Source organism: Shewanella sp. 10N.261.52.F9 (assembly GCF_041471165.1).
In the GTDB taxonomy this organism is placed as follows: domain Bacteria; phylum Pseudomonadota; class Gammaproteobacteria; order Enterobacterales; family Shewanellaceae; genus Shewanella; species Shewanella marinintestina.
On record NZ_JBFRNX010000004.1, the window covers coordinates 55,445 to 113,115 of the forward strand.

The 57,671-nt window shown below is 40.5% G+C and carries 45 protein-coding genes and 4 tRNA genes (1 of these 49 cut by a window edge); 10 read left to right on the forward strand and 39 right to left on the reverse strand.

The window, feature by feature from the left end; translation table 11 throughout:
• Positions 1-328 precede the first annotated feature (328 nt).
• Genes AB4298_RS03200 through AB4298_RS03210 form a run of 3 tightly spaced genes read left to right on the forward strand, consistent with a single transcriptional unit; the run spans position 329 to position 5,103 of the window.
• Positions 329-2,263: a PrkA family serine protein kinase gene (locus AB4298_RS03200; protein WP_248998499.1), complete on the forward strand. Its 1,935-nt coding sequence runs from the start codon at positions 329-331 to the stop codon at positions 2,261-2,263.
• 48 nt (positions 2,264-2,311) lie between these two features.
• Positions 2,312-3,580 carry a YeaH/YhbH family protein gene (locus AB4298_RS03205; protein WP_371985730.1) on the forward strand — a complete coding sequence of 423 codons (1,269 nt, stop codon included), beginning with the start codon at positions 2,312-2,314 and terminating at the stop codon, positions 3,578-3,580.
• 8 nt (positions 3,581-3,588) lie between these two features.
• Positions 3,589-5,103, forward strand: coding sequence for a SpoVR family protein (locus AB4298_RS03210; RefSeq protein ID WP_371985731.1), 1,515 nt, complete (start codon positions 3,589-3,591; stop codon positions 5,101-5,103).
• A gap of 71 nt (positions 5,104-5,174) precedes the next feature.
• Here AB4298_RS03210 and rplY read toward each other — a convergent pair whose 3' ends face one another.
• From rplY to AB4298_RS03265, 11 genes are all read right to left on the reverse strand, one after another.
• Complete coding sequence (rplY, locus tag AB4298_RS03215) at positions 5,175-5,462, reverse strand: 50S ribosomal protein L25 (protein ID WP_202722036.1); 288 nt, start codon at positions 5,460-5,462, stop codon at positions 5,175-5,177.
• 150 nt (positions 5,463-5,612) lie between these two features.
• Positions 5,613-6,161 carry a peptidoglycan L,D-endopeptidase MepK gene (gene mepK, locus AB4298_RS03220; RefSeq protein ID WP_527251181.1) on the reverse strand — a complete coding sequence of 183 codons (549 nt, stop codon included), beginning with the start codon at positions 6,159-6,161 and terminating at the stop codon, positions 5,613-5,615.
• Between the two features lie 96 nt (positions 6,162-6,257).
• A complete protein-coding gene (locus AB4298_RS03225; protein ID WP_371985732.1) occupies positions 6,258-7,652 on the reverse strand; it encodes a L,D-transpeptidase family protein in 1,395 nt (464 codons plus the stop codon).
• Between the two features lie 139 nt (positions 7,653-7,791).
• Complete coding sequence (locus tag AB4298_RS03230; protein WP_371985733.1) at positions 7,792-8,361, reverse strand: prepilin-type N-terminal cleavage/methylation domain-containing protein; 570 nt, start codon at positions 8,359-8,361, stop codon at positions 7,792-7,794.
• A gap of 525 nt (positions 8,362-8,886) precedes the next feature.
• Positions 8,887-8,972 (reverse strand) — tRNA-Leu (locus tag AB4298_RS03235).
• An 80-nt stretch (positions 8,973-9,052) separates the two neighbouring features.
• Positions 9,053-9,126, reverse strand: a tRNA-Cys gene (locus AB4298_RS03240).
• A gap of 11 nt (positions 9,127-9,137) precedes the next feature.
• Positions 9,138-9,213: transfer RNA gene (locus AB4298_RS03245), tRNA-Gly, on the reverse strand.
• A 151-nt stretch (positions 9,214-9,364) separates the two neighbouring features.
• A complete protein-coding gene (gene pgsA / locus AB4298_RS03250; protein WP_248998493.1) occupies positions 9,365-9,913 on the reverse strand; it encodes a CDP-diacylglycerol--glycerol-3-phosphate 3-phosphatidyltransferase in 549 nt (182 codons plus the stop codon).
• A 47-nt stretch (positions 9,914-9,960) separates the two neighbouring features.
• Positions 9,961-11,790 carry an excinuclease ABC subunit UvrC gene (gene uvrC, locus AB4298_RS03255; RefSeq protein WP_248998492.1) on the reverse strand — a complete coding sequence of 610 codons (1,830 nt, stop codon included), beginning with the start codon at positions 11,788-11,790 and terminating at the stop codon, positions 9,961-9,963.
• An 18-nt stretch (positions 11,791-11,808) separates the two neighbouring features.
• Positions 11,809-12,453 carry a UvrY/SirA/GacA family response regulator transcription factor gene (uvrY, locus tag AB4298_RS03260; RefSeq protein WP_248948097.1) on the reverse strand — a complete coding sequence of 215 codons (645 nt, stop codon included), beginning with the start codon at positions 12,451-12,453 and terminating at the stop codon, positions 11,809-11,811.
• 207 nt (positions 12,454-12,660) lie between these two features.
• Positions 12,661-12,751, reverse strand: a tRNA-Ser gene (locus AB4298_RS03265).
• Between the two features lie 233 nt (positions 12,752-12,984).
• On the opposite strand from AB4298_RS03265, the gene AB4298_RS03270 reads away from it, so the two are divergent.
• Positions 12,985-14,694 carry a S16 family serine protease gene (locus AB4298_RS03270; RefSeq protein ID WP_371985734.1) on the forward strand — a complete coding sequence of 570 codons (1,710 nt, stop codon included), beginning with the start codon at positions 12,985-12,987 and terminating at the stop codon, positions 14,692-14,694.
• Between the two features lie 67 nt (positions 14,695-14,761).
• Positions 14,762-15,277: a bifunctional 3-hydroxydecanoyl-ACP dehydratase/trans-2-decenoyl-ACP isomerase gene (gene fabA / locus AB4298_RS03275; RefSeq protein ID WP_220781851.1), complete on the forward strand. Its 516-nt coding sequence runs from the start codon at positions 14,762-14,764 to the stop codon at positions 15,275-15,277.
• A gap of 104 nt (positions 15,278-15,381) precedes the next feature.
• Here the strand turns inward: fabA and rmf are convergent, their stop codons facing one another.
• The 5 genes from rmf to rlmKL form a co-directional block, all read right to left on the reverse strand.
• Positions 15,382-15,558, reverse strand: coding sequence for a ribosome modulation factor (rmf, locus tag AB4298_RS03280; RefSeq protein WP_220781850.1), 177 nt, complete (start codon positions 15,556-15,558; stop codon positions 15,382-15,384).
• A gap of 191 nt (positions 15,559-15,749) precedes the next feature.
• A complete protein-coding gene (locus AB4298_RS03285; protein WP_248998490.1) occupies positions 15,750-17,627 on the reverse strand; it encodes a DUF3466 family protein in 1,878 nt (625 codons plus the stop codon).
• 29 nt (positions 17,628-17,656) lie between these two features.
• Positions 17,657-19,576 (reverse strand): ABC transporter ATP-binding protein, encoded by a 1,920-nt coding sequence (locus AB4298_RS03290; protein ID WP_248998489.1) that lies wholly within the window; start codon positions 19,574-19,576, stop codon positions 17,657-17,659.
• Position 19,577: 1 nt separating this feature from the next.
• Positions 19,578-19,814: a glutaredoxin family protein gene (locus AB4298_RS03295; RefSeq protein WP_248998488.1), complete on the reverse strand. Its 237-nt coding sequence runs from the start codon at positions 19,812-19,814 to the stop codon at positions 19,578-19,580.
• Positions 19,804-21,939: a bifunctional 23S rRNA (guanine(2069)-N(7))-methyltransferase RlmK/23S rRNA (guanine(2445)-N(2))-methyltransferase RlmL gene (gene rlmKL, locus AB4298_RS03300; RefSeq protein ID WP_371985735.1), complete on the reverse strand. Its 2,136-nt coding sequence runs from the start codon at positions 21,937-21,939 to the stop codon at positions 19,804-19,806. Before rlmKL ends, AB4298_RS03295 begins: the two co-directional genes overlap by 11 nt.
• Positions 21,940-22,342: 403 nt before the next feature.
• On the opposite strand from rlmKL, the gene AB4298_RS03305 reads away from it, so the two are divergent.
• Complete coding sequence (locus tag AB4298_RS03305; protein WP_371985736.1) at positions 22,343-22,948, forward strand: peptidylprolyl isomerase; 606 nt, start codon at positions 22,343-22,345, stop codon at positions 22,946-22,948.
• A gap of 450 nt (positions 22,949-23,398) precedes the next feature.
• Here the strand turns inward: AB4298_RS03305 and AB4298_RS03310 are convergent, their stop codons facing one another.
• From AB4298_RS03310 to AB4298_RS03370, 13 genes are all read right to left on the reverse strand, one after another.
• Positions 23,399-23,935 carry a cell division protein ZapC gene (locus AB4298_RS03310; protein ID WP_371985737.1) on the reverse strand — a complete coding sequence of 179 codons (537 nt, stop codon included), beginning with the start codon at positions 23,933-23,935 and terminating at the stop codon, positions 23,399-23,401.
• A 174-nt stretch (positions 23,936-24,109) separates the two neighbouring features.
• The gene (pyrD, locus tag AB4298_RS03315; protein ID WP_371985738.1) at positions 24,110-25,129 is read right to left on the reverse strand and encodes a quinone-dependent dihydroorotate dehydrogenase; all 1,020 of its coding nucleotides are present in this window, start codon (positions 25,127-25,129) and stop codon (positions 24,110-24,112) included.
• Between the two features lie 59 nt (positions 25,130-25,188).
• A complete protein-coding gene (locus AB4298_RS03320; RefSeq protein WP_371985739.1) occupies positions 25,189-30,033 on the reverse strand; it encodes an NAD-glutamate dehydrogenase in 4,845 nt (1,614 codons plus the stop codon).
• A gap of 261 nt (positions 30,034-30,294) precedes the next feature.
• Positions 30,295-32,598: an efflux RND transporter permease subunit gene (locus tag AB4298_RS03325; protein ID WP_371985740.1), complete on the reverse strand. Its 2,304-nt coding sequence runs from the start codon at positions 32,596-32,598 to the stop codon at positions 30,295-30,297.
• 12 nt (positions 32,599-32,610) lie between these two features.
• On the reverse strand, positions 32,611-33,627 hold the full coding sequence (locus AB4298_RS03330) for a WD40/YVTN/BNR-like repeat-containing protein (RefSeq protein ID WP_248998481.1): 1,017 nt from the start codon (positions 33,625-33,627) through the stop codon (positions 32,611-32,613).
• A gap of 48 nt (positions 33,628-33,675) precedes the next feature.
• Complete coding sequence (locus AB4298_RS03335) at positions 33,676-35,040, reverse strand: DUF1329 domain-containing protein (RefSeq protein ID WP_248998480.1); 1,365 nt, start codon at positions 35,038-35,040, stop codon at positions 33,676-33,678.
• A gap of 18 nt (positions 35,041-35,058) precedes the next feature.
• Entirely contained in the window at positions 35,059-37,107 is a 2,049-nt protein-coding gene (locus AB4298_RS03340) for a DUF1302 domain-containing protein (protein WP_248998479.1), read from the reverse strand.
• Between the two features lie 316 nt (positions 37,108-37,423).
• Positions 37,424-37,651, reverse strand: coding sequence for a DUF2835 domain-containing protein (locus AB4298_RS03345; protein WP_248998478.1), 228 nt, complete (start codon positions 37,649-37,651; stop codon positions 37,424-37,426).
• 89 nt (positions 37,652-37,740) lie between these two features.
• On the reverse strand, positions 37,741-40,302 hold the full coding sequence (pepN, locus tag AB4298_RS03350) for an aminopeptidase N (protein WP_371985741.1): 2,562 nt from the start codon (positions 40,300-40,302) through the stop codon (positions 37,741-37,743).
• Positions 40,303-40,375: 73 nt separating this feature from the next.
• Positions 40,376-42,421 (reverse strand): carboxy terminal-processing peptidase, encoded by a 2,046-nt coding sequence (gene prc, locus AB4298_RS03355; protein WP_371985742.1) that lies wholly within the window; start codon positions 42,419-42,421, stop codon positions 40,376-40,378.
• Positions 42,422-42,454: 33 nt separating this feature from the next.
• Positions 42,455-43,093: an RNA chaperone ProQ gene (proQ, locus tag AB4298_RS03360; protein WP_248998475.1), complete on the reverse strand. Its 639-nt coding sequence runs from the start codon at positions 43,091-43,093 to the stop codon at positions 42,455-42,457.
• A gap of 286 nt (positions 43,094-43,379) precedes the next feature.
• Positions 43,380-43,835, reverse strand: coding sequence for a free L-methionine (R)-S-oxide reductase MsrC (gene msrC / locus AB4298_RS03365; RefSeq protein WP_346347777.1), 456 nt, complete (start codon positions 43,833-43,835; stop codon positions 43,380-43,382).
• 86 nt (positions 43,836-43,921) lie between these two features.
• Positions 43,922-44,212 (reverse strand): YebG family protein, encoded by a 291-nt coding sequence (locus AB4298_RS03370; protein ID WP_248998548.1) that lies wholly within the window; start codon positions 44,210-44,212, stop codon positions 43,922-43,924.
• A 185-nt stretch (positions 44,213-44,397) separates the two neighbouring features.
• On the opposite strand from AB4298_RS03370, the gene AB4298_RS03375 reads away from it, so the two are divergent.
• The 3 genes from AB4298_RS03375 to AB4298_RS03385 are packed head-to-tail and all read left to right on the forward strand — an operon-like array spanning position 44,398 to position 48,263.
• On the forward strand, positions 44,398-45,030 hold the full coding sequence (locus tag AB4298_RS03375) for a paraquat-inducible protein A (RefSeq protein WP_248998547.1): 633 nt from the start codon (positions 44,398-44,400) through the stop codon (positions 45,028-45,030).
• Complete coding sequence (locus AB4298_RS03380) at positions 45,017-45,658, forward strand: paraquat-inducible protein A (RefSeq protein WP_248998473.1); 642 nt, start codon at positions 45,017-45,019, stop codon at positions 45,656-45,658. The genes AB4298_RS03375 and AB4298_RS03380 overlap by 14 nt, the downstream gene beginning before the upstream one ends.
• Positions 45,636-48,263, forward strand: a complete 2,628-nt coding sequence (locus AB4298_RS03385) for a PqiB family protein (protein ID WP_371985743.1) — start codon at positions 45,636-45,638, stop codon at positions 48,261-48,263. The genes AB4298_RS03380 and AB4298_RS03385 overlap by 23 nt, the downstream gene beginning before the upstream one ends.
• A 225-nt stretch (positions 48,264-48,488) precedes the next feature.
• On the opposite strand, the gene AB4298_RS03390 is transcribed toward AB4298_RS03385, so the two are convergent.
• The gene (locus AB4298_RS03390; RefSeq protein WP_371985744.1) at positions 48,489-49,715 is read right to left on the reverse strand and encodes a spore maturation protein; all 1,227 of its coding nucleotides are present in this window, start codon (positions 49,713-49,715) and stop codon (positions 48,489-48,491) included.
• Between the two features lie 59 nt (positions 49,716-49,774).
• On the opposite strand from AB4298_RS03390, the gene rsmF reads away from it, so the two are divergent.
• Positions 49,775-51,208, forward strand: a complete 1,434-nt coding sequence (rsmF, locus tag AB4298_RS03395; RefSeq protein WP_371985745.1) for a 16S rRNA (cytosine(1407)-C(5))-methyltransferase RsmF — start codon at positions 49,775-49,777, stop codon at positions 51,206-51,208.
• 273 nt (positions 51,209-51,481) lie between these two features.
• On the opposite strand, the gene AB4298_RS03400 is transcribed toward rsmF, so the two are convergent.
• The 9 genes in view from AB4298_RS03400 to apbC are tightly spaced (at most 45 nt apart) and all read right to left on the reverse strand, a layout consistent with a single transcriptional unit that may run on beyond the window.
• Positions 51,482-52,270, reverse strand: coding sequence for a TatD family hydrolase (locus AB4298_RS03400; RefSeq protein WP_371985746.1), 789 nt, complete (start codon positions 52,268-52,270; stop codon positions 51,482-51,484).
• Positions 52,271-52,315: 45 nt separating this feature from the next.
• Entirely contained in the window at positions 52,316-52,642 is a 327-nt protein-coding gene (locus AB4298_RS03405; protein ID WP_248998468.1) for a PilZ domain-containing protein, read from the reverse strand.
• 5 nt (positions 52,643-52,647) lie between these two features.
• Entirely contained in the window at positions 52,648-53,565 is a 918-nt protein-coding gene (holB, locus tag AB4298_RS03410) for a DNA polymerase III subunit delta' (RefSeq protein WP_371985747.1), read from the reverse strand.
• Between the two features lies 1 nt (position 53,566).
• Complete coding sequence (gene tmk, locus AB4298_RS03415; protein WP_248998466.1) at positions 53,567-54,205, reverse strand: dTMP kinase; 639 nt, start codon at positions 54,203-54,205, stop codon at positions 53,567-53,569.
• Positions 54,202-55,209: an endolytic transglycosylase MltG gene (mltG, locus tag AB4298_RS03420; RefSeq protein ID WP_248998465.1), complete on the reverse strand. Its 1,008-nt coding sequence runs from the start codon at positions 55,207-55,209 to the stop codon at positions 54,202-54,204. The genes tmk and mltG overlap by 4 nt, the downstream gene beginning before the upstream one ends.
• Positions 55,206-56,105: an aminodeoxychorismate lyase gene (gene pabC, locus AB4298_RS03425; protein WP_371985748.1), complete on the reverse strand. Its 900-nt coding sequence runs from the start codon at positions 56,103-56,105 to the stop codon at positions 55,206-55,208. The genes mltG and pabC overlap by 4 nt, the downstream gene beginning before the upstream one ends.
• Positions 56,105-56,485, reverse strand: coding sequence for a hypothetical protein (locus AB4298_RS03430; protein ID WP_371985749.1), 381 nt, complete (start codon positions 56,483-56,485; stop codon positions 56,105-56,107). Before AB4298_RS03430 ends, pabC begins: the two co-directional genes overlap by 1 nt.
• Before the next feature lie 9 nt (positions 56,486-56,494).
• Entirely contained in the window at positions 56,495-57,133 is a 639-nt protein-coding gene (udk, locus tag AB4298_RS03435) for a uridine kinase (protein WP_220781787.1), read from the reverse strand.
• An 11-nt stretch (positions 57,134-57,144) separates the two neighbouring features.
• Positions 57,145-57,671, reverse strand: the 3' end of a protein-coding gene (apbC, locus tag AB4298_RS03440) for an iron-sulfur cluster carrier protein ApbC (protein ID WP_371985750.1). 589 nt of this gene lie beyond the right edge of the window; the window shows 527 of its 1,116 coding nt (coding positions 590-1,116); its start codon lies beyond the right edge, outside the window; it ends in the stop codon at positions 57,145-57,147.

The window sequence follows — 57,671 nt, forward strand, 5'->3', positions numbered from 1 at the left end:
CTTTCTGCTTTCTGCTTTCTAGATAGTATTTTAAGCAGCTTCCAGCTGTCATTAATTTCCCTTACGCCAAAAAGCACTCGGTATCGATTCTTGAAACAGTTTATTTTTAGAAGAATAAAAATGACTCGGGAAACCAACATCTATAGCGCTTGCTCATTTTTGTTTGATTTTAAAAATATCAACTGCAACTATTGCAAATGCAACTATTTCTCTTTGTTTTTATTTACTTTTTTACTACAGAGGTCTCATTTTACGACTAAGATTAAAGATAGGAGGTAAAGAATATTTATCTCTAATCTTATCATTTGTGCGTTTCAGGGGGCCGGTTATGAGTATATTTGAGCATTACCAACAGCGCTATGAGAAAAAACTAGACGAAGAGTATTCGTTAGAAGACTTTTTGAAAATCTGTAAGCAAGACCGCAGTGCCTATGCATCTGCAGCAGAGCGACTATTAACGGCCATTGGCGAGCCAGAAGTCATTGATACCTCCAAGGATCCGGTTTTAAGCCGACTGTTTTCAAATCGGCTAATTTCACGATATCCAGCATTTAAAGATTTTTACGGCATGGAGGAAGCCATTGAACAAATCGTGGCTTACCTTAAACATTCAGCTCAAGGCTTAGAAGAGTCTAAACAGATCTTGTATTTACTTGGACCTGTCGGTGGTGGTAAATCATCTCTTGCGGAGAAGCTAAAAGCCTTGATGCAAGATGTTCCAGTATATGTATTAACCGCGGACGGTGTCCGAAGCCCTGTTAATGATCACCCTTTCTGTTTATTTAATTTAGATGAAGACGGCGACATTCTTAAGCAAGAATACAATATTCCTGACCGCTATCTGAAAACAATCATGTCACCTTGGGCTGTAAAACGCTTACACGAGTTTGGCGGTGATATTTCTAAGTTTAAAGTCGTTAAAGTTTATCCTTCTATTCTTGATCAATTAGCTATCGCTAAAACCGAACCTGGAGATGAAAATAATCAGGACATTTCATCACTTGTAGGTAAAGTAGATATTCGTCAGCTAGAGCATTATGCACAACACGATGCCGACGCCTATTCATATTCAGGTGCATTATGTCGTGCTAACCAAGGCATGATGGAGTTTGTGGAGATGTTTAAAGCACCTATTAAGGTGTTACACCCTCTACTAACAGCAACTCAGGAAGGTAATTACAACGGTACAGAAGGCTTATCTGCACTGCCTTTTAGTGGGATCATTCTAGCTCACTCCAACGAGTCAGAGTGGACCACATTCAGAAACAATAAAACTAATGAAGCTTTCTTAGACAGGGTTTACATTGTAAAAGTACCTTATTGCCTAAGAATTTCAGAAGAAGTTCGTATTTACGAAAAACTACTCAGCAACTCTGAACTCGCCAATACCCCGTGTGCTCCTGGTACGCTTGAAACCTTGGCACAATTTACTGTTTTATCAAGAGTTGTAGCGCCTGAAAACTCATCAATTTATTCAAAAATGCGAGTCTACGATGGTGAGAGTTTGAAAGATACCGATCCTAAAGCTAAGTCTTATCAGGAGTATCGTGACTATGCTGGTGTCGATGAAGGCATGTTGGGGCTATCTACCCGTTTTGCCTTTAAGATCTTGTCGCGGGTATTTAATTTCGACCATACCGAAATTGCCGCTAACCCGGTTCACCTATTCTATGTATTAGAGCGTCAAATCGAGCAAGAACAATTCCCAACAGAAATGGCTGAGCGCTACTTAGAGTTTTTAAAAGGTTACCTCATTCCAAAGTATGTTGAGTTTATTGGTAAAGAGATCCAAACCGCTTATTTAGAGTCTTACTCAGAATATGGTCAGAATATTTTTGATAGGTACGTCACCTATGCTGATTTCTGGATTCAGGATCAAGAATATAGAGATCCTGAAACAGGCCAGCTATTTGATAGAGCAGCATTGAATGCAGAGCTAGAAAAAATAGAAAAGCCAGCAGGAATAAGCAATCCAAAGGATTTTAGAAATGAAATTGTTAACTTTGTGCTTCGCGCACGTGCTAACAACGAAGGCATGAATCCGCTATGGACAAGCTATGAAAAACTTAGAACGGTAATTGAGAAAAAGATGTTTTCAAATACCGAAGATCTATTACCTGTGATTTCTTTCAATGGCAAGACCTCAACAGATGATCAACGTAAACACGATGACTTTGTGAATCGAATGATGGAAAAAGGCTACACCCAAAAACAAGTAAGACTGCTTTCAGAGTGGTACTTGAGAGTAAGAAAGTCTTCTTAAAAAGCCCAAGGGGGAGCTTGCTCCCCCCCATTTGGCTAGGAGGTGCGCATGACAAGTTTTATTGATAGAAGGCTTAATGCTAAAGGTAAAAGTACCGTTAATAGACAACGCTTTATTAATCGTTATAAAAAGCAAATTAAAAAAGCTGTTAGCGATGCAGTTACACGTCGTAGTGTTACGGACGTCGATAAAGGCGAAAAAATTAGTATCCCAACACGTGACATTAGTGAACCCACTTTTCACCAAGGAAGTGGTGGAGTAAGAGAAAGAGTTCATCCCGGCAATGATAAATTTGCTCGAGGCGATCAAATAGAGCGTCCACCGTCGGGTCAGGGGCAAGGTGCAGGTCAAGGAGAGGCCTCTGATTCCGGCGAAGGCCAAGATGACTTTGTATTTGAGATCTCAAAAGATGAATATTTAGAGCTGTTATTTGAAGATCTTGAGCTACCTAACCTACAAAATAACCGTTTAAACAAACTTGTTGAATATCAAGTATATCGAGCAGGTTTTACCAACGACGGAGTGCCTGCCAATATCAATATCGTGCGATCACTACGTTCGTCACTTGCCCGCAGAACGGCAATGACTTCAACCAAAAAAAACAAGTTATCTCAATTAGAGAATGAACTTGACCAACTGGAAAATAAACCCGGTTCTGATGCTGAACGAATCATGGCGTTAAAAGCTGAAATAATCGATCTTAAACAGCGGATTAAAAAAGTTCCTTTTATCGATACATTCGATTTACGCTATAACAATTATGCAAAACGTGAAGTACCATCTAGCCAAGCGGTTATGTTTTGTTTGATGGACGTATCCGGCTCTATGGATCAGGCCACAAAAGACATGGCAAAACGTTTTTACATTCTATTGTATCTATTTTTAACTCGTACCTATAAAAACTTAGATGTTGTGTACATTCGTCATCACACCCAGGCAAAAGAAGTAGATGAACATGAATTCTTCTATTCGCAAGAAACAGGTGGCACCATAGTTTCGAGTGCTTTGAAACTAATGCACGAGATCCAGCAAAAACGTTACCCAGAAAATGAGTGGAATATCTATGCAGCCCAAGCTTCTGATGGTGATAATTGGGCAGACGACTCCCCTTCTTGCCATGAACTACTGGAGAAGAAGCTATTGCCAGTCGTTCGCTACTTCAGCTACATAGAGATCACTAACCGCGCTCATCAAACACTATGGCGAGAGTATGAAGATCTGCAAAAGTCTCATGACAACATCGCAGTACAACATATAAAACAGGCTGAAGATATATATCCTGTATTTAGAGAACTATTTAAAAAGCAGGCTGTTTAGGAGGCGCTATGGATACTCCAAATAAAAGAACACCACTAGACGATGGCCCAGATTGGAACTTCGATCTACTACAAACCTACTTAACCGAAATTGAGCGAGTTGCAGGGATCTATCGTTTAGATGCCTACCCAAATCAAATTGAAGTTATTACTGCCGAACAAATGATGGATGCTTATGCAGGAATAGGCATGCCGATTGGCTACACACACTGGTCGTTTGGTAAAAGGTTTATTGAAACTGAGCAAGGCTATAAGCGTGGACAAATGGGTTTAGCTTACGAAATTGTTATTAACTCCGATCCGTGTATCGCCTATTTAATGGAAGAAAATACTATTACGATGCAAGCCTTAGTCATGGCCCATGCTAGCTTTGGTCATAATAGTTTCTTTAAAGGTAACTACCTTTTTAAAACTTGGACTGATGCCAGTTCTATAATCGATTACTTAGTGTTTGCTAGAAACTACATCAGTGAATGTGAAGAGCTATATGGAATTGAGAAAGTTGAAAGCATTATTGACTCCTGTCATGCATTAATGAGTTATGGTGTTGACCGTTATAAGCGCCCTAGCGAAATATCATTCAAAGAAGAAAAGATGCGCCAGAAAGATAGAGAGGCTTATTTGCAAAGCCAAGTAAATGAGCTTTGGCGCACGATTCCTGATTCACCGCAAGAGGAAGCTAAGCAGGAAAAAGTGAACTTTCCTGCTGAACCACAAGAAAATATTCTCTATTTCATTGAAAAAAACGCGCCACTTTTGGAACCTTGGCAACGTGAAATAGTTAGAATTGTCCGCAAGATGGGGCAGTACTTTTATCCACAAAAACAAACTCAAGTTATGAATGAGGGCTGGGCTACCTTTTGGCACTACACCATTTTAAACCACCTCTACGATGAAGGCTTAGTTACTGACCGGTTTATGTTGGAGTTTTTACAAAGCCACACTAACGTGGTTGCTCAGCCAAGCTATAACAGCCCTTATTACAGTGGCATAAATCCCTATGCTTTGGGGTTTAATATGTTTGTCGATATTCGTCGGATTTGCGAAAACCCTACCGAAGAGGATAAAGAGTGGTTTCCAGAAATCGCAGGTAGTGATTGGTTAACGACCCTGCACTTCGCTATGGAAAACTTCAAAGATGAAAGCTTTATTAGCCAATATCTATCGCCAAATATTATTAGGCAATTTAAGCTTTTCTCTATTCTTGATGATGATAGAAGAAACCATATTAGCGTTTCAGCAATCCACGATGACGCTGGATATAAAGAGATCAGAGAAAAACTGTCGCAGCAGTATAACCTATCCAACTTGGAACCTAACATTCAGGTTCAAAATGTAGAAGTCAGTGGCGATCGCTCGATAACATTACGCTATATACCTAACTCAAGGATCCCCCTAGCTGATACTTGCCATCAAGTCGTTAAACACCTGCATCGTTTGTGGGGCTTCGATGTCAAACTAGAACTCTATGATGACGGCAACACAAGCCTAATAGCAGCTTGCCCTGAAAAAAATGAAGAATAACAGCCAATATTGGTACCATTGAGCCATAAAAAAAGCGCCTTATTAGGCGCTTTTTATCAAATCAGCTTAGATTAAGCGAATTTGAAGTCAACGTGTTCGATCATTGGCTTGAACGCATGGCGTTGCATGTCTTGAACGCGAACTTTAACGTCTTTACCTTCTAGAGCGATAGTTAGCTCAGAAGTGTAGAAATCTTGGTTCTCTTGAATGTTGATGATATCTTTGTGTTCAAAAACAATAGAGATAGCTTCTTTACCTGGACCGTAGATAACACCAGGAACTTTCTTAGCGTGACGTAGGCGGCGGCTCGAACCTTTCCCGATTTCTGTACGAACTTGTGCAGCGATAGTATAAGACATAGTAAACTCACTTAATAAAAATAATAATATAATAAAGTCACGATTTTCGACCAACCATGACTTTGTTTAAAGCGGGCGGATTCTAACACAGAATATTTATACGTACAAAGTATATGACGCGCGATTTGGATATATTAATGGATAAAATTACTACCAATTTCTTACAGGTCCAGTATCTATGTGAATAAAGCCAGAATTTGGATAATAACCAACTCCACCAAGCTTCAATTCAATCGCCGCTTCACGAATTTGTGCAAGTTTAACTCCGGGTAACGCTAAATCTAATGCCATCCCTTTCATGTGATAGCTCTTCTTCGCCACACCATTACTTTTTTTAGCAAGCATAGCATTGGTCTTTGGTGAGCGGTAACCGGAAATAATATGCAACTCATCTTCAAAACTCAAAGACTCTGTTAGCTGAAAAGCAAAATCAAACAGTCTTTTATCCATTGGCGCAGATTCATTTAGTCGGTGATCTCTAAGCACCTGACTAAAATCCGTCAGAATTTCATTTTGATAATCACCATCAATCCAGTAGCTTCCATGCCCACGTTCACCTGTATGACGATTATAGAAACCTAAGCTTCTAACTCCTTTCGTTGAACGACTTGCTTGGGCTTTTGAAGGCAACATTGAAAACATTGCTACACCACCTAAGCCTAATAATAAATGTCTACGCGAGCTACATACTACTGACACACATCCACCACTGACTACTTTTCCAACAACTGGCAGGCAAATTAACCTGTAGAAAAACAGAAATCAAGCAATCATGCTAAATTAGCAGTATCTGCTTTATAAGTCGTTGATTTGAGCACTGACGGGGGGGGAAGCATTTGGTTTGGTGTTCATTTGGTAGATATCATTTCTAAACTGAGCTTGATTAGACTCATCTAACCAAGCTGTCCAATAAACTAAGTGCACATTGAGTTTTGAATTGAGTGCAAACCACTGGGTACGTTTTCGATCTCTATGTCTATCAACCCAGGTTTGCTTATCTTTTACTAAATTCGCTGCCATCCAATTGGCTAAACCTTCAACATTTTCAACACGAATACAACCAGAAGACAAGGCTCTATTACTAAGTTGAAATAGCTTAGGATCGACGGTGTCATGCAGGTACACACTGTGATCATTTGGAAAATAGAACTTATAGCGCCCTAAAGTATTATTTACTCCAGGCCTTTGTACAAACCGGAAGGGAAACGGCCCTTTAGCCAAATCACTCCATTGTTCGGCGGTTCTTAATACTTGATTATCGTCTCTATCGTAGACGTCAAAGTTACGCTCATTGATGTAGTTACCGTCTTTTCTAACTTGAGGTAACAAGTCGTTGTATAGAATCTTTTTAGGCACTCGCCAGCTAGGGTTTATCACTACATTCGATATTGCACTACTCAATAATGGAGTTGGGCGATAAGGTTTACCAACAATGACCCTAGAGGCAAGCTCTACACGACCATTATTAAATAGCTCCATTTCAAATGCAGGGATATTGATAACTAAAAAACGGTGCGAACGTTGAGCCATAAACTCTGCGCGCTCAATATAGTTATTAGCTAACATCGAAGCTCTTTGTTTGGGTGTTACGTTTAACCACTTTATCGTTTCAGGCCCGATGACTGCATCGGGCTGTAGACCATGTCGACGCTGAAAACGTTTTAAAGAAGTTGCGGTTGAAGGATCTAACTGATTAGTGCTCTTTGCTGAGCTATTCGAATCGCCCAACAGCCATAATCGTTTAACGATCGATGGAATTGCGGGGTCGCTCATCCCTGGCCTAATCAACTTAGAGATACTGATAGGTTGCCACCAGTCTTGCTCTGCTAACCACTGTAAGTGACGGATACGATTTTGAATATGCAAATATCCATCCAGCTGCGGCTCAAGTGCCATAGCTCTTATAAACGGATCGGCTGATTGGCTCACAGCTCCATTTCTAATGGGTAAATTACGTTGGCTCCAAAAATCAGCAATTTGCATTTCAATTTGCTTTAACTGAGTTTGAGAAAGCTGACTTTTTAACAATTTGGTCTTGTATCGCTCAAATTGCTCATCTTGATCAACCAAAGCAATTAAGGACACCTGTTGATACAGCATATTTTGAGCACGTGTAAGCCGCTCATCAGCATGGCTTGTAAAGCAAATAGATATCAAACCTAACCAGCATATCATACTACCAAATCGCATTTTGCCTCCCTTCAATATTGCTATTTTAAGTATGGCAAACAATTGTGTTTTGTATATGACGGCTTAAAAATTTAGGTAAGCAAATTTTTCGAAGAACTAAATAACAAGCTTCTTAAATTAATAAGCTTATACAATTAATTTAAAAACTAAGAGCACTTTGACCAATGCTAGTCTGGCCTGTTGCCGGGTAATACTTTAATTGCCAATTATCGGCTCCTTGGCTCCTATCATCAGCAATATAGTTATAATAACAATATGTATCTGAGTCACTTAGATCACCACCTGAATACCAATAAATAATATCATCCCCTTTATCAAACGTGTTATTACCGTGGCTTTCTAGGTTGTAATCATCGTTTTTAAGCAGTCCTTGCCAGATCTCTTTGCAAAACGCACCTTGAAGACGAGTACCATTCTGACTAGTAGACGTATCAATCCCTAAAGGATACCCTGTGACAGAAGAATCTAAATCCCCCTCTCCATAACAAGCTAAATCCATTTCATAGCCACTCTTTCCTGATGTTAGCCAGCAACTATGGTAAAGCTTAACCGCTGAACTAAAACTACCAAATGCACTTTTGATAGATGCGTCATGTGCATCGTCACTTAAGTTTATAAATTTAGGTACCGCAGTAACCGCCAAAATTCCCAGAACAATGATCACAACGACCAATTCAACCAGAGTGAACCCCTTAGCTTGTTTATTCATACTACACCCAACTTATATCCAATAAATAACATGGTAACGTTAAGTCAAACCTCAACTTTCCCTGCTCATTATTGTATTAAATTTATGCATAAATAGATAAAGTTGTAGTCTTTATCATCATTGAAATTTTATCAATTGCATTTATGCGAAGTTTCCTAATGACCCACAGGTAAACAAATGTAGAACAGATACAAAGCATAAAACAATCTGAAAGTTGCTGTTTAAGCATAGACTTTCTAATACGAGTCTGCGCCTGACATGCACTGCCGCGCGTTACTTTTTAAGAGTACAAGGAATTTATTGCTCAGATTAAACGCATTAGTCCATTCGCGCCTTATAGAAACAAAAAAATGGTGCGGAGGCCTTAACAAGGCTACCCGTGGCTAAACTTGAATTGGCACGCGTTACTTTGTGAAGAGTTCGAGGGAATTTTTGCTATGCGTAAATAGTGAGATTATTATGGCACTAAATTTTAGACGTAAAAAAACCAGCTCTAGGCTGGTTTTATCACTCTTCAATAGAAGATGGTACCCGTGGCCAGACTTGAACTGGCACGCTTATTCAGCGAGGGATTTTAAATCCCTTGTGTCTACCGATTCCACCACACGGGCAAACTCTTTGATTTTGATGATACGTATTGTCGGTACCAATACTGTTTCAATTTTCAGGAAACTCACCAAATTCTTATTTATGGAGGCGCGACCCGGAGTCGAACCGAGATCGACGGATTTGCAATCCGCAGCATAGCCATTCTGCCATCGCGCCATACTTTAAATTGGAGCGACATATCGGGTTCGAACCGATGACCTATACCTTGGCAAGGTATCGCTCTACCAACTGAGCTAATGTCGCATTTCAATTTAAACCGTAATCAAGCTAGTGCTTAGTATGCTCTCCTTGACTACGAGATGGCATTCTACCGATTAATTACCAAGAGTCAACGCTATAATTATCGATAAAAGACCGTTTGACCACTTATTGATCTCTTCGGTGTTTTAACACTCTATTCAGCCGTCAGATCTTTCCACGCGGCCAAAATATAGCTCATCATCGACCATAAAGTAAGAACTGCCGCAACATAAAACAGTGCGTAGGCGACATTTGTCAGAAATTCATTTGGTTGCCAAATTAACCCAGTAATAGCCACCATTTGCGCTGCCGTTTTATATTTACCAATCCATGAAACAGCAACAGCTCCTCTTTTACCAATTTCAGCCATCCATTCGCGTAATGCTGAAATCACAATCTCGCGGCCAATCATAATTAATGCTGGCAACGTCAGCCAAATGTTGCTGTACTCAGAAATCAATAACACTAAGGCAGTCGTTACCATGATCTTATCTGCAACGGGATCTAGAAACGCACCGAAACGAGTCGACTGCTTTAATTTTCGTGCAGCATAACCATCTAGCGCATCAGTTACCGCTGCTAACCAAAAAACAAATGCCGAAGCAAAAGGAGACCAGGGTTCAGGTATATAAAAAAGCACAACAAAAACAGGTAACAGTAATAACCTGAAAAGTGTTAACGCAATAGGAATGTTAAACGGCATTGTAGGACCTATTAGTCAAAAGCAGCGCCAATCTTGCCTTAATTTTGTTACCCTCGCAATGCATCATGTATCGTTTGTGCCATTTCTAGGCTAATACCGGGTACTTTTACCAATTCAGAGACACTTGCACCTTTGACTTCTTGTAAACCACCAAGATATTGCAGTAATGCTTTGCGCCTTTTCGGACCCACACCAGCAATAGATTCCAACGTTGATGTGTTACGAGTTTTTTGGCGTTTATTTCTATGTCCTGTTATTGCGAATCGATGGGACTCGTCGCGAATATGCTGAATAAGATGTAAAGCACCTGAATCTGCAGGTAAAGTGAATGACTCTTCGTTCTCACCATAAATCAATGTTTCTAGTCCAGGCTTTCGCCCTTCCCCTTTTGCAACGCCAATCAATGTCGGAGCGTTATCTAGTGCTACGAACTTTTCATCAACCACCTTTTGCGCAATTCTCAACTGGCCAATACCACCGTCAATAAACAAAATATCGGGAACTTTTCCTTTATCAGTCACTTTGTCAAAGCGTCGACTGATGGCTTGTTTCATTGCAGCGTAATCATCTCCTCCGGTGATCCCTGTAATATTATAACGACGATAGTCAGCTTTACTTGGCCCCTCTCTATTAAATACGACACAAGATGCAACTGTACTCTCCCCCATAGTATGGCTAATATCAAAACATTCCATACGCTGGATCTTGTTACTTGCTTCAATAGCTTCTTCTAATAACAAGAAACGCTGCTCAACAGTATTCTTATGTGATAAACGTGTATTAACTGCATTAGTCGCGTTGGTTAGAGCTAAGCGTAGAAAACTGGCGCGCTCACCTCTAACTTGAGTTTTTATCTCAACTTTCTTGTTCTGTGCCGTTTGTATCGCAGCAGCTAGCTCTTGCTGTTCTGCAAATACTTCACTGATTAGAATTTCTTTGGGTGTTAGACGTTGACTATCCGAGTTCAAATAAAACTGCAACATAAATGCTCGTAAAACTTCGGTGACTTCGGTATTGACCGGTACTTTAGGGTAATAACTGCGGCTACCAAATATTTTACCTTCCCGAATAAACAGTAGATGGAAGCAAGCCACTCCAGAAGCATAATAAGCACCGATCACATCCATATCTCCAGAGGCATTGGATACTTCCTGCTGCTCAGACACTCGACGTAAAGCGGTTATTTGATCACGATATAAAGCAGCTTGTTCATAAGCCATGTCGGTTGCAGCTTGCTCCATTTTTTCAACAAGGACCGACATCACTTGACTATTTTTACCTTTTAAAAATAATGATGCTAACCTAACTTGCTCCTGATAATCCTCGTTACTCACTAGATCCACGCAAGGCGCACAGCAACGACCAATTTGATATTGTAAGCAGGGGCGAGAACGAGATTTATAATAAAGATCATCACATTGCCGAATAGGAAAGAGCTTTTGCATAAGGTGCAAGCTTTCCCTAACCGCACCACCATTAGGATATGGACCGAAATATTGGCCTTTATCTCGTTTTGGGCCACGATGATATGCTAACCGAGGATGTTTGTGACTGCTTAGTAGGATATATGGATAAGACTTATCATCTCTAAGCAATACATTGTATTTAGGCATGTACTGCTTGATGTAATCATTTTCTAGAATTAATGCGTCAGTTTCACTATGTGTCACCGTGACATCAATATTAGCAATATGAGACACAAGTGCCTGAGTTTTTACATTACCAAGATTTTTACGAAAGTAAGAAGAAAGCCGCTTTTTCAAATCTTTTGCTTTTCCTACATAAATAACCACACTCTTGGCGTCATACATACGGTATACGCCAGGAGAAGATGTGACTGTTTTTAGGAAATTTTCGGCATTAAATTGCTCAGGCATAAAAGATGTCGATTTTGATTAAAATTGTCCCGTATCAAGCATTTTATATCTAATCGCCAAACGAGTCAGCTCAACATCTCCACCGATCCCCAATTTAGCAAATAATCGATAGCGATAGCTGTTTACCGTTTTTGGACTCAAATTGAGTTGTTCAGAGATCTCACTGACCTTTTCACCATTAGTAATCATCAACATGATCTGCAACTCACGCTCAGACAGTGTTTTGAACGGATTCTCTTCTGATTGATTAAACTGGCTTAGTGCCATTTGCTGCGCGATTTCTGGAGATAGATAACGTTGGCCGTGTGCAACTTGGCGAATAGCTTGTAATACTTCAGGGGAAGTTGCGCCTTTAGTTAAATAACCAGAGGCCCCTGCCTGCATAACTTTAGTAGGGAATGGATCTTCTGTATGAATTGTTAACACGATGATTTTGGCATGAGCTTGAAAGCGCAGGATCTTACGCGTAGCTTCCAACCCTCCAATCCCTGGCATATTCATGTCCATTAAAATGACATCGGCTTCATTTTTACGGCACCACTGTACTGCCGTTTCACCGTCACCGGCTTCACCCACGACCTTAATGCCACGCTCGTCTTCAAGGATCCGTCGAATACCGGTTCTGACTAGCTCATGGTCATCAACTAAATATACAGAGATCAAAGTTGCCTTACCTTTTAATGCTTAATTCAACCTCATAAAGTGAAGTTAGAATCAATAATGTTATAAAGGTTAATTTATCGCAAAAAAAGGGATTAAGAAAGATAAATTTGTCTGAAATCAACGAGATTGACTAGAGTTAATACTTTTCAAAATCATTGACTTAGCTAAAAAAGCAAAAAGGCAGCCATAGGCTGCCTTTTCTAAATGTGGCGGAGAGATAGGGATTTGAACCCTAGATGGGCTATAAACCCATGCCGGTTTTCAAGACCGGTGCATTCGACCACTCTGCCATCTCTCCGAGCGATGTAAATACTATGGTTTTTCTCTTATGAAGTAAACCTATTTACCTTAAAAATACCGGTAAATACATAACGACGCTCAATAAGCACACAATTTGGCGGAGGTTTAAACGAAAAACAGCTGATACTAATTATTATGCACCCGCTTTTACATCAGTTATATAACGTTATCTATCAAAGGCAATTAAAAAATGTGCTAGTATCGTGCTACTAAAAATTGCCATACACTTATATGAACTCAAACGTTATTCCTGCTTCAGCGCTTATTCCTCGTTTTACTCTTCCAGCTAAACAGGTTATTACATCTAGTGCAAAAGCAGACTTGCTCGCTCAAGTCCGGACTATTGATGCATTTAATTTACTATGCGCCACAGAAAACCAGCACATGTATTTGGCCGAGTATTTTGGCTGCAATCGTAAACGTATCATTGAGTCATTAGTTAAAAATCACGGCCAATTTATAGCGCAAAGTTTGATATTAGATCAACAAGGGCAAACCCATTGGCAAGCAACGACAAATGTCGGCGACACAGTACTTACCAACAAAACACTTAGCCATGGATATTTATCTGGAGCAATTCGCAAATCAGACTTAATTGGTCAATACGATCCTAGTAGCAAAAACTATACAGCTGGATTACTTGCGAGCTGTCATTTGCTGTTTATTTGCGCTGACTCATTGTGGAAGCGCGAAACCTTATGGGATCTGCTCCTCGACATCCTCGATAAGCAAGCATATCAGGCTCACTCAAAACTACCGCTAATCCCGCTAAAATGTAAAATCATCCTGATTGGTTCAAGCCATCAATATGGCAGTTGCTGGTTGGGAGAACCGAGCTTTTCACGTCACTTCCCATTGCTGGGTGAGCTGATTAACGAAATGGATTTATCTGAGCACTCAGTATTGGATTATTGCCACTGGTTAGCAGGGATACTTAACCATATCAAAGTAGAGCTCGACGACGGAGCCTTAACTCTGTTATTACAATTTAGCGCGAAACTTGCAGATCACCAGCAACGCTTAAGTTTAATGAGTACCAATATAGAACATTTGTTAGCTCAAGCTAAAGCATATGGCCAAAGCGAAAAAATATCTGAGCAAACCCTCGCTCACAGTATCAACATGGTAAATCAACGTCATAATGCATCAGAGAGACTATCTGAACAGAATTTTGATGATTTATTTATCAATCTGCCCACTCAGGACGAAATGGTTGGCCAGATAAATGGGTTAACCGTTATTGAAAATGCGGAGTTTAGCTATGGCGAACCAGCACGTATAACCGCTTCCGTCCACTATGGAGACGGTGAAGTTGCCGATATTGAACGCAAATCTGAGTTAGGTGGCAATATTCATGCAAAAGGCATGATGATTTTATCTGCGTGCCTTTACCGTATTTTTGGTAAAGATGCCCCTCTGCATTTAAATGCAAATATTGTATTTGAACAATCTTACCAAGAGATTGACGGAGATAGTGCTTCTTTGGCTGAATATTGCTGTTTAATATCAGCGATTTCAGAAAAACCAATTAACCAAAGCCTTGCCGCTACAGGGGCCATAGACCAATTTGGAAATGTACAGGCTATTGGTGGCGTAAACGAAAAAATCGAAGGTTTCTTTAAACTCTGTAAACGTCGTGGATTAACGGGTCATCAGGGCGTCATAATTCCCTGCTCTAATATGCAGCAGCTAAACCTGCATCAAGATGTTATCGATGCTGTAGATGCTGGATTATTTACGTTGTACCAAGTTAAACATATCGATGAAGCAGTAGAGATTTTAATGCAAACACCCGCTGGTAGCCCAGATGAGGATAATCAATTTCCAGATGAATCTCTTTATGGTTTAGTGCAATCACGCTTGGAAAGCCTTGCTGGTTATCAAGACGAAGAACGTAGCCTTTTTGCGAGATTAGTCGATAAATTAAGATTTTCTAGCTGATCGGAGTTGTTTAGCGTACACGTGTTCGCTAACCTTGGCAGCTCAAATTGCTGGAGTATAAAAAATAATGAGTTACGCAAACAGTTTTACTAAAGAAGACCTTGTTGCCTGTGGACTTGGCAAATTATTCGAACCTAATTCTCCGAGATTGCCGAAAGACAATATGTTGATGATCGACCGCGTATTAAAAATTAATGCTGACGGTGGTGAGTTTGGTAAAGGTGAAATTGTTGCAGAGCTAGATATTAACCCAGACCTATGGTTTTTTGACTGTCACTTTGCTGGCGATCCTGTAATGCCAGGTTGTTTAGGCTTAGATGCTATGTGGCAACTTGTTGGATTCTTTCTTGGCTGGGAAGGCGCATTAGGCAAAGGTCGTGCGCTTGGTGTTGGTGAAGTAAAGTTTACCGGTCAAGTCTTACCTGAAGCTAAAAAAGTCACGTACAAACTTACAATTAAGCGTAAAGTATATCGTAAATTGGTTATGGGCATTGCCGATGCGACAATGGAAGTTGACGGCCGTGAAATCTACAGCGCTAAAGATCTTAAAGTCGGGATTTTTACCGATACCACCAGCTTTTAGCCGCTAAAAATATAATAAAATGCCCTCTGTATTAGAGGGCAAAAATGCTGCTTTTAACAATTCCGTGATAAAAATACAAAATTAATCAAAGTAGGTGAAAAGTGTTATTTATTAAATAATCCACTCACTCGCCCATCAATGCCTTCACGCCACCCGCCAAGCCACTGTGATTTAGAATCAAGTGTCGAATATGGACAAATCTCCTTCGAACGGCCGCCAATTCCAGCTTGAAAACCTTTAGAAAAAGCTCTATCTAATCGATCTCTTTTCTGTCTTTTCATGCAAGCATCCTCTCTTCAATAACCAAAAGAAGCTATCGCTTCACCTCCATTGATAAAGCTTTTTTGAACAGAGATCAATCACAAAAAACTGACTTTAGCATGCTTATTTTTTAAGCTATTGAGAATTATTACAAATTTAATTCAAAAAAAATCGAGACTATTTGCCTCGATTTTTTAAGTTATTGTGCTAGTTATTTAATACGACGTCTAAACCACAATAATGGCAATGCTAAAAGCCATGCAAAGCTCGCTGCGCCCTTGCGTTCATAGTTTTCATCAGTATCGTCATCATCAACAACGGTACAAGCTTCAGCACCTGATGTACTATTAGGCTGCAGAATAACCATTCTCGGTAAGTATGAAGTAACCGGATCGCCATTACCATTTAGCTGAAAGAATGGTTTACCATCATCACCTATCACCAAGTTACCATCGTCATCAAATTTATAAGATGGCTTACGGATGAACGCTGTACCCACAATCGTACCATCTTCATTAATGCTATTTGCTTCAACAACTAAGATGTCACTTTTATAGGTTAGAGTTTTGCCGTCACCGTCAGTCACTTCAACTAGGTTTCTTTCCCAATTACCTTTGTCATTTTGCTTATAGCCTTTAGACTCACACGTTAGTAAGTCATTTAGATTACTAAACTCATCTTTAGGCAAATCATAAAGGAAACCCGCTTTTGGACGTGGCTTTTCTTTATCATGTGTCGTCTCAATATAACCGACAACTTGGCCCAGATTGTTAATATCACGGCCACGACTACTTAAGTCAGACAAATTATCGTAAAAGTCATTAGGAGTAACGAGTGGTGTTTCTGGACTTTTAGTATCAAAATAGAAAAACTTATCACGGCGATAGCCATTGATATACTTATTGTAACTGCCGACTAGAATACCGTTATCATTAATATCATAAGCAATTGATGAATATACATCTCGAGCTTCATCAACATCTACCCAGTTGTATTTATACTCACCAGTAGCAGCATCTTTAGTCCAATATGCAGCATCGTAATAAAGTCTATCTTTATCATTATCTCGATAAACATAAGAACGACCGGCAACTTGACCTTCGTTGTTAATGCCTAAGCCTTGTGCGCTAAAAACTGAATCATTGGTAACTTCAAGACCAAGCGGTAGCATTGTTGCCGTAACCGCTCCTGCATCATATTGCCAAACGTAACCACGGATCTGATATTGAACGTCACTATAGCCATATTGGTTGGGAAACTGTAAATCTTGAATACAGATATTTTGAGGTTTAGTTTCGCTATTATTACTTACACAAGAGTCGATTTTACCGGCACTATTTTCACTAATATCGGTACTGGCATAACCTGTGATTAAACCATTATTATTGACTGATGCGGCGCTAGAAAAACCACCAACGGTAATTGTTTGCTCTTCTGACTCACCTTCTTTATAAACATATTGTGAGTAAGGCGGAAGCAACGCAACCTCGGCATCACTACCTGACTTAACAAAGCCACGCTGTTCATATTCGCGGTAGTACCAGAAATCTTGATCTTCTCGGTCACCCACATAAGGAAGCGTTTGTTCCTTACCTGTCATGGCACCGACTTTAAGCCCACTATCATTAATGTCATAGAAAAAAGTATCGACGGAGTTAACAGCCGATTCATCTTCTGGGAAGGTTGGTGCAGTGGTTCCATTTACACTTTCAAATGTTGGGACCCACGCGTTACCAATAGAGTTAAAGGTGTAATTGTTGGCAATAATTGGAAGATTGACCGAATAAGTAATCGTTTCGGAATCAGCTACGCCATCTTCAATATCAATAACGCCATCGTCTTCTTCAGAAACGGTCAGTTTCTTTTTACCCTTTGCAGCACCAACGGCTTCATTACTGCTGTTAACAGCCATACCATAGCCATTTCGAGTGTTATCTATGGTGCCATTTAAATCATAATCGCCGTTTTGTACATCAGGATAATTATCAATATTGATAATCTCATAAACAGGCGCTGCATGAACGCCTTGAAGTACACTTAAAACACCAACAGCTACTAACGATAGGGCTTTATCCAACTTAAACTTCATTAACTCGCTTCCTATTTATTATTTTTAGCTTACTTCAATGATTCGAGCTCTTCCCATCGCTCAAAGCAACTCTCAAGCTGACTCTCCTTATCGGACAACGCTTTTAAGTTTTCATTCACTATTTTTTGTTCCTGAGCGTAAAAATCAGCAGAACTGACAATAGTCTGTAATTGTTCAAGCTCTTGCTCTAGCTGCTCCATTAGCGCTGGTAGAGACTCTAGTTCTCTTTGCAATTTATAAGAAAGCTTCTTTTCAACTTTCTTTTCAATTGGCTTAGCTACGGGTTTAGCTTCTACAACTGGAGCTTCGACCATCTTATCGCCTTGAGGTTCCTCAGAATAAAAACGAGCACCTTGAGCTACAGCGTCTTGGTAACCACCAACGTATTCGCTCCAGCCACCATTACCAGTAAACCACCAGCTACTTGTTACTGTGTTATCAATAAAGGCACGATCGTGACTAACAAGCAATAAAGTACCTTTATATTCTGCGAGTAACGACTCTAACAACTCTAATGTCTCAATATCAAGGTCGTTTGTTGGTTCGTCGAGAATAATAAGGTTGGCAGGCCTTAGCAATAAGCGCGCAAGCAATAAACGGTTCTTTTCACCACCAGATAATGCTTTTACAGGTGTACGAGCACGCATTGGCGAGAACAAGAAGTCTTGCAAGTAACTTAAAATATGACGGTCTTGACCGTTAATAGTAACGGTTTTCTTCCCTTCACCTACGTTATCTTCGACCGTTTTTTCTGGATCTAGCGCTTCGCGATACTGGTCAAAGTAAGCAATTTCAAGCTTAGTACCAACTTTTACATGACCTGATTGAGCTTCAAGCTGACCAATAAGTAATTTAACTAATGTTGATTTACCACAACCGTTAGGACCAATCAGTGCAATACGGTCACCACGAATAACAGTTGAACTGAAATTCTTAACCAAATTCTTTTCAGGTAGGTTGTATTCAAGATTTTCGATATCGAAGACCAATTTACCTGATCGCTCTGTATCAGCAACTGCCATTTTGGCGCCGCCCTGACGATTAAGACGGGCCATACGTTCAACACGTAGATCTTTTAGAGCACGAACACGCCCTTCATTACGAGTACGACGAGCCTTAACTCCTTGGCGGATCCAAGCTTCTTCTTCTGCCAATTTTTTATCAAAATGGGCATTCTGCTCGGCTTCAACACGCAACCACTCCGCTTTTCCATCTAGATATGTTTGATAATTACCAGGCCAAGAAGTCACTACGCCACGATCTAAATCAACAATTCTTGTTGCCATGCGTTGAATAAAGCCACGGTCGTGACTGACAAACACAATAGCGCCGCGGTAACTCAATAAGAACTGCTCTAACCATTCAATTGTATCGATGTCTAAATGGTTTGTTGGCTCATCAAGAAGCAATAAGTCAGGATCACTCACCAAAGAACGTGCTAACGCTACTTTACGCTGCCAACCACCCGATAACTCAGATAGTGGAGCATCTGCATCTAAACCAAGTAACTCACAGTTTTGACTAATTCTATTGTCTAGCTGCCAACCGTTTAAATGGTCGATGTCTTCTTGCAGACGTTCCATTTGTTTTAGCATACGCTCCATATCATCTGCAGAGGCTGTCGCTAAATCATGAGAAAGCTGATGATAACGTTCTAATTTTTCACCAACATCTTTTAGGCCTGCTGCAATATACGCATACACAGTGCCTTTTTCTGCTTTTGGTGGGTCTTGTTGTAAACGGCTAACTTTGACGTCAGTTGCGATGTTAAACTCGCCTTCATCAAGCAGAACATCACCACTTAGCACTTTCATTAAACTAGACTTACCAGCGCCATTACGGCCCACAATACAAACACGCTCACCTGGTTCAATTGTAAAATCGGCGTTTTGCAATAATGGGGTGTAACCGTAGGCTAAAGAGCCGTTATTAATACGTACGAGACTCAACTTACGCTCCTAAAAATCTGACTAATGCTTCGAGATCAAACGGCCAACCTAGCTCTTTTTCAGTATTAGCTATTTTGACCACAGGAATACGAATACCGTATTGCTCTGCTAGGGTAAGATCATCACAAATATCTACCATGCTATAAGCAACATTCGCTTGCTCAAGCAGCTCAGCCGCAAGCTCACACAAATGGCAAGCATCTGTGTGAAACAATACGACAGAGGTATTACTTGGCATGAGTAATCAACCAAGTGTTATGAATATGTGGATTGCGCTTGTAATCTAAAGGCAATGTTTGATTATCAATATTTTTAACAACCATTCCTTGCGCTTCAAGCTGCTCAACTTCCATCTTAAACTTACGTTTATTGTTAGAGAAAATGATCTCTCCACCTGGATTTAGTAGCTTAAATACATCACTCAACATATCTACGTGATCACGTAACACATCGAATGAATCTTCCATACGCTTAGAGTTTGAGAAGGTTGGCGGATCAATAAAAATCAGATCAAACCTATCATGAGTGCGCTTCATCCACTGTAAGCAGTTAGCTTGAACGAATTGATACTTATCGCTATTTAAACCATTTAACGCAAAGTTCTCTTTTGCCCAATCGATATAAGTATTTGACATATCAACGGTTGTTACCGATGTCGCTCCGCCTAATGCCGCATGTACTGATGCAGAACCTGTGTATGAGAACAAGTTACAGACACTACGACCTTTTGACTTTTCACCCACTAACTTACGCGTTAAACGGTGATCTAAGAACAAACCAGTATCTAAATACTCTTTAAGGTTTAACTTAAACTTTGCACCATATTCAGTTGTGATGAGCTCAAGTTTGCTCGCAGCCAATTTCTCATACTGATTTGTCCCCTTTTTACGCTCGCGGGTTTTTAAAATAATATGATTTGGATCGATACCAATTGCACTAGGTAAAGAGATCAACACGTCGGTAAGACGACGTTTAGTCACGGCTTCAGGTATTTGAGAAGGCGCTGAATATTCCTGAATAACTACGTAATCAAGATACTTATCAACAGCAACGTTATACTCAGGTAAGTCAGCATCATATAAACGGTAGCTATCTACACCTTCTTTCTTCGCCCACTTCTCTAATTGTTTGAAATTCTTTTTAATACGGTTAGCAAACGGAACTGCGATATCGCTAACATCACCTTCTATCTTAATATTCGAAGGATCAACACGACGAGTATTTTCAGCATGAACAGTATATAGATTAAACGCACACTCTAACGCGCCGTTATTCATCTTCATCTGCTTGTCAGCCTTAAGTTTCAGTGCCGATAACAGCTCTACATCACTATTTAAAATAGCAATGCTCCAGCCGCCAAATTCAGCCTTAAACTTATCACCTAACTGATAATAAAGTTGCAGTAATGAGGTTACATTACCTAAACGCTCGCCGTATGGCGGGTTAGAGATCAAAAAACCTGACTCAACTGGCGCTTCAATATTCAGTGCATTACAAACATTGAAATCAATCAATTCTAATACGCCAGCATTCTCTGCATTGCGCTTAGCTAAAGCAACTAAACGAGAGTCAATGTCTGAACCGAAGAATTTAATTTCACAACGAGTCTTACCGATAGACGCACGGGCACGGGCTTCATTTAAAAGCTCTTCCCACACTTTTTTGTTGTGCGGTAACCAGTGGTCAAAACCATAACGTTCGCGGTGAATACCTGGCGCCATATCACAAGCCATCATAGCGGCTTCAATCAAAATTGTGCCACTACCACAGAAAGGATCAAGTAAATCAACTTTCTCTGCTTGCCAGCCACTACGTACTAGCATATTCGCTGCTAAGTTTTCTTTAAGTGGAGCTTCACCGGTCGTAGAACGATAGCCACGCTTGTGCAGCGCTGGGCCAGAGAAATTAAAACCAATAGTTATTTCGCCGCGTCTAAAATGTGCATCGATTCTAAAATCAGCGTCAACTCTTTCTACATTTGGACGACTAAAGTCATCATCACGAAAGCGGTCAACGATTGCATCTTTAATTTTTAATGCACCAAATTGAGTGTTTTTAATAAAACCACCCAAGCCATGGAAGTCGATGCTAAACGTGCTGCGATTAGAAAACTGCATCTGCCAGTCAATACCATAAGTCGCATTATACAACTGCTCAGGAGACTCACATGGACCTTTATAAATGACAAAAATGATTCTGCTCGCCAAGCGCGACCAAAGCGTAATACGATATCCCAGCTCTAAAGAAGCAGAAAAATAAACACCAGCAACGCTCTCTTTAATTTCAGAAGCGCCAAGCTCTGCTAGTTCAAGTGATAACGCGTATTCATAGCCCCGAGGAGCTGCAGCAAAAAAATTTAACATTGATTAGTCGACACACAGTAAAAATTAGTTGGACATTATACCTGTAAGCGCTACTAAATGATAAAAGTTATTAGCTAAAGCAAGATTTAATCGCTGCAATCAGCGAGTAGTATTGTCTGAAAACTTAAATCTATCGTTTCTATCGCCTCAATATTTTCGCTATCGACCATTTTATATACTCTTTGTTGTTTTCAGTTCGCCCCTTATATACGACAAATTGCATACGTCACACTTAAATGTACTCGGGCGGGTTAAACAACAAAAGCTAATTGCTACAGTTTGTTACTATTGATATTGCTTTATTGATCAACGACAAAAAATCGATAAAAATCACCACCACATGAAGGTAACAATAAAAACATCTATGCAACACTGGTTGCTGATATTTATAGTGAGTAGATTAATGAACAAACTTGTACCCGTTTTTCTTTGCCTAGGCTTAACGGCATGTGGCGGTAGTAACGATGATTCAAATAGCACCGTGACTCCTCCACCACTAGTACCACCAAGTCTTAAAGCAGATGTGTGTTATCAAATGTCTACAAGTATGGGGAATATTACACTTGCAATCGATCTCACCAATGTTCCCTTAACAGGTAATAATTTTATAGATTATGTCGAGAGTGACTTTTACAACGGAACGCTATTTCACCGAAGTGTTAATAACTTTGTTGTGCAAGGCGGCGGTTACACTTCAGGGTTAGTTGCCAAGCTAGGAAATGCACCCATAGTTAATGAAGCGAATATAGGGCTAAGTAACAAGCGCGGCACCATAGCAATGGCACGAACCAGTGCTCCGGACTCTGCAACGTCGCAGTTTTTTATCAATATACTCGATAATCCACAACTTGATGCATCAAGTTCTAACCATGGTTATGCCGTTTTCGGTGAAGTGACTTCAGGCATGGAAGTTGTAGACCAAATAAGCGTCGTTAGCACCAATAGCAGTGATGTCCCTTTGACTGAGATTTTAATTAGTTCTATGACGGAAACTAACTGCTCTAATTAACCTTAAATGGACGCTATAAAAAGCATAGTACATGGCGTCCATCTTATCGTTAACTGATCAATAAAAATTTGCCACCCTAAAAACGATTAGCCTTTACCTAAAAAATAGTATGAGATATTCGTTATAAGACATCAAAATTAAGCAGGAAGAACTTCAACACCAAGTACGGATATGATCATCAATGCAATATTTAAGCATATAAAATTTTTAGCGGAGGTAGTTAACTTAGCATCATAGCTAATTTTAAATTAACAATATAAAGTCAGTATAGGGGGGAGTAGCCAATTCATCCTTTCGGGAATGAAGATATTAATCAAGATTTAACAATGCACTTTAAATAAAAATTAGACTAAACAGAGTCGCTCCTCTAGCCTATATAACTTTCATTCTGAAGGCATAAAAATGAAGAGCTAGTTACTGGGCTAACGAATTAAATACCCTCGAAAAAATTTAAGCGGCATTAACTTGACGTAAAGACGGAGATAATGGTGCTAGCCTATCATGCATAACTTTAATCGTTTCAAATTGCAGTAACGATTTAGACTCAGTTAAACGACACTCTGCTGACATAATCATCATTAACGAGGCTTGCAACCCCGACTCTATCACCATAGCCAAGACAGTATGCTCATTAGTGGTTAGCTGAAATAACTTACCAACTTCGCTATAAACACACTGATGTGACACATTAAAGAACCAAGATTTTGGCATCTGAGGTTTTAATAAAAAATGAGCAGCGGTAGCGTTAAGCGCTATTTGCACCAAGAGCGCATCATTTAAAGATAAGGACTTTGATAAACGGTCAACCAAATCAATATAAAATTTAGCGTGTTCAACGCTAAACTCTGTTGTTTTTTTGGCATCAGGTATTAGAGACTTAAATTTATAAGGTGATAAGAACTCCATATCATCCCCTAACGAAACACTGAGTACTTGGTGTGTTTCATTATAGCCCCATTGCCAATCCCTTTTTGGCATTAATAACATAACGTTTACCTTTATTTAGATACAATTGGATAATAGATGATTATTTCATCAATATCAAAATAAATTTTATTCGAAATGAAATGTATTTGTTAAATAAAAAACGATCATCCCGATCTAAAATAGATCTGAATGATCGTTTTACGATCTAATAAACAATATTAGATCTAAATACCTTTATTTAATTCGATATGCTTCAACGATATCTTTAATTAACTGAGGTCCTTGATAAATAAAACCAGTATAAATTTGAAGCATTTCTGCACCAGCGTTTAATTTATCTAAAGCATCTTCAGCAGAGTTAATACCACCTACACCAATAATCGGCAACTTACCTTTTAGACAGTCTGCTAGTTGTTTAATCACTACAGTAGACAATGAATTCAATGGTTTACCACTCAATCCGCCCGCTTCATTAGCATTTAGCAATCCACTTACTCCGTCGCGAGTCAGTGTTGTATTAGTTGCAATCGCCGCATCAAAGTTGCTTTTAATCAGCGCTTCTGCAATCTTTTCAATCTCTTCACCTGATAAATCAGGTGCAATTTTCAAAGCAATTGGTACATATTTACCATGTTTTTCAGCAAGCTCTGTTTGTTTTTGCTTAAGAGAACCAAGAAGATCGTCTAGTAGATCTCCGTATTGAAGCGATCTAAGACCTGGGGTGTTAGGCGATGAAATGTTAACAGCAATATAAGCCGCATATTGATAAACCTTATCCATACAAATAAGGTAATCTTCTTTGCCCTGCTCTACTGGCGTATCTTTATTCTTACCAATATTCACACCAACCATAGCATTTGTTTTAACAGCTTTTAGGTTTTCAACAAGGTTATCGACGCCTTTATTGTTAAAGCCCATGCGATTAATAATTGCTTTTGCGGGTTTGAGTCTAAAACATCGAGGTTGTTCATTACCAGGCTGTGGACGCGGTGTTACTGTACCGACTTCAATATGGCCAAAACCCATAGCATGAAATGCGTCGATACACTCACCGTCTTTATCCATCCCAGCAGCAAGGCCTACAGGGTTTGGAAATGTCAGTCCCATCATAGTAACGGGAGCTGGCTTAATATTTTGCGCATAAAAGCAATTTAGAGGCGAATTACCAGTAGATTTTAAACTGCTCATAGCAAAATTATGCGCTAGTTCTGGATCCATCTGAAACATGAACTTTTGTGCGATTTTATAAAACATGCTTTCTCCTAGACCGAAAAAAGCCCCGGCATTTGCCAGGGCTTCTGATTTATATCAGATTACTTTTGTCCTTCACAATGAAGGATCAGAAGATTAAGTTCACGTAAGGCTACAGAGAACTTTGCAAACTCATGGCTTTGCGAAGTCTTGAAGTCAGCCAGCATATGGAACCAACGTTCCAGTAGGCTTTGATTTGCCCCAATCCATTCTGAAATAATCTTGTTTGCATCGCAGCTTTCAGTACAAGTTCTTAACACCACAGAACTTAATGAACGCTGTTGCCAATCAAGCTCTTCTCTAAAGGCTGCTCTCGCCAATGCTTGCCAGTGATTACTCACCGGTTGTGCACTTATCTGCTCAAGGAACCAGTGTAAATCTACACTTGCACCAAGCTTAAAGTAAGTTTCAGCAACCAAAGGAACTGGCTTGTTTTCAGATTCACAGATTTGAGCAATATCAAGTGCAGAGAACAAGGTGCTGACATTTGCGACAACCATCGCGACATCCTCTGGCACACCCTCTTTAATCAATGCATTCGACTCGGCGCGAATACCTTCAACTTCTTCATTTACCATATACTGATGAACGCTAGCTTTTAACTCATCAAATACTGGCTTGAAGAACGCAATCGTTTGCTCGATATTCAAATTACGATTACGGTGTCGCATGAACCAACGGCTCGCACGACGAATGTTACGTCTTAACTGATGTAACATTTCGCATTGAACAACTGCAGGTATAACACCGTTCAAATCTGTAATGGACTTAGTTAAATCAGCTAAACCAAATACTTCGCGAGCCATAGTGTAACAGATAGCCGCTTCAGCTACTGAGGCACCTGTCTCATCTTGCATACGTTGCACGAAATTAAGTCCCATATCATTAACTAGTTCATTAGCTAACGATGTGGCAATAATTTCACCTCTTAACGGATGCGATGCCATATTTGCTGTGTACTTTTCTTGCAATTGCTTAGGGAAGTATTCAACTAATAGCTGACTTAAGAAACTGTCTTCAGTAATTTCTGAAGTTAACAGCTGCTCTTTAAGCACCATTTTAGCGTAAGCAACAAGTACTGATAGTTCTGGACGCGTTAGTGACTTACCGTTGACTAATCTATCAGCCAATTCATCTTCATTGGGTAAGAATTCAAGCGCTCTATCTAACTTGCCTTCTTTTTCAAGATAGTGAATAAAACGGATCTGTTCTTTAAGCTGCTCAGCGCCACGCACTTGGGTTACCGAAATAGTGCGAGTCTGATCTTTACAATCTTGTAGAACAATACGACTGACTTCATCAGTCATATCTTCTAGTAAACGATTGCGCTGCTTCAATGTCATCTCGCCATCTGCGACTAGAGCATTTAGCAAGATCTTGATGTTAACTTCGTTATCAGAGCAGTCTACACCACCGACGTTATCGACAAAGTCCGTGTTCATACGGCCGCCATTCGCGCAGTATTCAATACGACCTAACTGAGTACAACCTAAGTTACCGCCTTCACCAATAATCTTGGCTTGTACTTCATTGCCGTTTACACGAATAGCATCATTAGCACGGTCGCCAACTTCAACATGAGTTTCACTCGTCGCTTTAACGTAAGTACCAATACCACCATTCCAGATAAGATCGACCTGCATTTTAAGCAGTTCTTTCAGCAACTCTAATGGTGCCATTGACGCTTTTTGCGTACCAAGCATTTTCTTCATCTCTGCAGACAATGGAATTGACTTAGCAGAACGTAAGAATATACCGCCACCTTTAGAGATAAGCTCCTGGTTATAATCTTCCCAGCTTGAACGAGGCAATGCGAACAAACGCTCACGCTCAACGTAGCTGGTTGCAGCATCAGGATTTGGGTCAATGAAGATATGCATATGGTTAAATGCAGCCACTAGGCGTGTATGTTTAGACAACAACATACCATTACCAAATACATCACCAGCCATATCACCAACGGCTAAACAGGTAAAATCTGTGGTTTGGCAGTTAACGCCCATTTCACGGAAATGACGCTTAACAGATTCCCATGCACCGCGAGCTGTAATGCCCATCTTCTTATGGTCATAACCATTACTACCACCAGAAGCAAACGCATCACCTAGCCAGAAATTGTACTCAATCGCAATTTCGTTTGCGATATCAGAAAATGTTGCAGTACCTTTATCTGCTGCAACAACTAAATATGGATCATCTTCATCATGACGAACCACATTTTCTGGTGCAATAACGTCGCCGTTGATAATGTTATCGCTGATATCAAGCAGACCACGAATAAATAAACGGTAACATTCTTGCCCTTCAGCAAAAAACGCTTCACGGTTGCCATCGGTCGGCAGTTGCTTACAAACAAACCCACCTTTTGCACCTACTGGAACGATTACGGTGTTTTTAACTTGTTGCGCTTTAACTAGACCCAATACTTCTGTACGGAAATCTTCACGTCTATCAGACCAGCGCAGACCACCACGTGCCACTTTACCACCACGAAGGTGTACACCTTCAACACGCGGTGAATACACAAAGATTTCATACTTTGGTAATGGCTTAGGCATCTCTGGGATCAAAGCTGGTTCAAATTTGAACGAGATATATGACTTAGGTAGAGCAGAGTCAGCAACTTGATAGAAATTGGTGCGATTAGTCGCGTTAATTAAGTCTAAGTAACGACGGATAATACGGTCATCATCTAAGCTAGATACGTCTTCTAGACGAAGATCTATCTGTTCAAGAAACTTGTTTAGCGTCCGAGTCTTTAACTTAGGGTTAAATTTGCGGATATACATTTTAACCAGTAGATCTGCAATCTGCGGGTAACTTGAGAAAGTTTCTTCAATGTATGCTTGGCTAAATGTAGAGTCGATTTGGCGCATGTACTTAGCGTATGCACGTAGTACTGATACTTCTCGTCCGGTTAATCCGGTAGAAAGCACTAAACGGTTAAAGCCATCATCTTCTAGCTCTTTTTTCCACACTTGAGACAATGCAGTTTGGAAGCGCTCTTGGCTGTCAGCTAGATCATCAGATGCAACGTTTTGAGTTGTCATTAAGAAGTCTAAAATCCAATATGTTGCACCATCAGCAGTTTTAACTTCATAAGGTCTTTCATTGATGACTCTAAGACCGAAGTTTTCCAGCATTGGCAACACATCAGAAAGATGAATAGGTTCATCTTTATGGAATAGTTTTAAGCGTACCTTGTTATCATTCAGCGCCGTTTCTTGCGGCTGATAAAATAGCATACCCAATTTATGGTCATCATCCAGCTCTTCAAGATGCTGAATATCTACGACCGATGAGCTTGGTAATACATCTTCTTTATAACTACGCGGGAAAGCGTCAACGTAACGCTTAATTAAACTGTTACCTAGCTCTTCGCCCTGAGCGCTAATGACGGCACTGGCAAGTTTGTCTTCCCAAGAGCGCGCTGCTTCTGTCAAATTATTCTCAATCGCTGCCACATCGACGTCCATATTATTATTGTCAACTTTGATAATGTAATGCGTTCTAGCCAAAGTCGATTCAGAGAAATAAGTGGTAAATTCAACGTCTTCACTACTTTCAAAATGTTGCGCAAGAATACGTTGAGTATCTTCACGTAACTTGGTGTTATATCTATCTTTTGATACATAAACTAAGCAAGAGAAGAAACGACCAAACCCATCTTTACGAACAAACAATTTCAGTTTGTCGCGGTCTTGCATTTCAAGCACACCGCGGGCAATTGATGCTAATTGCTCAACGCTCGCTTGGATAAGCTCATCACGTGGAAGTGTCTCAAGAATATGCATCAACGCTTTATAATCATGAGAGCGTGGTGTAAGACCTGAGTTATCTAGCACTCGTTGCACTTTTTGAGCTAGCAATGGAATTTCGCGTGGGCTACGGTTATATAAGTTTGATGCATAAAGGCCAATAAATCGGTCTTCACCAACAACGTTACCCTGTTCATCAAAACGCTTAACACCAATATAATCAACATATGCTGGACGATGAACTCGACTTTTTTCGCTACTTTTAGTGAGTACTAACAAGCTGCTATCAAGTGCTTCTTTACGGGCACTAGCCGAGAAGTTAGACAGTAAGAGTCCAGTTTCTGTTTTGGCTTTAGCTGACTTAGTCATTAAACCTAAACTCGTTGACTTATCCGCTATTAATTCAAGATCACCTTCAACTTTATGAAGGTCATAACGACGGTAACCAAGCAAAGTAAGGTGATGATCATTTAGATACGAAAGAAAGTTTTTTGCCTCGCTTAACTCTTCTTTTGTACCTGGGTATGGACGATTCTCTAACTCAGCAATCGTATCACTTAGCTTTTGAGACATCGCTTCCCAATCGTTAACAGCCGCGCCTACATCGTCTATAACTGATTCAATTTCTTTTGTCAGTGCTTTAATATCTGCGTCACTGCTTTGGCGATCAATCTCTATTAAAAATACAGCGACTTTATCGACGTTATGTTGATCATCAGAGCTATAACTCACTTTTGTCACTTTACCGTCATGACGCTCAATCGCCATTGGCGTGTGCAGCATCATATGTGCAGTAATACCGAGTCGGTTTAGCGCCATGCCAACAGAATCAACCAAAAATGGCATATCTGGTTGGATAATTTCTATAATTGAATGACTTGATTGCCAGCCATGCTTAGACTGACTTGGATTAAATACTCTGATATGACCTTCCCCGACGGAGGTCTTGTTCAGCGCATTCCATTGACTTAAAACAGCGCCGTATAGATCACTGTCATTGCGTGCATTGAGGTCGTCTTTCGACATGTGCGCATAGAGACAAGTAGCGAACTGTTCTACTTGCTTTGCTTGTGTATTAGGTACTTTAGCGTGAATTAGGGTGACTACATTTTCGAGCAGTACTGAAGGCATTGCATCTTTCAAGGCCATGTTGCTATTTCCTTAGGGGCTATGGCAGCGCTTTTTAATTTTTATGGATGCTTCTTAAACCGACCTGAGCCTATTTTTGTGACCTAGGTCATAGCGCGAAGTTTATTACTAAACTCGCCATATTTCGAGAACTATTTTAGTGGTACATCCTCATCGAATTTAACCTGACAGCGATTTCATTCACATCTCTGACATAACAATCGTATATTACGTGTTTTTATGCATAAAAAAAGAGGAGCTAATGCTCCTCTTTAGTAGACTCTACTTGGGCTGCCGCCAAAAAATAGCCGCAATTGCTGGGAGTATAATTATTGCCCCCAACATATTTACCAAAAACATGAAGGTTAACAATATTCCCATATCCATTTGGAACTTGAGCGCAGAGAAGAACCAAGTACTCACACCAATCGCTAATGTCAGTCCGGTAAATATCACTGCACTACCTCGCTCAACCAAAGCTTCATAATAGGCCTGCTGCACTGGCATACCATCACGCAGACGAACCGCCATGGTAGATAAGATATAAATACCGTAGTCAACACCAATACCGACACCCAGCGCAATAACAGGTAATGTACTGACAGCCAAACCAATATCAAGTTGAGTCATTAATGCCTGAGCCAAGGTAGACACCACGTAAAGCGGCAAAATCACGGCAATTGTAGCTCTTAAAGAACGGAAACTAATAAGGCACAAAATAAACACTGCACCATAGACATACAGCATCATAGGTAACTGTGCTTCAGCAACGGCTTCATTGGTTGCAGCCATAACACCTACGGGGCCAGAAGCTAACTTAAACTGCAGTTTGTCACTATTCATTTGCTGTTGTAGCTGGTTTACTTTCTCGATGACAACTTCAATAGTTTCTGCTTTATGATCTTTCAAGAACAAGTACACAGGCATTACCGAGCAGTCGCTATTTAACAGTCCTGAAGTTGTTGGCACTCGCCCTACAGCTTGTACTAAGCTGGCTGTTGTACGTGGTAAGACGCTCCACTTAGGATTCCCTTCGTTAAAACCAGAATTAACACGTTTAGCAACCGATGCAAGACTTGCTGTTGCTTCAACACCCGGCGTATTACTAACCTGCCATTCAAACTCATCGATCTCAGTAAGTACTGAATGATAAGTACATGCCTCAGGAAAAGCCTCTACGATAATGGTCATCACATCAGTGGTGATTGAAAACTTGTCTGTAATGAAAAAGGTATCTTGGTTATAGCGTGAATCTAGATGCAGTGCTGGTGCACCACCTTGCAAGTCACCTATTTTCATTTTATTGGCTTGCTGCAGACCAACACCATAAAGCACCGCAGTAATAGCCAAGACCCAAATTGCATATTTAGGCGTAGCAAATTTAGATAGTGTTAACCAAATATTATTGCCGGGTTTATCTTTAATTTCTTTATTTGGTGTTACCGTAGTAAATGAGATTAAAAGTGGCAACAGCATCAAGTTAGTTAAAATAATGACTGCTACACCTAATGAAGCCGATATTGCCAGCTCGCGGATAATACCGATATCAATCGCGAGTAAAGTCATAAAGCCAATGGTATCGGACAACAACGCAACACCACCTGGGATCAATAAACTTCTAAACGCTAACGCTGCGGCAGCTTTCGTTGACTGACCATCAGTCACACGTCGCCTCACAGCATTAATCATCTGCACACTATGGCTTACACCAATTGCAAATACCAAAAATGGAATAAGAATCGACATGGGATCTAAACCAAAACCAACCACAGTTAATAAGCCTAACTGCCATACCACAGCTATAAGGCTACAAACCAAAGGTAGAATTGTTAAGGCGACTGATTTAGAAAAGAAGTACACCATGACCGCGGTGACTAAAATGGCAATTAAGAAAAACAGTAATACGCCTTTTGCACCATCGGCTACATCTCCCGCCATTTTAGCAAAGCCAATAATATGAATTTTAATTTCATCAGTTTCGTATTGCTCACGTAACTCTTTTTCCAGCTGTGCAGCAAAAGCTAAGGTATCCAGTGCCTCACCAGTTTGAGGGTCAAAGTCCATTAGCTGAGCACTTACCATTGCAGCAGAATAATCTTCGGCAATCAATCGACCAACAATACCTGCTTTCTCAATATTACCTCGAACAACTTTTAGACCATATTCTGTAGTTGAAAAATCAGCTGGGATCACCGGTCCACCGGCAAATCCATCTTCAACGACTTCAGTAAATCGAGTTGATGGTGAAAAAAGCGATTTGACTTGTGCCCTATCCACTCCTGGAATAAAGAACAGTTGGTCATGAACATTTTTTAACGCATCAAAAAAGGTCGGGTTAAAGATATTGCCGCTAGTATCTTCAACTGCCACCATAATACTATTTGCACCGCCAAACTGCTTTTGGTGCTTAAGATAAGTTTGCATATAACTATGATTAAGCGGAATATTTTTTACAAATGCTGCATCCATTTTTAGATTGCTAGCTTGCATTCCCAAAAACACAGTAACAACTGCAAATAAAAATATAACAAAGGCTCTATGACGAAATAGATAAGATTCGAATCCATTAACTAATTTATCTAACATAGTAAGGTCCTATTATTTTTGTTCTAATTTGATGAGACCTTTATTACCCGCGACCCATAAGTTTCCTTGTGAGTCTTCGGCAATAGCGACGAGGTTTTCACCTTGTCGTTGCTCTACTAATTGGCTTTCGCCAGAGGTTGAAATATCAATAATCACTCCTGCATTACCGACAACGCGCAGCGTATCTTCGCCCAATTGGATCCCTGCATTAATGGTAGAATCCACTGGTAACTCAACCTTACGCCAATCTACAAGGTTTAAGTCTGCACGAAATACGTTGCCCCTTAACCCCATAACAAATGCAGTATTGCTAACTACAGCGACATTAAACAATGAACCTTCATAGAGAAAATCTTGTTTAATCCAATTACGCCCCTCATCTATTGATGTCGCAACTAACCCTAACTCCCCCACCATGATTAAGGTTGTGTCATTAACAGGTAATATGCGATTAAAATGGGGTAATAAAGTACTACGCTCAGATAAATACAAAGTTTCATCTTCAGCTTTGAGCTCTTCTAGGTAAGCAATATCTTCTTCAAAAAGCAGTTCTTGATGGTATTCACTCTTCCAAGTGCGACCGCCATCTTGAGTTCGGTAGAACAATCCATAGGCGCCAATAGCAATGCCATTTTGTTCATTAAAAAATAAAATGTCTAAAAAAGGCTTCTCAATTTCAGGCGATTGCATTTGTAATTGCCAAGACAGCCCTGCATCTTGAGTATGTAAAATAGTCGCATCATGACCGACTGCCCAACCTTTATTTGGCGTTATGAAAAAAGCCTTAGTCAGCAGTACCTGAGTAGGAGTGCTCACCTGCCTCCAAGAGTCTTGATAAATAAAGGCATGGCCTCTGTCACCAACGGCGACCAAGGTTTGTTGATTTTTTGCTATATCTAAAACGAGAGAGTTTGCAGCAAGAGGCTGAATTTGTTGTTGTAAATTATTCTCTTGTGCCAGCAGTGAAGTAGACTGAAAAAGGCTAAATAAACTCAATACAGAGAGAAACCGAAGCATGCTAAACGACATACAAACTTCCTTAAAATAAAGAGGGGCTTGCGCCCCTCATTGGTAGGGTTAACGAATACCTGCACGGCGCAATGCCGCTGGTGTGAAGTTTGCTTCACTTAGTTTGGCATCAAAGTCGTACATACGACCTTCGTTATCTAACCCCATCGCGATATAGCGACGTGATTGCAGATCATGGAATACTTCTAACGTACTCCACTGAGTTGGCACTTCGTAGTAGTTCAAACCATGAGCAATAGCCACACGATAAAGCTCATCACGGTTATCATATAAATCAGCTACAGATACCTGCCATGAATCTTCATCAATATAGAAAGTACGTGCCTTATAAATATGACGCATGCCCTCTTTTAGCGTCGCTTTGACTACCCAAACACGATGTTTCTCATAACGTACGTATTCTGGATTGATATGACCTGGGGTGATAATTTGGTCATACTCAAGCTTATCTGAATGAAGTTTATAATCGTTGTAAGGAATATAAAGCTCTTGTTTACCGACAAGCTCCCAGTTGTAACGCACAGGCGAACCGTTGAACATATCGAAATCATCGGTTGTTCTTAAACCGTCAGAAACTGTACCAGGCGTATCGAACGCAACATTTGGTGCTTTACGAACACGGCGTTGGCCAGTGTTATAGGTCCATGCTTGACGAGGTAATTTCTCTTGGTCCATTGTTTCTTTAACAAGTAACGCTGTACCCGCTAGGCGTGCAGGCTGTGTAACAACTTGCTTAAAGAAAAACAGTGTATTGTCTTTAGATAACTTATCCAATGTCATCTCTGGACGAGAATATTGAAAACGAATTTCTTCTGCTGTTTCAACTAGTGTGTAGCTACCGCCAGCAGTAGGTGCCGCCTGACTACGAGACGTTTTAATATCAACACCACGGAATCGTAAAACATGGTTCCAAATCACTTCTAAACCATTCTCAGGCATAGGGAAAGGAATACCAATTGACGCACCTTTGATGCCGTTACCGCCATCAATAAGCTCTGCACGAGTCGCGTTTTCTCGAGTCGCATCGTAAACAAACTGCGGCACGGACGCTGAACGACGCGTCTGGTAAACATTCATCTTGAAGGTTTCTGGGTACAACTCAAATAGCTTTACCTGACCATCTGATAAATACGCTTTATACTTATCTTTATTTGCATTTGTAATAGTAAATTCAATTTTGTCTCCCGGAAACGGATCTGGGTGATGCATACCTTTACTATATCCAGCTACAGGCTCTGTAATCCCCCCATCCCAAGCAGGAATAGATCCATCAGCATTAGCAGCTTTTTCACCACCGAGTGGAGTTAACTCTGTTCCGAGTTTCGCCGCATCGGCTTCTGATACTTTAGCCATAGCACTCGGTGCGCTTAGCGCAATCATCACTGCTACAGGCAATATCGCAAGTTTATTCATTATTATTGTCCTTGTGATTTAGATTGAATACTTAATGTTGAACGACACATAATCTCGATCAGCCATGGCATTAGTCGTGCCTACACCACCAAAGAAAGTATTGTAAGAAATATCAGCGCCCCAACGGCTTTGATAATCAAAGTTAATACCAACAGCTACAGACTTCTTACCTTCAGTGAACAAGAACATTGGATCTGGCGTAATACCATCAACATCATGTGAGAAGATAACTCGAGGCGCAATGTTTACTCCTCCCCACACGTTGTTATAGTCAGCCTTAGCAACTAAGCGATAACCCCATGCGAAATCTGTTGGGAACGGGTTGGTTTCAGGACCATTATGCAATGCTTCAATAATACCTGGCATATCAGGATTACCACCTGAGCGACCTGTACCAGGGCCATTTAAACGAAGCTCATCATGGCTAGGCATATCATGGATCCAAACACCACCAATCTCAGCCAACATAGTTAGATTATCTGTGCCTAATGTAGGGCCAAATAAATGAGTGAATGTGGTTTGTGCTTGAGTAGTATCCAAACGAATAAAGCCTTCCGCGTATTCACCTGGTCCATAATTTTCTACTTGTGAGACACCATCTAAATCTGGGCGCAAACCGGCATTAGCAAGCTGCTGTGGCATTGCAGCAAATAGCAATTCAACATCATCGATCTGCAGAGGCTCATCTAAACGGTGAGCAATCTCACCTGCAACTGACGTATCACCTACCAGCGTATTAAAGCTTACACCCATTAATTGAATATCTTCTGGATAAACAATCTGAGCTTTAGAGAAAGTTTCTAATGCTAACAAGTCTTCGCGAGTCATCGCCTCGCCAGACTGAGCTTTACCACCAAGGCGCTGAAGATCTCGGCCAATAGCTTCTTGAGAAAAGTTTGCTGTTGTACCACTAATAAGGGGACGACGGCTGTGATAATTCATGTAGTAAAGGCCAAACTCTGTTTCACCTAATTCGGGAGAATAGTAACCAAGTTTGACACCCCATTGACCATCATCGCTCGCTTCAGCAGGATCTTCAACCAGTGTAGCCTTTGTTGGGTACGCTAATGCAAGTGATGCCAAGGTTGCAGCATCTACCTGGCCAGACCCAACCATACCGACAAGGGCATTGTACTCTGACATTAAGAAATCAAGATTCATGTCAGGATTTGCGTTAAATCCTAACTGAGCATTTTGGCTGTAGCCACCATATCCGGCAAAATCATTAGTCGAAAAAAATGAGCCTGGAGTCGGTACCCAAACAGGTTCCCAATCGTATTGGTAGAAACCTTCAACAGATAAGTTGTCGGTGACACCAAATGACGCCCACACCATACCTTGTGGCCTAAACGCTTCTTTTAACTCTGCGCCAGGCGCATTTAGAATGTTTAAATCGACAGGGTTAATAACACCAATACCGTGGGCAATCAGTGTGCTTTCTCCCCAAGAGACAACCTGATTACCAACACGTATTGATAGTGGATTAGCACCATCGTTAAAATCGAAATCAGCGTAAACAAACGCATCGAGTAAGCGAATATCTTTACACTGAACTTCAGATGCTTTGCTATCTTCACATGGATCAAATTCTTGACCCGTTAAAGGATCATTAAAACCAAAATCACCATCATTCATTTTTCTATCATAGAAATACATACCACGGGCAAACACACCGAAGTTTTGGTATTTCAATGATAACTCGTGCAGGCCTTTGAAAATTTCTGAAGTTGTATCGCCTTGCGAGTACAACAAATTACTCAAATCACCATTGCTTGAATAAGAACCGGGCTGCGCCCAGATCTCAGCAGAGCTGTATTTCGTATTACCAAAAGCAGAATATCCGGACCAATCAAATCGTGGGTGATTTACCTTACCAATTTGATTATCCCAATCACGACCTTCAGTTCTCCAACTTGCACCAGCAGTCCAAGTCGAGTCGAATGTACCTTCTACCTCCCCCCAATTAAATGAGACAGCATTTGCATGATTAGTCATGCCAAAGCTGAGCGCCGCAACGATCCCCAAAGCGAGCGTCGACTTATTAAAGCCGTTTTTAACCTTTTTCATTTAGCTTCTCTCCGTAACCTGCTGGATTCTATTGTTATAGGAATTGATAGCCAACATACCGTTAGCCTCCAGGTAACACCATTGTTACAGCATTTATACAGAGTGAGCAAGGATGAAACATAGAAAATCTTTAAAAGATTTCGTTACTTAAAGCAGATTTTTAGACTAGTTTCTAGCAATAGATTTAAATCAGTAATAGGTGAATTTAGAAAGGGCTAGTGTTGAACTCATATACACATATTTAACAATAACTTACAAGTTCAACAGATAGATACTGCAGATTGTTTAAAGCAATCGACCGTTTGAAGTAATTACTCTAAATTTTAATTAGAGTAATTAAATTTCCTTGTGCATCAATGGTCATACGAAAATACGCCTTAATACCGACACTTGTTAAAAAAGGTCTAAAATGCCGCGCATTAATCCAAAGCGTGCGCCCTGTGAGATCAATGACTTCAACCTTATTAATTTCTCCTCGATAATAAGGTAGAAACTCTTGGTAAGTGATATTTAACCCAAATTGGAATTGATGTTGACTAGACAATTTCTTACTCTATTGCTCGCTACAAATAGTTTAGTCTCGACGCTGCATGTAAAAGACAGGACGTCGAGACTCTAGGACTAATCTAACGTCTAAACTAACGCCTTAGTTACTTTTTCATATAGATCTTTTGATAAATCATCGACCGTAAGAATTCGGTTTAACTCATTGATCATTAATTGCTGACGCGCCAAATCAAATTTCTTAAATTGTATTAAAGGCGTTATGATCCGCGCGGCAACTTGTGGATTCAAAGTATTAAGTTTGATAATTGCATCCGTTAAGAATTGATAGCCTAATCCATCATGACGATGAAATTCAAAAGTATTTGCTGCTGCAAAGATACCAATTAACGAGCGAACTCTATTAGGATTATTAAAACTAAACGCTTCATGATCAAATAAAGATTTCAACTTATCAATACAATTGTCGTTAGTGAATGTCGCGTGCAATCCTAACCACTTGTCCATAACTAATGGCGTTTTCAACCACTTCTGTTCAAACTTAGCCATAAGTTGCTCACGAATAGCAGAAGATTCACCATTCAAAGCGCTTAAGGCGGCTAAGCTATCAGTCATGTTTTCAGCATTGTTATATTGCTGCTCAGCAAGTGATGCATAATTACTATCAACTTTTAGCAATAAGGCCAAACAAACGTTCTTCAAAGCTCGTGTTGCAGCATCATCAATACCTGCTAACTCGCGTACGATAGCTAACAGCTCGTCTTCGCAGTTTGCGGCGATCTCCAGTACAACAAACTCTCGTGCTATTTTAAGATTATCTAGATCGACGATATCATTTTGTTCGATTAATGAGCCTGCGCTGGCTAAGGTCAATATCTCCGCCATTAAGGCTTTATCTAGATCTTGTGCTAACAATACCCCTTTAAAAGCATCAACTATTCTTGGATCGATAAACATCGCTTGCTGCGCCTGCAAGCGCTCTATATTTTGCCAAATGGATTGACTAAATAACGCTACTGAAGCTTCCCATTTAGCGACTTCGCTTTGAGCAAAACGCATTATGTGAACTAACTGTTCAACAGAGTATTCAAAATTAAGTTTTACAGGAGCTGAAAAATTTTGCAGTAAAGATGGAATAGGTTTCTGTTCTAGCCCTTCAAAATTAAACTGTTGTTTCTCCTGCGTAAAATCTAGGACTTTATTAACAATTGATTGGCCTGCAACGTCAATAAGCTCAATATCAAATGGGATATGCAGCGGTAATTTAGCAGAACCATCCGGCGTGTCCGGAGTAGATTGTAGCAAGGTCAATGTATAACACTGAGTCTCTGAGTTGTACTCTTCCTGTACATCAATTTGTGGCGTGCCAGCTTGGCTATACCAACGTTTGAATTGCGCTAAATCAATGCCACTTGCATCTTGCATCGCCGCCACAAAGTCATCACATGTTACAGCCTCACCATCGTGACGCTCGAAATACAATGCCATTCCTTTTTGAAAGCCACTCTCTCCAAGCAAAGTATGCATCATACGAATAACTTCAGCACCTTTGTTATAAACGGTAACGGTGTAAAAGTTATTCATCTCAATAACTGACTCTGGTCTAATTGGGTGTGCCATAGGTCCAGAGTCTTCTGCAAACTGTTGGTTCTTCATGACTTTAATTGCATGAATACGATTAACTGCACGAGAGCCCAAATCTGAACTAAACTCTTGATCTCTAAATACAGTAAGCCCCTCTTTAAGGCTTAGTTGGAACCAATCACGGCAAGTTACTCGATTTCCTGTCCAGTTATGGAAATATTCATGACCAACAACAGATTCAATACCATGATAATCATCATCTGTAGCTGAGTCTTTATCTGCTAAAACAAACTTAGTGTTGAATACATTGAGCCCCTTGTTTTCCATTGCCCCCATATTGAAAAAATCAACTGCGACGATCATGTAAATGTCTAAGTCATATTCTAAATTAAAGCGGCTTTCATCCCATGCCATCGACTTTTTAAGCGATGCCATAGCATGGTGAGCTTTATCTAAATTTCCTTTATCAACAAACACTTGCAATTTAACATCTCGTTGACTGCAAGTCGTAAAACTGTCTTCCAATAGATCAAAATCACCTGCAACTAATGCAAATAAATAAGCGGGTTTTGGGAATGGGTCATGCCACTTAGCGAAGTGTAAACCGTCATTAGAATCGCCACTGTCAACTAAATTGCCATTACTCAGTAGAAATGGAAAAGCTTGCTTATCAGCCTCAATACGAACTGTGTAAATAGCTAATACATCTGGGCGGTCTAGGAAGTAAGTAATACGTCTAAATCCTTCCGCTTCACATTGAGTGCAATATGCGCCGTCGGACATATATAAACCTTCAAGACTCGTATTAGCCTCTGGATCTAATTTGGTGATGATTTGTAATTCAAATGCATTCAAGCTTGTCTCAATAATAAGTTCGCCATCACGCTGTATATAATCAACAGACTGGTTATCAATTGTAACGCTGAGTAACTCAATATCATCACCGGCTAATACTAACGCATCACTATGTGTACCATGACGAATCACTTTACTTGTCGCAATCAACTGGGTTTGCGCTTGAGCCAAGGAAAAGTCTAAATCAATATGACTAATTTGAAATAGTGTTTTTTGGTAATCTTTGAGGAATTTAGCTTGTGGCTGGGACATGAATAAACCTCTTTCTTATTAATTTTTGATTAAAAAAAACGCGCATTAAGCGCGTTTTTTTATTGAGTCAATCTTACTTTTGTTGGTTCTTGGCTAGCTTTTCAATATCAGCTAAGTCCAGAGTAATAAATGCGGTTTCATCTAAGAACGCATCAGCGACTTCAACGTCATCAGGGATGTCGTCCAATGACTTCACTTTCTCTTCACCTGCGCGTACTAACCTGTCATTAGCTCTGTCAAGTTGCTTTTGGTCGTTATCGTCACGCTCAGCTAAACGTTCACTCTTAACCAATGACACAGTTTTATCGTCGTGATTTTCTTTAAACTCTGCAATATCTTGGAAAATATAACCAAATTCAACATCGCTCTTAATACGGTCTTTATGTTTACCATCTAAGTTAGCAATCAGTTGAGGATAAATTTCGCCCAATGTGCCGTATTGTGCAACAGGTACTTTATCCCAAGGCAACGCGTTTTCTTCTTCCGCTTCACCATACTCACCAGGCTCTAAAGCACTTGGGAATGGGATATCAGGCGTTACGCCTTTCAACTGTGTACTACCGCCGTTAATACGGTAGAACTTTGCTATCGTATATTGCACATGACCAATTGGTTTTTCGTACATATCGTAGATTCGGCCTAGGCTCTTATGTTGCTGAACAGTACCTTTACCGAATGTCGACTCACCAACAATTAACGCACGATCATAGTCTTGTAATGCCGCAGCAAAAATTTCTGATGCTGAAGCACTATAACGATCAACCATTACGGTTAACGGACCATCATAGGTAACACGTCCATCGTTATCACGATTTTGTGTCACACGACCATTGGCATCACGAATTTGGACTACCGGGCCTTGTTCAATAAACAAACCAGTTAAAAGTGTAGCTTCTGTTAACGCACCGCCACCATTGCCACGAAGGTCGATAATGATCCCTTCAACTTTGGCCTCTTTTAATTCTGCTAATTCTTTAGAAACGTCTTTAGACAAATCCATATAAAAGCCAGGGATTTGAATCACGCCTACTTTACGGTTTGCGTATGGACCTTCTGTAGGTTCAATGACTTTTGATGTTGCTGCGCGATCTTCTAAACGAATCTTGTCGCGAACAATTGTTAGCTCAAATGTTTTCGCACTTGTGCCGCCTTTCTTAGGCAAGATTTCTAATACAACCTTACTGCCTTTAGGCCCTTTAATCAGCTCGACAACATCGTCAAGACGCCAGCCAATAACATCAACAATTTCTTTACCTTCTTGGCCAACACCAATAATTCTATCTTCTGGCGATAATTTTTCACTTGAAGCCGCTGGGCCGCCAGCAACAAGGCTCTTAATTACCGTATAGTCATCATCAACTTGTAAAACGGCACCAATGCCTTCTAGGCTTAGATTCATTTCCATCTGGAAACGTTCAGCGTTTCGTGGTGACAGGTAACTTGTGTGTGGCTCAACAGTGCGAGCAAACGCGTTCATTACGCCTTGGAATACATCTTCACTCTTGGTCTGGCTTAAACGTTTAATTGCGTTGTTATAGCGCTTTTCTAACACTTCAACAATTTCGTCCCAGTTTTTACCCGTTAGAGAAAGGTTTAACGCATCGTATTTAACGCGTTGACGCCAAAGCTCATTTAATTCAGCTTCAGTTTTAGGCCAACTCGCCTCTTTCCGATCGTACTGATATTCGTCACCCGCAACGTCAAATGCCATCTCTTCATCTAGTAAAGATAATGCATAGACAAAGCGCTCGTAACGACGTTTTTGAACAAGCTCGTACATAGCGTAAGCTTGATTCAAGTCGCCGCTTTTTAGCATATCGTCAAATTGTGTTGAATAGCCTTTGAAACCATCAATATCAGACTGTAGTAAAACATTCTTACGGTAATCTAATTGCTTCAAATAACGATCAAATACTTGCTCAGAAAACACATCATCCATATCAAAACGATGGTAATGTGAACGAGTGAAGAGACCAGTAACACGTTTACTGGCTACTTTGTGCTGCGGTTCCTGCTTAAGAGCGGGCAACTCGCTGAATTGAATAGTAGGGCTTACGGCCCATGCCGAGAATCCGACAAAAATACCGGCAATAGATACAGCCAGAGAAAGTTTTCGCATCAACAAGTTACTCCTTTATATGCTTCTAAGCCATTACAGCAGTATGTGCTCAACTCTAACTTTGATGGTTAAACCAGAGTCTAGTTGAACCTGAACATCTTCTTTCTTAATGTCCAAAATCACACCAGCAACTGGTGCCTTACCTAACTTAACGTTAACACGCTGATTGGCTTTTAATTCAGCTAATACTGCAGGTGTTAAGTTCTCTGCCACTACCGCTTCTTTAGCAGGCTTGCTGCTTGCTGCAGGCTTAGGACGTTTAGCAACAGGCTTCTTAGCTGGTTTTTTAGCAGCTTTAGCTGTTGGATTTGCAGTCTTAGCTTGAGCAAGACGTTTAGCCTTCGCTTTATCTTGGCTTTCTTTTAGTGTAGCTGCCGCGTGGTCAATGTGCTCTTGCTCTAATTCACCACATTCGTTGCCATCTAAATCGATACGTTGTGCGCCTGCTTTCACGCACTTTAAATAACGCCAGCTGCTAGTGTATCTTCTTAATGCGATTCTCAGCTGAGTTTTACTGACTTTAGAATCATCAGCTAACCTTTCCGCTAAATCTTGAAACAAACCAATTTTTAATGGCTTAGTTTCGCCTTCAGCTATAAAGCATAAAGGAAATGTTTCGTACAAATACGCAAGAATAGCGTTGGTATCGGTCAACTTTTCTGTTGATTCCATCTTTACTTCCACAGTTTAAAAAAGGGACACCACTGATAAGCACTATCGCTGAGTTCAGTTTATGTGTCGTTTATATTTGTCTGATCAGAGCTAAAAGCACAAATGAAAAATCGTTAACATTTGTTTTTACACTCTAAAACCAAACCTACCTTAGCAACATAAAAGCCTAAACTCCATGCATTCATTTGCTGAATTGTCAGTGTTTAGTTTTTTCATTACTCAAACCGCTTATTATAGAGAGGCTTCAAATGATTGCGACCTACAATTAGCGATAATTGGTCGTAGTTTAACCAAATAGGCAGATTTCGAGACTTTTAACCAAAGTTTCGACGCCTTGTTGATCAATTTCGCTGAATCTTGATAACGATGGGCTATCAATATCGAGCACGCCAATAACAGTTCCATTTTTTCTTAGCGGTACAACCAACTCCGAATTGCTTGCACTGTCACATGCTATATGACCTTCAAACTGGTGAACATCATCTATTCGCTGGCTGATATTCATAGCGACCGCTGTTCCACACACGCCTTTTCCAATAGGAATACGCGTGCAAGCCACTTTACCTTGGAACGGCCCGAGTACCAATTGATCATTTTTCAATAAATAGAAACCGACCCAATTTAGATCTGTCATATTGTCATTTAATAATGCTGAAAAATTAGCAAGCGCCGCAACGATGTCATCTTCACCTTCGAACAACGCCTGGACCTGTCTATTCAACGTATCGTAAAAATCATTCACCTTTAACAATCCCCAACAAGTTCATCTAAAGCTAAAATATAATTGCAGCATTCTAACAACAAACAGAGTCATTTGTTCAAGCGGTTTTATTTAGGCTCTTTATTCTCGGTTTTTTTTGGTGTTTTTTTAGGCGTCACTTTTTTATCTAACGAACCACCTTTTAACAAAACTTGTAAATCATCTTTATGTTGAGCAAGGAAAAAACCTAACTTTTCAATATCGTTCTCTGCTAAGTCAAGTTCACTTTTAGATAAAAATGGAATCAGATTGTCAGCGATATCTAGCATCTTATCGTAGGCATCAGCCTCCTTTTTAGATGTAAAAGTCATCTTTTCAACCCCTTCTCTAACCACTACAAATTGAGTTACAACGGCCATATCCAACCTCACACTGTTTTTATATACAGTAAAGAGTCTCATAGATTGAACTTCTTATGCAAGTTTTCTTGATTATCTGATAAACTTCTGTGGTTAATGGCTCAATATTTTCAAAAGCATACGTGTCAAAAGCCATGATTTGCATTGAAATCAACGTAGGTATTGTCCACTTGAATACAAAACGGATGGGAATGGAAACCGAAGATTGTAGTATTACATTATGTCAATCGTGTGATCTTGTGATTAGGAAGCGTGCATTGCCTAGCGGTGTGCGTGCGCTATGCCCTCGTTGCCATACCCCGCTTTACGATACTCCTTATTGCTCTATAAACGGTATGCTAGCTCTATGTTTAACTGCCGTATTCTTTTTTGCACCTGCTAATTTATATCCCGTGTTGGAACTTGAATTTCTCGGCAGCATGAGAACCACGACCGTGTTAGAAGGCGCATTAGCCGTTTACTACCAAGGTTACTGGCTCGTTGGAGTAGCTGTTTTAATCTCGGCCGTTGTTGCACCAGGGTTATTATTAATCTCTATATTAAGTCAGATCCTCATTATCAAGTTCGGACTAACGTCAATGATGTTAAGAACAACCTTAAAACAATTATTAAAAATGCAAGGATTGTTAACCCAGCTTACAATGCTTGAAATTTACGTTATCAGTTTTTTAGTCGCAGCTTTCAATTTGGCCGACTTCGCGACAGTATCTTTTGGCTTCGGTACGTTCTGTTTTACTATGCTATTTATTATGACGCTGTTTTTAATGCGGGAATACGACTTGGAACACATGTGGAGTTTTCTTGATGAGCATAAATAGTGGCGGCCCGTTGGGAAAAGACATTGGTTTAACCTTATGCAAAACGTGTAATAAGGTGACTTGTTGCAAATCTAGGACATGCAGTCGCTGTGATGCACCATTAATTATTCGTGACTACGCCAGTGTGCAAAAAAGCTGGGCACTACTCATCACTGCTGCAGTCCTACTCATTCCAGCTAATATCTATCCAATAACGACATTGACTAATCAAGGTCGTGTAACACAAGACACCATTTTTTCAGGGATCGCCCACTTAGTTAAAACTGATATGATCCCTATTGCCATCATTTTATTTACTGCGAGTATCTTGGTACCAATTTTAAAAATTGTTGGTTTAACCATTTATTTATCAGCAATTACCTTTAAATTACCTATTTCAAAAAAGAAGTTAATGACTGGTTTTCATATTATTGAATGGATTGGACGCTGGTCAATGCTCGACCTTTTTGTGATCTCACTGACTGTTGCAGTGGTTAATATGGGACAATTGTTAGATGCAAAACCTGCCCCAGCTGCAACAGCGTTTGCCTTAGTAATTTTACTCACGCAGCTCGCTGCAAAAGTCATAGATACCCGTTTACTCTGGGATAGATTGGAAGCAAAAAATGACTCAAGTACAAACACCTAAAATCGTCAAGAAAAAACTATTTTCACCGATTTGGTTATTACCTATTATTGCACTGGCACTCGGTGCTTGGCTCGGTGTCAAAAGCATTCGTGAGTCAGGTATTGAAGTCACAATCCATTTCCCTAGTGCTACGGGTATGGACATAGGTAAAACCTTAGTAAAATACCAAGGGTTAACTGTTGGTAAAGTGGTTGATATGAGTATTGACGACCAACTACAGGGCGTCGATGTAAAAGTGATTATGGACTATCGTTCAGAGCCTTTTATTAATCAAGGTACAAAGTTTTGGTTGGTCAAACCCAAAGCCACGATTACTGGTGTTGAAGGCTTAGATACGCTTTTTTCGGGCAATTACATCAGTATTTTACCCGGTGAAGGAAAGTCAGAAACCTACTTTGAAGCCGAGACTAAAGCGCCAGTCATTACCCCGGGCGTAGAAGGCCTAATAGTTAATATTACCTCAGATAAATTAGGCTCCTTAGATGTGGGTTCGCCAGTATTTTATCGACAAATCCCAGTTGGCCAAATTGTTGGTTATCATCTTGAGAATGCCGAGCAGATCCTAGTTACCGCCTTTATCCAACAGCAATATGCAGAGCTTGTGAAAATCGATTCACAATTTTGGAATGTATCAGGTATTAGTGTTGATGCTTCATTATCAGGAATTAAAGTTAGCAGCGAGAGTTTAGCGTCGCTCCTGGCTGGCGGTATTAGCTTTAGCTCTAATAGCGGTTCAACACTTGCTCAAAACAATCATGAGTTTGCACTATATGATAGTGAAGATGACGCGCTAGGTGGCACTCAATTTGAGCTAATCGCTAACGGAAGCGAATCTGTATCTCAAAATACTTCGATTGTATATCGTGGCATACAGATTGGCCAAGTAACCAAAAAATCTTTAAGTGATAATGGCATCTTATTAGCCGCTAAAATCGATAGCATGTATCAAGAACTCTTGACTGAAAGTGCAAACTTTTGGCTCGAAGGCGCTGATATTTCGCTATCAGGTATCAAACATCCAGAACGTTTGATTACTGGCAATGTTATAAACTTTGTTCCAGGTTCAGGCCCAGCTAAACAACAATATCAACTATTGACTCAAGCACCAGAGCCCAAAAATATCAGCAAATTACTGGTAACTTTGCATTCAGATTCTAATCCAGGAGTTAGTGCTGGAGCAGAAATTCGCTATAAGCAAATAAAGATTGGTCAAGTACTGAGCGCAAAATTAAACGATGCTTTTACTCAGGTTGAATATCAAGTCGAAATCGCTGCAGATTTTGCCGAGTTAGTTAGTAAAAATAGCCATTTCATTGCAGAGTCGGCATTAAAAATCGATGCAAACTTAGATGGTGTAAAGGTAAAAACGAACGATTTTAATACACTAACAAATGGTGCATTAAGCTTAGTTAGAGGAACAAATAAAGCCCTTGCGACTGACGGCGACTCACTATACGTATTTGCTAGCAGTGAAGATGCCAAGGTGTTTTATAGCAAACAGCATTTAATCAAAAAACGCTTAATTAACCAAGACGCTGCGGATCTCGTTGCTGGCTCGCCAATTTATTATAAGAAAATGCAAATAGGTGAAGTCACTTCAGTACAATGGCAAGCCGCTGAGAACAACTTTGCTATTGATATTGCCATAGAACGTACCTTTAAAAGTCTGCTTAACGAGCAAACTGTATTTTGGCGTAATAGCGCGCTATCAATTAACGCGAGTTTAAGTGGTGTTGAAGTGGAAGTCGCTCCTTTGATGGGTGCACTAAAAGGTGGCATCAGTTTGGGATTACTTGAGCAAGGCAAAGTCGTTAACTCAACCAGCCTATATGAGTCTAAGTTATTAGCGATGAGTCAAGCCAAGCCAATTAAGCTTACCTTCCCAGCAACGGTACAATTAACAAGCAAAGCACCTATCAGATATCTAGGGCATAAAGTCGGTGAAGTAGAAACTGTAACCTTGGGTGCAGACCTTAATAAATTGAACGTTAACGCATACTTATATGGGGAGTACGCAGCTAATTTTGTCCAACAAGATGCAGCATACTCTGTTGTTACTGCCGATATCTCGCTTGCGGGAATAACTGCACCAGAGACCTTAATTAGCGGCCCTTACATAGAAGTCTACCCAGGACATAGTGTAACAACTTCATCAGAGTTTATCGGTACGATTGAAAAGCCTGTTTATACCCAAGCAAATGAACTGAGATTTACTTTATCAGATAGCTCACTAGGCTCAATAAAGTCCGGTACAGGAATATTTTTTAGAGGTATAAAAATCGGTCAAGTTGATGCATACGAGCTATCACAGCAAGGTACAGGAGTGTTGATGCAAGCTCATGTAGAAAATAAATATAAGCATCTAATCAATCAGACTAGCGTGTTTTGGGATCTTTCAGGAGTGAAGGTCGACGTCGGAATTTTCTCTGGAGCGCAGATAGAAACAGGCTCTTTAGAAACTATATTAGCAGGCGGGATTGCAGTAGCAACACAAGCGACAACCACTTCAACCAATGAGCTTACTAGCAAGCAGACTTTTATATTAAATAGTGAAATCGATCCTGCTTGGTTGAATTGGTCTCCTATACAAACAAGTCAAAACTAATGAGTTCCAGTTAAAACGGCTGTTAATCAAAACATAAAAAACGAGGCAAATGCCTCGTTTTTTATGTGCCTTTCTAAAACGGTAAATTATCCACTAATCCCATATCAGTCATGAATATAACCATTCAAATAATTCGCGTACCTTAGGAAGCCTCGTATTGTGTTCGAAATTCAAGCAGTTGACGTTATAGAGCAATGTTAATTGACAATTACCAAGTGCAGGCGATTAACCATAGAATTGATAACAAACAAGTATTGCAGCAATAATTCCCGCTAAGTCCGCAAATAAACCACAAGCCAATGCGTGACGTCCATTACGGATCCCAACCGCACCAAAATATACCGCCAATACATAAAATGTGGTTTCTGTACTACCTTGCAATATGGCTGCTAATCGGCCGGCAAAAGAATCTACCCCATAGTGTTGCATGGTTTCTAACATCATAGCTCGTGCGCCTGAACCACTAAAAGGTTTCATAATCGCGGTAGGCATAGCATCTACAAAACGCACATCACCACCTGCTACAGCAACCACGCTAGCGATCAATTGCAGTAAATAATCTAAAGCACCTGATGCTCTTAATAATGCTATAGCTAACAGCATTGCCAATAAATACGGAATGAGTTTAATTGATTGTGAAAAGCCCTCCTTAGCCCCTTCAATAAACTCATCATAAACGGCCACTTTACGAACGCCTGCAACTAAAACAAAACTAAAGATAAGCAGCAGCAAGATCCCGTTACCGAGTGCGGTACTCACCTCGCCTATTACGGTCACAGTGAGAGTACTGAGATAAAAGACCAGGCCAATAATCGAAGATAATATAACGCCGGCATAGCCCAAAACTACAGCGTTAAATAGTGATAACCGTTGCACGAGTGCAACTATCGTTAGCCCAGCCAAAGTTGATGCTGTTGTCGCTAACAATATAGGTAAAAAGATATCTGCTGGTGCTGCTGCACCTTGTTGAGCGCGATATAAAAACACCGTGACAGGGACTAAAGTTATCGAAGAGGTGTTAAGCACTAAAAATAAGATCTGCGCATTAGTTGCTACGTGTTTATTTGGGTTTAACGTTTGTAGATCTTGCATTGCTTTTAGCCCTAAGGGCGTCGCAGCATTATCTAACCCCAACATATTTGCAGTTAGATTCATGGTCACACTACCGTATGCGGGATGGCCTCTTGGTACTTCAGGCATTAATTTAGATAATAACGGTTCAAACAATCTTGAAAATAAAGCAACGACACCAGCTTTTTCCCCAACTCGCATTAAGCCCATCCACAAAGAAAGAACTCCCACTAAACCAAGTGCAATCTCAGCCGCTAGTTTAGAGCTCGAAAAAATTGCACTAACGCTTGATGAAAGCACTTCGGTATGGCCTGTCAGCACTTGGGCCAATATCGCCACTAATGCGGTAGCAAAAAAGCCAAACCAGATCTTATTTAGCACGCAGTTAATCTCTTTTAATCTGTTATAATCCTGATACTTTACCGCATTATCTTCGACATATGGCTCATTTTAATCAGAATTTTATCGACAGTATCGAACGCGAACTCCCAGATCACCTTTCTATGGAAGACTTTATTGCTTATAGCAATCAGCCACTGCGTCTTTCTATTCGGGTGAATACTTTAAAAATTAGCGTCACTGATTTTATCGAACTAATGACACCAAAAGGTTGGCAGTTTGACTCTATACCTTGGTGTGCAGAAGGTTTTTGGATCACCAATAGCCAGAAGATTCAACTTGGCAACACGATAGAGCACTTGCAAGGCTTGTTTTACATCCAAGAAGCGAGTTCGATGCTGCCGCCAACCGCATTGTTTAAAAATGAAAATAGCCAAAATATAAAAGTACAAACAGATACTGTAGTACTTGATATGGCATCAGCCCCTGGCTCTAAAACAACTCAAATTGCAGGGCTAATGCAAAACAAAGGTTTGTTAGTGGCTAATGAATATTCTGCTAGCCGTGTCAAAGTACTCCATGCCAATATAGCCAGAATGGGTGTCGCAAACTGCGCTCTTACTCACTTCGATGCAAGAGTGTTTGGTGAATATCTTTTTGAAACCTTTGATTCAATTTTGTTAGATGCACCTTGTAGTGGTGAAGGTACTATCCGCAAAGACCCTGACGCACTGAAAAATTGGGATAACAATGAGAATAAAGGCATAGTTGCAACCCAGAAAGCATTGATTGAATCGGCATTTTTAGCATTAAAGGTTGGCGGAAACATGGTTTATTCAACTTGTGCACTAAGTCGCCAAGAAAACCAAGACGTCTGTAACCACTTAAAAACAACTTTCGGTAATGCTGTAGAGTTTGCTAGTTTAGAGAAGCTATTCCCCAATGCAGAAAAGGCCTGTACAAAAGAGGGGTTCTTACACGTTTGGCCACAAATTTATGATAGTGAAGGTTTTTTTGTCGCAAAAATAAACAAGGTTTCAAAGGTTGAACGCCAACAAGATGAACCAAGAAAACAAAAGAACTTCCCATTTACTGCCGCGAAAGCAAAACAAGTTGCAGAACTTGTGCTGTATTTTAAAGAGACTTTCAATATCGATATACCTGATGATGCGCAGATAATGGAGCGAGATCTCGAGTTTTGGTTATTCCCTCAAGCTGTATTGCCGCTTATTGGAAAAATGCGCTTCCAACGGATTGGGATCAAACTCGCGGATGCATTGAAAAAAGGCTATAAAGTTCGCCACGAAGCGATCTTAGCTTTATCGTCTCCAACCCAAATAGAACTTAGCGATGAGCAGGCAAAAGAGTTTTTGATGGGACGTGATATTAGCCTTGCTGAAAGAGTAAAACCACAGGGTGAAGTAATTGTCAGTTATGCAGCGAATCCACTTGGGGTTGCAAAGCACTTAGGTAATAAATTAAAAAACAACCTCCCTAGAGACTTAGTTAAAGATAAGATAGCCCTTTACCTATAAAACTTTAGTGCATAAATACATAAAAAGTTACATTTGGATGATGTTGACACAAAAATAACCACCCACAAATAAAAAAGCTGGTCTACACTGTATAACATCAGTTTAAGACTAGCTGCTCAGAATAACTAAAGATTACCGAACTAAGCAGCTGTAAAATTTTACCTATGCGGTATCAACAGTAGCGCACGGCTCCTAGTGAGCCATTCCCCTAGACCCAGAACAATTGGAATAGTTTTGGGTCTTTTTTTGTCTCTAATTTGGCTCTAGCAAGTACTAACGACCCGTTAAACGAGCCGCATCTTTAAATAAGTTGAAAAAATTCTCAGTCGTGTACTGTGCAAGTTCTGGGTACTTTTCTCCTCGTAACTCAGCAACAAACTCTGCTACATCACGCACAAAAGCCGGTTGATTTTCCTTACCACGATGCGGTACAGGTGCTAAATACGGTGAGTCTGTTTCAACGAGTAGACGATCCTTAGGAACTTTTCTGATCACGTTGCGTAAATCGCCGGCGTTCTTAAATGTGACGATTCCTGACACTGAGATATAAAAACCAAGATCGAGCGCTTCTTTGGCCATTTCCCAGCTTTCCGTGAAGCAATGCAATACACCACCAACACTTTCCGCATTACCACGCTTTAAAAAGTTAATCGTATCTTCTCGCGCGTCACGAGTATGGATGATTAATGGCTTTTTCACTTTAACAGCCAGATCTATCTGCTGCTCAAAACATTGCTGTTGTAATGCTTTAGTTTCCTTCGCATAAAAATAATCAAGACCCGTTTCGCCAATCGCGATAACTTTCTCATCACGAGCAAACTGTTCAACTTCTTCAATATTAAGACCGTCTTGGACATCTAAAGGGTGTACTCCCGCAGATAAAAAGACTTCATTGAATGGCGCCATTTTCTGCTTCATATCAGCAAATCCTTGCTGACGAACGTTTACACATAAAAAATATGCAATATCACGTGCTTTAGCAGCAGCAATAATTTCTTGAAGTGAGGCCTGATCTGGCGCGGTTTTAAGACGGTCTAAATGACAATGTGAATCGATAAGCACTGAGAAAACCCAACAAACAGCAAAAAGGACTGCAAGTCTACCCAGCTACATAGTGCAGGTCAAATCCCCGGAGGCAAGCTCATGTGAAAGCATCTGTTCAATATGGTGTTTATGAAAGTCTGGATCGGTCAACACTTTAACTCCAATACCTGCAGGACGGCCGCCAGACGCGCCCATAGGGTTAATCCAAACTACAGAACCGGTAAATTCATGCCTTTCACTGCTATTTGGCAATAAGTAAGACACATTTATTTCTTGTCCAAGATTAAAGCTTTCTGCGCTTGTAACAAACATTCCCATAGGCTTGATAAAAGGCATATAGGCACGATAAAGCTGCTGTAAAGATTCAAATTTAACGACAAGATTACTCATAGAGTTTATTGGCTCATTAGCTGGCGATATTCAATGGTTAACCCTTCAAATAATGCTAACGAATTAACAGTTGGCATTACTGATAAGCGTGTTTCGACTTGCATGATTTTGCCTGCAAAGTTGGCTAATGCCACTCGAGTCAAAGGGTCCACTTCTTGTTTTTTCACCAAGATCCTATGCACGACTAGATATAAAACTTTAAGTGCATCAGAAACTTGCTTTTCATTAACATTTATTAAACTATCACACAGCAGCCCAGACGACAAACTTTGCAACCAAGCTTTTCGGTAAGATACGAGCACCTGCTCTCGCCCGCTTTCAACGGCCTCAATGACTGCTAAAGGTCCACCAACTACTGGTAAGCACCAAGTAACATCCTCACTAATTTGCAACTCTTGATGCAACCACTGCCTAACTACTGATTTAGCGGGAATTTCTAAATGTAGTCTTTGACAACGACTACTGATCGTTGATAATAATCGACTCGGTGAATTAGCCTGTAGAAACAATATTGTGTCTTTACCTGGCTCTTCCAGTGTTTTAAGTAATGCATTAGCAGACGCCTGATTTAAGCGCTCACTATTTAAAATAAATGCAACACGGCGACCACCTTGCTGGGGCGTAGTGGTTAGCTTTTGGCAAAGGCTACGGATTTGATCCACTTTGATCTGTGCACCATCAGCTTCAACTCGATATAAGTCGGGGTGATTATTGGCTTCAACAAGCTGACATGATTTACAAAATCCACAGCTCCCAGCATAGCCAACCGCAGTACATAATGATGATTTAGCAAGCGCTAGTGTTAATTGCTCACCACCATAACCCATGTCCATAGCCACAAGGTAAGCATGGCCTATACGTTTAGTCTTTAACAGGGAACAAAAAGCCTCTAAAGGCTGGTGTAACCAAGGAAGCTGGGCCATATTACCAGCTCTGCTCTTGTAACAGTGCAATGATATCTTTATGTACTTCAGACATGCTCTGGCTCGCATCGATAATTTTTATTGAATCATCTGCATTTGCGTAGGCTAAAAACGTTGCTCGTGCGCGATCGAAGAATTCAATTTCTTGCTGCTCAATACGATCTAGCTCGCCGCGACGTGCAGCGCGCTCTAAACCTTGCTTAGGGTCGATATCTAAATACAAAGTCAGATCAGGTTTAAAACCTTTTAAGGTTGCATCACTAATTGCTGAAACTAGAGGCATAAGCCCTCTACCTCCGCCCTGATATGCTAGCGAAGACAAATTATGCCTATCACCTAAAACCCACTCACCTTTCGCAAGTGCAGGTTTAATCACATTGGCAACCAATTGCGCTCTAGCTGCATAGAAAAGCAAGCATTCGGCTTCATCACATAATGGATCGGTTTCATTTGCCACTTTGACTAAATCACGCATCTGCTCCGCCAAAGGCGTACCGCCAGGCTCACGAGTACAAATAGGAGCTTGACCAGTATGCTTTTCTATAAAATCTCTCACTAGTGCAATAGCACTAGATTTGCCGGCGCCCTCAAGTCCTTCAATGACAATAAACTTGGCCGAGTGTTCGCTTGGTGTTTTCATCGGTTTCTCTGATATTTGTTCACTGCACGGTTATGTTCGGTCAGTGTTTTTGAAAATACATGGCTACCATCATTTCGCGATACGAAATAGAAGTAATCAACATCGGCAGGATGCGCTGCAGCTTTTATTGCCGCTAAGCTTGGCGCTGCTATCGGTGTTGGTGGTAGACCATTAATTCTGTAAGTATTAAATGCGGTCGTTTCACGCAGATCTTTACGAGTAATATTGCCGTTATACCTGTCACCCATGCCGTAAATTACCGTGGGATCAGTTTGCAGACGCATGCCTTTACGCAAACGATTAACAAAGACAGCCGCAATCCATGGACGCTCGCTCGCTTTACCGGTCTCTTTCTCAATAATGGACGCTAAGATAAGCAACTCATAGGCAGACTTTAACGGTAAGTTAGCTTGACGCCCTTGCCATGCTTGCTCAAGTTCCTGCTGCATTTTTAGATAGCTTTTATTCAGCAGCGCCTTTTCGCTGCTACCAGCGGGGTAATGATAAGTGTCAGGAAAAAACTTGCCTTCAGGCAAGCCACTGTCATCGCCATTATCTAGCAAGATTTGTTGAAACACGTCTGCTTGCATAACCAGCTTATCTTGCGTCGCTAATACCTGGCGCCACTCCTTGACGGTCTGGCCTTCTAGCAATGTGACGCCAAACGATTTCTCTTTACCGCCGACGATTTTAGCTAAAAGGCTGTCAATGTTATCGCTCGGTGTAATCTCATATAAACCGGAACGGATATGGGCAAGTTCAGGCTTTAAACGAACCAACCACTTTAGTTTCCAACCGTCTTTAATAAGATCGGTAGATTCTAAAACAGAAATAAACTGATTAAATGTCGTTCCTCGTTTAACGGTTAGCTCTTGTGCTTCGGTCACATTGATTGGCTGCTGACCATAATCCAACAGCATTTGATAACCCCAATAAAGCGACATTGCGCCAATGGTTAATAAGGTAAATAGACTTGCAAATAGGCTTATTATAATTTTTTTCATAATGTCAGACTGAGCTGTTCTCTTAAACTTGATGTCCAAACCGCACGTTCGAAGGTAAATCTATCGATAGCGACTACATCAACTAATCCAAAAAGACTGTTACTGATAAAAGCATGCTTCACCGAGCTTAACTTATCGTAATCAATATCTGTTATTTCTACCTTAAAACCTCTGCCTAAAAGTTGATAAATCAATTGTTCACGCATCATACCAGCCACACCTGCATGGCTTATTCTTGGTGTCACAATCTTATCCTCGATAACAAAAAAGATATTTGCCATCGATGATTCAATCATATTGTTACTTGAATCAAGCACCAACCAATCCTGGTAACCATGGGGTAGTACGGCCGACTTAATTAATACTTGTTCTAATCGATTACAGTGCTTTATACCTGCAAGTTTTGGCTGTTTACCTAATAGGACTTCTGAACGCGCAAGACAAATGCCTTGTTGTTGCCAAGTTTGGTAGTGTTCAGGTAATACACTTAATGAAATAACTTCGGTGACATCCAGTGAGTTATTGCTTGTAGTTTCATGCTTAGAGCCTGATTTTTCTGCACTAGATAAATCATACTGAGTAAAGGCTTGGTTAACTCGATTAAGCTCGACACCATAGCCTCTACCTCCAACGCCTCGCGACAAGATTAACTTAATGCACGACTGTGGATTAGCCTGAGCTAAAGAGGTTAAATGCGAGTAAAGAGCAGCAGAAGGTGTCCAGCTAAAACCTAAACGAAAAGCGCCTTGAGTAAGACGCTCCATATGTTCATCAAGAAATAAAATATGACCTTGGTTTACACGCATTGTTGCGAATAAACCGTCGCCATAGGCTAGCCCTCTATCTAAAGGGCTGACGCCTATATCGATTTCTCCATTTACCCAAACTTGCGCCATTAATGCTCCTTGCTGAATAGGCTATCTCGCCAACGCACGATATCAACGGGTAATGCCACATAATTTCGCACAATAGCAAGTCTGAGTGGCTCAAAATCCGCAAATGAATGCTTTTGTTCAGCAGCATTCATTTGGCGAATGGCTGTGATTAGCTCACAGGGTCTTACATCAATTAAAGAGCTCGAATAAATATAAGGAACACTAGCTTGAAATAACAAATTAGCAATCTGACATAATTGAGTCAATCCAGCGTCAACAGCTTTATCACATGCCAGCTTAGGTTTTAGCCAAGGCGCCTGAATAGCCCCGACACCATAAAAGCTGCCAGCAATAACTGTATTCCCTAACCCCTTAATTGCAGTTTGTCCCCTATGCCTCATTTAATAGCGCTATTTCGCTAATAAATGCTGAATACGTGCTTTCAAGATATCTGTAGCAATACGGTTTTTGCCACCGCGTGGCACGATGATATCAGCGTATTGTTTAGATGGTTCAATGAACTGAAGGAACATAGGGCGTACCGTCTCGGTATACTGCACCATCACTGATTCCATTGTTCTGCCGCGCTCAGCTACATCGCGAGATAAACGACGCATAAAGCAGATATCTAGCGGAGTATCCATAAATACTGACGCATCCATCTCTTTACGAAGAGCTGGATCTGTCAGTAGCAAGATCCCTTCTAAAATAATCACTTTCTTAGGAGTTAGTGTTACTTTCTCATCTGTACGGGTATGTTCGTTATAACTATATACAGGCACATCAACTGCATTGCCGGCTTTTAACTCACGTAGGTGGCTGCACAATAACTCGTGGTCCAAAGCCTTTGGATGGTCGTAATTTGTAAGTACACGCTGGTCCATAGACAAATGACCTTGGTCACGGTAATAAGCATCTTCTGCAATCACACCAATTTGGTCTGTACCTAAATCACGGCAAAGCTCTTCATAAATCGTTTTTGCGATTAAACTTTTACCCGATGCTGACGCGCCAGCAATACCAATTACAACACAATCTTTAGAATTCATTTAAATAGACCTTATTCGTCATCAGACATGCTAATTGATACTTTAGGCTGTGCTTGACATAACGCAAGCTGTGCCCCGACCTTTCTAGCGATTTCACGATAAATACCAGCGACTTGACTTGATTCGTCAGCCACAACAGTAGGTGTACCTTTATCTACATCTTCACGGATATTAAGCTGTAGCGGTAATTGCCCCAGTAGCGGAACGTTATAGCGAGTCGCCATTTTCTGGCCACCTTCTGCGCCAAACGGATGATCTTTATGACCACACTCAGGACATAAGTGGAAACTCATGTTTTCAACAATACCCAATACAGGAATGTTAACTTTTTGGAACATGCTCACGCCTTTTTTAGCGTCAGCCAACGCAATATCTTGCGGTGTTGTAACGATTACGGCACCACTTACTGGCACTTTTTGCGACAAAGTAAGCTGGATATCACCAGTTCCTGGTGGCATATCAATCACTAAGTAATCCAGTTCTGGCCACTCAGTTTCGGTAAGTAGTTGTACTAGCGCACCTGCCGCCATTGGGCCGC

What these genes read in the sequence shown, in the direction of transcription:
- AB4298_RS03200 (WP_248998499.1), top strand. Translation starts at nt 329, where the DNA reads ATGAGTATATTTGAGCATTACCAACAGCGCTATGAGAAAAAACTAGAC.
- AB4298_RS03205 (WP_371985730.1), top strand. Translation starts at nt 2,312, where the DNA reads ATGACAAGTTTTATTGATAGAAGGCTTAATGCTAAAGGTAAAAGTACC.
- AB4298_RS03210 (WP_371985731.1), top strand. Translation starts at nt 3,589, where the DNA reads ATGGATACTCCAAATAAAAGAACACCACTAGACGATGGCCCAGATTGG.
- rplY (WP_202722036.1), bottom strand. Translation starts at nt 5,462, where the DNA reads ATGTCTTATACTATCGCTGCACAAGTTCGTACAGAAATCGGGAAAGGT.
- AB4298_RS03225 (WP_371985732.1), bottom strand. Translation starts at nt 7,652, where the DNA reads ATGCGATTTGGTAGTATGATATGCTGGTTAGGTTTGATATCTATTTGC.
- AB4298_RS03230 (WP_371985733.1), bottom strand. Translation starts at nt 8,361, where the DNA reads ATGAATAAACAAGCTAAGGGGTTCACTCTGGTTGAATTGGTCGTTGTG.
- pgsA (WP_248998493.1), bottom strand. Translation starts at nt 9,913, where the DNA reads ATGCCGTTTAACATTCCTATTGCGTTAACACTTTTCAGGTTATTACTG.
- uvrC (WP_248998492.1), bottom strand. Translation starts at nt 11,790, where the DNA reads ATGCCTGAGCAATTTAATGCCGAAAATTTCCTAAAAACAGTCACATCT.
- AB4298_RS03270 (WP_371985734.1), top strand. Translation starts at nt 12,985, where the DNA reads ATGAACTCAAACGTTATTCCTGCTTCAGCGCTTATTCCTCGTTTTACT.
- fabA (WP_220781851.1), top strand. Translation starts at nt 14,762, where the DNA reads ATGAGTTACGCAAACAGTTTTACTAAAGAAGACCTTGTTGCCTGTGGA.
- rmf (WP_220781850.1), bottom strand. Translation starts at nt 15,558, where the DNA reads ATGAAAAGACAGAAAAGAGATCGATTAGATAGAGCTTTTTCTAAAGGT.
- AB4298_RS03285 (WP_248998490.1), bottom strand. Translation starts at nt 17,627, where the DNA reads ATGAAGTTTAAGTTGGATAAAGCCCTATCGTTAGTAGCTGTTGGTGTT.
- AB4298_RS03295 (WP_248998488.1), bottom strand. Translation starts at nt 19,814, where the DNA reads ATGCCAAGTAATACCTCTGTCGTATTGTTTCACACAGATGCTTGCCAT.
- rlmKL (WP_371985735.1), bottom strand. Translation starts at nt 21,939, where the DNA reads ATGTTAAATTTTTTTGCTGCAGCTCCTCGGGGCTATGAATACGCGTTA.
- AB4298_RS03305 (WP_371985736.1), top strand. Translation starts at nt 22,343, where the DNA reads ATGAACAAACTTGTACCCGTTTTTCTTTGCCTAGGCTTAACGGCATGT.
- AB4298_RS03310 (WP_371985737.1), bottom strand. Translation starts at nt 23,935, where the DNA reads ATGTTATTAATGCCAAAAAGGGATTGGCAATGGGGCTATAATGAAACA.
- pyrD (WP_371985738.1), bottom strand. Translation starts at nt 25,129, where the DNA reads ATGTTTTATAAAATCGCACAAAAGTTCATGTTTCAGATGGATCCAGAA.
- AB4298_RS03320 (WP_371985739.1), bottom strand. Translation starts at nt 30,033, where the DNA reads ATGGCCTTGAAAGATGCAATGCCTTCAGTACTGCTCGAAAATGTAGTC.
- AB4298_RS03325 (WP_371985740.1), bottom strand. Translation starts at nt 32,598, where the DNA reads ATGTTAGATAAATTAGTTAATGGATTCGAATCTTATCTATTTCGTCAT.
- AB4298_RS03330 (WP_248998481.1), bottom strand. Translation starts at nt 33,627, where the DNA reads ATGTCGTTTAGCATGCTTCGGTTTCTCTCTGTATTGAGTTTATTTAGC.
- AB4298_RS03335 (WP_248998480.1), bottom strand. Translation starts at nt 35,040, where the DNA reads ATGAATAAACTTGCGATATTGCCTGTAGCAGTGATGATTGCGCTAAGC.
- AB4298_RS03340 (WP_248998479.1), bottom strand. Translation starts at nt 37,107, where the DNA reads ATGAAAAAGGTTAAAAACGGCTTTAATAAGTCGACGCTCGCTTTGGGG.
- pepN (WP_371985741.1), bottom strand. Translation starts at nt 40,302, where the DNA reads ATGTCCCAGCCACAAGCTAAATTCCTCAAAGATTACCAAAAAACACTA.
- prc (WP_371985742.1), bottom strand. Translation starts at nt 42,421, where the DNA reads ATGCGAAAACTTTCTCTGGCTGTATCTATTGCCGGTATTTTTGTCGGA.
- proQ (WP_248998475.1), bottom strand. Translation starts at nt 43,093, where the DNA reads ATGGAATCAACAGAAAAGTTGACCGATACCAACGCTATTCTTGCGTAT.
- AB4298_RS03370 (WP_248998548.1), bottom strand. Translation starts at nt 44,212, where the DNA reads ATGGCCGTTGTAACTCAATTTGTAGTGGTTAGAGAAGGGGTTGAAAAG.
- AB4298_RS03375 (WP_248998547.1), top strand. Translation starts at nt 44,398, where the DNA reads ATGGGAATGGAAACCGAAGATTGTAGTATTACATTATGTCAATCGTGT.
- AB4298_RS03380 (WP_248998473.1), top strand. Translation starts at nt 45,017, where the DNA reads ATGAGCATAAATAGTGGCGGCCCGTTGGGAAAAGACATTGGTTTAACC.
- AB4298_RS03385 (WP_371985743.1), top strand. Translation starts at nt 45,636, where the DNA reads ATGACTCAAGTACAAACACCTAAAATCGTCAAGAAAAAACTATTTTCA.
- rsmF (WP_371985745.1), top strand. Translation starts at nt 49,775, where the DNA reads ATGGCTCATTTTAATCAGAATTTTATCGACAGTATCGAACGCGAACTC.
- AB4298_RS03405 (WP_248998468.1), bottom strand. Translation starts at nt 52,642, where the DNA reads ATGAGTAATCTTGTCGTTAAATTTGAATCTTTACAGCAGCTTTATCGT.
- holB (WP_371985747.1), bottom strand. Translation starts at nt 53,565, where the DNA reads ATGGCCCAGCTTCCTTGGTTACACCAGCCTTTAGAGGCTTTTTGTTCC.
- tmk (WP_248998466.1), bottom strand. Translation starts at nt 54,205, where the DNA reads ATGAAAACACCAAGCGAACACTCGGCCAAGTTTATTGTCATTGAAGGA.
- mltG (WP_248998465.1), bottom strand. Translation starts at nt 55,209, where the DNA reads ATGAAAAAAATTATAATAAGCCTATTTGCAAGTCTATTTACCTTATTA.
- pabC (WP_371985748.1), bottom strand. Translation starts at nt 56,105, where the DNA reads ATGGCGCAAGTTTGGGTAAATGGAGAAATCGATATAGGCGTCAGCCCT.
- AB4298_RS03430 (WP_371985749.1), bottom strand. Translation starts at nt 56,485, where the DNA reads ATGAGGCATAGGGGACAAACTGCAATTAAGGGGTTAGGGAATACAGTT.
- udk (WP_220781787.1), bottom strand. Translation starts at nt 57,133, where the DNA reads ATGAATTCTAAAGATTGTGTTGTAATTGGTATTGCTGGCGCGTCAGCA.